Below are 57,103 nucleotides of genomic sequence, written 5' to 3' on the forward strand. Positions count from 1 at the left end.
GAGCGGGAAACGAGACTCGAACTCGCGACCCGACCTGGCAAGGTCGTGCTCTACCAACTGAGCTATTCCCGCATATTGGCGTCCCTAGGGACTCGAACCCCTGTTACCGCCGTGAAAGGGCGGGTGTCCTGGGCCACTAGACGAAGGGGACACACGTACAACATTCACTCCCTACCGCGTTTCGCTGTGTGCTTTACGCTGTAAGTGGCGCGCATTCTATGGATGGTTTGAGGGGTCGTCAACCCCCTGATATAAATTTATTTAAATCAATGACTTCGCCGTGCTTTGCACCCGGTTCCGAGATTTATGGAGCCTGGGCTTTGACGCCTGTATTCTGACCACCGACAAGACGCTATAGTCCGCAGCCGCAGATAGTGGCAATGTGCATCCATCCACAGCGCTGCTATAGAGCTATATAGAGAGAAGCACCGACATCGCCATAGATAGAAGCACCGCCGCTCCGGCCGGCTCGTCGAACGGCCCTATGCGCCTATACGCTAAGCCACTACACTCGCACGCGAATCCCATATCGAGGTTTTAACGGTGACACCACTCATGATCACCCTGCTGGTAATAGCCGGGATCGCAATACTGATCGCCATTGGCTACATGAACCATGTGGTGGAAAACAACAAACTGGAAAAAGCCCGCACCAAGGTCGAACTCCAGGATCGCCTGCGCCGTTGTGGTGAGATCACCGAGACCTTCCCCGGCCAGTTGATGTCGCCGAAACTCAAGCTGCTGTTGACCCGTCTGGAACTCAACGTCAATCAACGCCTGCTGAACCTGGAAAAGACCAACGCCGGTCTCAAGGCGCGGATCACCGAGCTCAACGCTCTGGTCGCCCAAGGCGAATCCATTCCGGTGAACAACCCGCCCAACCCGATCCAGACCGAAGCCAAGGCCAAGGACGTACGTTTCCTGCTGGAAGCCCTGCACGGCCAAGTGACGCGGGCGGCCCACGACGGTTTCCTGCCGACCAACGAAGCCAAGTACTGGATCAAGGAAATTCGCCACATCCTGGTGCTGCTGCACATCGAATTCTTCAACAACCTGGGCCAGCATTCCCTGCAGCAGAACCAACCCGGCCAGGCGCGCCTGGCGTTCGAGCGGGCGGTTCAATACCTGCGCAAGCAGCCGGAGCCGGCCGCCTATAAAGAACAGCTGGAATACCTGGAGAAACTCCTGGTGCGCTCCAACGAGATGGTACTCAACAGCACCAAGCCTGTGGAAGGCGAGGTCAACCAATTGACTGAAGGCCTGAAAGTCGCCGACGCCGACGCCGACTGGAAAAAGAAAGTCATTTACGACTGATCGAACACAAGGGGCTGCATCCAGCACGGATGCAGCCCACCCTGAACGACGCGACTCACCGCCCTGCCCCCTCCGCCGCTACAGGCGGAAATGCCCGACCATCCCCTTCAACTCCACGCCCAACTGCGCCAGCTCGATGCTCGACGCCGCATTGCCCTGCATGGCCAACGAGGACTGATCGGCGCTGGCGCGAATGCTGGTGACGCTGCGGTTGATCTCCTCGGCCACCGAACTCTGCTGCTCGGCAGCGGCAGCAATCTGCTGGTTCATCTGCTGAATCAATGACACTGCCGCAGCAATGCTGCCCAAGGCGCTTTCGGTCTGCAGGGCATCGCTGACGGCCAGTTTGACCAGATCGCCACTGCTGCGGATCTGTCGCACCGAGACGTCCGCCGCCGTATGCAGGGCCTTGACCAGCCGCTCGATTTCTTCGGTGGACTGCTGGGTCCGCTTGGCCAGGGCTCGGACCTCATCGGCCACCACCGCGAACCCTCGCCCCTGCTCTCCGGCCCGAGCTGCCTCGATTGCCGCGTTGAGCGCCAGCAGGTTGGTTTGCTCGGCGACGCTCTTGATCACGCTCAACACCGTGCCGATGTTCTGGATTTCCGCGCTCAGGCTTTCGATGCTGTGGCTGGCCTGTCCCGCCGAATCGGCCAACTGCTCGATGCGTTGCATACTCTGACGCACCACCTGCTGGCCGCTTTCGACCTTGCCATCGGCGGTTTGCGCCGCCGACGCGGCTTGTTCAGCGTTGCGCGCCACATCGTGCACCGTGGCGGTCATCTGATTCATCGCCGTGGCCACTTGCTCGGTTTCTTCCTTCTGGCTGCTGACCTCCAGGTTGGTTTGCTCGGTCACCGCCGACAGCGACTGGGCCGAGCTGGCCAACTGTTCAATGCCGGCCTGCAAGCCGCTGACAATACCGCTCAAGCCACTGCCCATTTGCTGCATCGCCAACATCAATTGGCCGATTTCATCGCGACGGGTGACCTCGATGGTGGCGCTCAGGTCACCGGCAGCGATCTGCTGGGCGACCCGCATTACACTGCGCAGCGGCCCGACAATCAGACGCGTGATCAACCAGGCCGCCAACACCCCCACCAACAAGGCCAGGGCCGATGAACCGATGATCAACAACGCGTTCTTTTTCAGCTCGGCTTGCATCGACTGGTCTTGCGCACCATAGGCCTGGTCCACACGGTCCATCACCTGGGCGGCACGCTCGCGCAGTTGTTGATAAACCTGCTTTTCCTGGGCCAACAGGCCGGTGTATTCACCCAGCTTCTCGCCAAACCCGGCGATGTGCCCAGACACCTCATTGAGCACCGTCTGATAGCCGGCGTCCTTGACCGCAGTTTTCAATTGCTCGACCTGGGCCAGGGCCTGATCGGCCTGTTCGATCTTGCCTTGCTCGGCCTCTTCATCGCCCTTGCGGCTTTGGTCGAGGCGCACCCGCGCTTCGTTCATGGCCTGGAGCATCAAGCGCGACACCTGGCTGACTTGGTTGGCCTGCTCGATAAACTCCGCCCCCTCTTTGCCCTGGGACTCCTTGAGGGTGTAAGTGCCGTCGTCGGCCAACCCCGCCTGCAGCACATCCAGGTTATTGGCCACGCTGGACACCGACCAACTGGCCATCTCCAGCGCCAGGTCCTTGGCCTGGGTCAGGTCGACGAACTCATCGAACGCCTTGCGATACGCCGCCAAGGCCTGCTCCACATCCACCATGGCCGGCTCGTTCGCCGCTGACTGCTGTTTGAGCTCCACCGCCTGGGCCAACAACCCATCCACACTTGCATGCAAGGCATCCACGGTCTTGGCATCGCTCTGCAGGGCGTACTCCTGCTCCAGCAAGCGCAGTTTGAGCACGCCGCTGTTCAGTGCTGACATCTGCTTGAGGCCATCGAAACGCTGACTGATGGTTTGCAACGACCAGACACCAATGGCCGCCACCAGCGCCGTCAGCAGCAGGACCAGGGCAAAACCGATGGCCAGCTTCTTGGCCATGCCGAGGTTGGCAAAACGTCCGTTCGTGGGCGAATTCATGGCACGCAGTCCCCTTCCAGTCCCCAATGGCAACCCAGCCATTTTCTAGTCCTGAAGAGTCGCAACGCCGCGTGCCAGAGCACAAGTCTCTGGCGTCGGAATAATGGCAAAAAGCTACGCCCTGGTCGCTTTCAGGACGGTCGAGGTCGATTCGATAAAATTCGGTGCCCGGCTGGCACCGGGCACTCAAGAGGTTGGGCCGTCTTCAGATCGCCGTGGCGCCGCCGTCCACCGCCAGCGCATGCCCGGTGGTAAAGGCCGCACCGTCACTGCACAGGTAGAGCACCGCCGCTGCGATTTCCTCGACGCGACCGATGCGCCCCACCGGGTGCATGGCGGCCGCAAAGTCCGCTTTGCGCGGATCAGCCTCATGGGCACGGCGGAACATATCGGTATCGATCACCGCCGGGCACACGGCATTCACGCGGATGTTCTTCTTCGCATATTCGATGGCCGCCGACTTGGTCAGGCCAATCACCGCATGCTTGGAGGCCGCATAAATGCTCATCTTCGGCGCCGCCCCCAAACCCGCCACCGAGGCGGTGTTGACGATGGCGCCCGCGCCCTGGGCCAGCAACAGCGGCAACTGGTGCTTCATGCACAGCCAGACGCCCTTGACGTTGACCGCCATAATTGCGTCGAACTCATCCAGCGTACCGTCGGCCAACTTGCCCTTTTCGATCTCGATGCCGGCGTTGTTGAAGGCATAGTCGAGCCGACCGTAGGCGCTGAGGGTCTGCGCCATCAGGTTCTGCACCTCGCTCTCTAGGGTCACGTTGCAGCTCACGAACACGGCGTCGCCCCCGGCGCCACGAATCAACTCCACCGTGCCCTCGCCGCCGGCGACATCCAGGTCCGCCACCACCACTTTCAAGCCTTCGGCGGCAAACGCCAAGGCCGTAGCCCGGCCGATGCCGTTGGCAGCCCCGGTCACCAGGGCAACCTCGCCAGAAAACGTCATGCTCATTGCTCAACTCCTCGATGGGATGCTTCAAATCATGCCGGGCCATCTAGCCACAGGCGCGGACGCGGCGGCAGCACTATCAAACGGCCGTTTGAGTGCTTATGGGTCTGAGTGATAAAAGCACCGGTCTCACCATCACGCCACTGGATTGGCCCTTATTCGCTGCATCAGCAAACCTTGCGGCGGACGGCGCGAGGGTCTATCAACTAAGGCTTCTTTTCCCCCTTGAGTGCCTGCCATGACGACCCAGATCAATCGCCAGTTCCTGCTCGCCAAACGCCCTGTCGGCGCGGCCACCCGCGAGACCTTCAACTATCAGGAAGTGGCGGTCGGCGAACCGGCGGCCGGGCAGATTCTGGTGCACAACCAGTACCTGTCCCTGGACCCGGCCATGCGCGGCTGGATGAATGAAGGCAAGTCCTACATCCCGCCGGTGGGCATTGGCGAAGTGATGCGCGCCCTGGGCGTGGGCCAGGTCATTGCGTCGAACCACCCGGGCTTTGCCGTGGGCGATTACGTCAACGGCGCCTTGGGGGTGCAGGATTATTTCCTCGGTGAGCCCCGGGGCTTCTACAAGGTCGATCCCAAGCTGGCGCCCCTGCCCCGCTACCTCTCGGCGCTGGGCATGACCGGCATGACCGCCTACTTCGCCCTGCTGGATGTCGGCGCGCCCAAGGCCGGCGACACCGTGGTGCTCTCCGGCGCCGCCGGGGCCGTGGGCAGCATTGCCGGGCAGATCGCCAAGATCAAAGGCTGCCGGGTGATCGGCATCGCCGGCGGCCAGGACAAATGCAAGTTCCTCATCGATGAACTGGGTTTCGACGGCGCCATCGACTACAAGAGCGAAGACGTGCATGCCGGGCTCAAGCGTGAATGCCCGAAAGGCGTCGATGTGTATTTCGATAACGTCGGCGGCGACATTCTCGACGCCGTGCTCAGCCGCCTGGCCCTCAAGGCCCGGGTGGTGATCTGCGGCGCTATCAGCCAGTACAACAACAAGGAAGCGATCAAGGGCCCGGCCAACTACCTGTCACTGCTGGTCAACCGCGCGCGCATGGAAGGTTTTGTGGTGATGGACTACGCCAGCCAGTTTGCCGCGGCCGGGCAAGAGATGGCCGGCTGGATGGCCAAGGGGCAGCTCAAGAGCAAGGAAGACATCGTCGAAGGCCTGGAGACATTCCCCGAGACCCTGATGAAACTGTTCAGCGGAGAGAACTTCGGCAAGCTGGTGCTGAAAGTCTGAACCTGTAGAAGCCGGCTTGCCGGTGATCCGCAACGGCGGCCGGAAAGGGCCGCCAACCGCTAAACCGCTATCGCCGGCAAGCCGGCTCCTACAAGGGAGGCGTGTTACAGGGCCAGTTCGGCGACGACGTCAGCCAAGGCCTTGGCCGGGTCGGCTGCCTGGCTGATCGGACGGCCGATCACCAGGTAGTCGGAACCGGCATCCAGCGCCTGACGCGGGGTCAGAATGCGCCGCTGGTCGTCCTGGGCGCTGCCCGCCGGACGGATTCCCGGGGTCACCAGTTGCAGGGACGGATGAGCGGCTTTCAGCGCCTGGGCTTCCAGGGCCGAGCACACCAGGCCGTCCATGCCGGCTTTTTGCGCCAAAGCCGCCAGGCGCAACACTTGCTCCTGAGGCTCGATGTCCAGGCCGATACCGGCCAGGTCTTCACGCTCCATGCTGGTCAGCACAGTGACGCCAATCAGCAACGGCTTGGGCCCGCTGCGCTGGTCCAACACCTCGCGGCAAGCGGCCATCATGCGCAGGCCACCGGAGCAATGCACATTGACCATCCACACGCCCATCTCCGCCGCCGCCTTGACCGCCATGGCCGTGGTGTTGGGAATGTCGTGGAATTTCAGGTCGAGGAACACTTCGAAACCCTTGTCCCGCAGGGTGCCGACAATCTCGGCGGCACAGCTGGTGAACAGTTCCTTGCCGACTTTGACCCGGCACAGTTTCGGGTCCAGCTGATCAGCCAGTTTCAGTGCGGCGTCACGGGCAGGGAAATCCAGGGCGACGATGATAGGAGTCTGGCAGGCGGACATGAAGGGGCTCTCAGGCAAGTCGAAATCGGCGCGGATTGTAGCGCAAGCGACGGCGCTCCGGGACCCGATGATCGGTAAATCATGCTCAGCGGCAACTGTGGAGAGTGACGGTTCGAAAAAAAGCCACGGCCTCCGGGCCTTTGTGTCAGTTCAGATACACTTCCGACACGCCCACAACAATCGCGCCAGCTACCCTCGCCAGCCGCAACACCCCCGAACAGCACTTCCAGCCCCCCGGCCGGACGCCTATGCTGAAGCCACAACCCCGCAGCCCATCTTTGTGGTTGGCAGCCAACCTGGCAGATCATCGCACCCATGCACAACACTCCAGCTCCTCTCAACGACGATCAAAAAGCCCCCGTCAGCGGTGATGACAAACGCTGGAACACCCGCGCGCTGATCGTCGACGATGATGTTCCGATCCGAGAATTGCTGATCGACTACCTGGCCCGTTTCAATATCCACGCCAGCGGCGTCACCGATGGCGCGGCCATGCGCCTGGCCCTGCAGGCCGAACACTTCGACGTGGTGGTGCTCGACCTGATGCTGCCGGGTGAAGACGGCCTGTCCCTGTGCCGCTGGCTGCGCACCGAGTCGGACATTCCGATCCTCATGCTCACCGCCCGTTGCGAACCCACCGACCGCATCATCGGCCTGGAACTGGGTGCCGACGACTACATGGCCAAGCCCTTCGAGCCCCGGGAATTGGTGGCCCGTATCCAGACCATCCTGCGCCGGGTCCGTGATGACCGTAGCGAACAGCGGGCCAATATCCGCTTCGACAACTGGCGCCTGAACAGCGTCCTGCGCCAGCTGATCTCCGCCGATGGCCTGGTGGTCCCGCTGTCCAACGCCGAATTCCGCCTGCTCTGGGTGTTTATCGAACGGCCCCGCCGGGTGCTGAGCCGCGAACAACTGCTGGACGCCGCCCGCGGTCGCTCCATCGAAGCCTTCGATCGCAGCATCGACCTGCTGGTGTCGCGCCTGCGGCAAAAGCTCGGTGACGACCCCAAATCCCCACAGTTGATCAAGACCGTGCGCGGTGAGGGTTACCTGTTCGACGCCCGAGACATCGGCTGATGCGCGGGCGTTTCGATACGCTGTTCGGCCGCCTGTACGGGGTGCTGCTGATCGCGATCGTACTCGCCCATTTGCTCGGCTACCTGTGGTTCCAGCATTACGGACCACCGCCTCCCCCACCGCCCTACCCACACACCGCCGGGCAAGCCGAAGGGCAACGTGCGGCGCCCGGGCCACAGCCTGGAACCCGTCCGCCGAGGCCCTGGTTCGGTGGCCCGGTGGTGCCGCTGACGATTCAGATCATTTCCCTGGTAATTGCCGCCTGGTACGGCGCCAAGTTGCTGACCCGGCCAATCCAGCGCCTCAGCGACGCCGCCGAGCGCCTCAGCGAAAACCTCAACAGCGAGCCCCTCGACGAATCCGGCCCGCGGGAAGCGCGGCAGGCGGCCCATACCTTCAACCTGATGCAACGACGGATACGCGAACAGGTGCAGCAACGCGGGCGTATGCTCGGTGCCGTATCCCATGACCTGCGCACGCCCCTGTCGCGCCTCAAGCTGCGCCTGGAACAGATCGAAGACAGCAAATTGCAGGGCCAGATGCGCCAGGACCTCGACGACATGATCAGCATGCTCGACGCCACTCTGAGCTACCTGCACGAACAGCGCACCAGCGAAGCCCAGCAATGGATGGACGTGCAGGCGCTGGTGGAGTCGCTGAGCGAAAACGCCCAGGACCAGGGGGCCGATGTCCAGGTCAGCGGCCACTGCGCGCCCCTGCAAGTGCAGCCCATGGCGCTGCGTTCCTGCGTCAACAACCTGCTGGACAACGCCCTGCGTTATGCCGGCCACGCCCTGATCACCCTTGAAGACAGCCGCGATCACCTGGTGATCCGGGTCATCGACCGCGGGCCGGGGATCGCCGCCGACAAACGTGAAGCGGTGTTCGAACCCTTCTATCGCCTGGAAGGCTCGCGCAACCGCAATTCCGGCGGCGTCGGCCTGGGCATGACCATTGCTCGCGAAGCCGCGGGGCGCCTGGGGGGCGAGCTCAGCCTGGAAGAAACCCCGGGCGGCGGCCTGACGGCCGTGGTGTTTCTGCCCCGGGCCTGAGGCCGATGTGTGCAGCCGGCTACAAAGCCCACATACCCAGGACAAATCGGCCCCTGAGGCTGCATAAGCCGGTACACCCACCGGCCTTATCCATCCGCAGGGAGTGAGCCCCATGATCGGTAGCGTCAGTAACTATTCGAGTTATTTCAGCTCCACCAGCAGCACCAGCAACAACAACCGCGCCCAGGAACTGCAGAAGGAACTGTTCGCCAAGCTCGACAGCAACAGCGACGGCTCGGTCGATCAGGACGAACTCAGCAGTGCCCTGTCGCAAAAAAGCGACAACGGCATCCTGGTCAGCCTGAGCAAGAACTTCAGCGACCTGGACAGTGACGAAAGCGGCAGCCTGAGCAGCGAGGAGATGGCCGCCATGGCGCCACCGCCGCCGCCCGCCCAGGACCAGGCACCCAATACCGAACTGGCCGACGCACTGATCAGCGCCCTCGACACCGACGGCGACGGCGTGGTCAGCAGCGACGAGTTGAGCGCGGGCCTGAGCAGTGCCGGCAGCAGCGCCGACAGCACGGAAATCTTCTCCGCCCTGGACAAGAACCAGGACGGTAACGTCAGCGCCGATGAACTGGCCGCCAGCCTGGCACCGCCACCACCACCGCCCCAGCAGGCGTCTAGCGAAGAGCTGTTCAGCCAACTGGACACTGACGGTGACGGCAGCATCACTGAAAGCGAATTGACCAGCGCCCTGCAGGCCAGCGATAGCACTTCGAGCACCGACACCAGCGCGGCCCTGCTCAAGGTTCTCGACAGTGACAGCAGCGGCGGCGTCAGCAGCGATGAGTTGAAAGCGGCACTGGACGCCGGTCGCAGCCAGGACAGCACGGCGCAGACCGATCAGGCCGGCGTCGCCGAGGCCCTGAGCAAAATGATCGCCAACCTGAGCAAGCAATATCAGTTGGATAACGTCGCGACCCTGGGCAGCAGCGTGAACGTCGCCGCCTGATCGGCATCGCCGGCAAGCCGGCTTCTACAGGGATGCAGGAGTCGGGGCAACGCCTGAGGTTTGCCGGCGATCAGGGCTTGTCCTCTGCCGGGTTCTTGGTCGGGCTCTGGGGGTGGGCCTGGCTCGCTGTCCAGTCGGTCAGCAGGCTGTAGGCCACGGCCAACAAGGTCGGGCCGATAAACAGCCCAATAAAGCCGAAGGCAATCAGGCCACCAAACACCCCCAGCAGCACAATCACCAACGGCAGGTTGCCGCCACGGCTGATCAGGTACGGCTTCAGCACGTTGTCGACGCCGCTGATGATGAAGGTGCCCCAGATCCCGAGAAACACCGCCATTCCGTATTCCCCCTTCCAGGCCAACCAGGCTGTGGCCGGAATCCACACCAGAGGCGGCCCCATGGGGATCAGGCTGAGGAGGAAGGTGACAATACCCAGCACCAGCGCCCCCGGCACCCCGGCAATCAGGAAGCCGATCAGCGCCAGCACGGCCTGGGCCGCTGCGGTACCGATCACGCCGTTGACCACCCGTTGCACGGTGCCCGCCACCAATTCGATGTAGTAACCGGCACGATCGCCAATCAGGCGTTCCAGCAACTTGTGCACGAACAGCGCCAGACGCGGGCCATCGCGGTAGAAGAAAAACACAAAGACGATACTCAGGGTCAGCTCGAGAATGCCGCCGCCGATCTGTGCGCTGCGGGCCAGCAACCAGTTGCCGACTTGCCCCAGGTAAGGCTTGACCGCCAGCATCATCGCCGCGCCCTGCTGATCGATGCTGTCCCACAACGCCACAAGACGCTCACCCACCAACGGAATCCCGCCCAGCCACTCGGGCGCCGCCGGCAGGCCGTCGACCTGGACATCCTTGATGAAGCCCGTGGCATCGCGCACATGGTCCGCCAGGTTGAAGCCCAGCCAGACCAGGGGCGCCGCCACCAGCACCATCCAGCCCAGGGTCAGCACGGCTGCGGCCAGGGACTCGCGGCCATTGAGCCAACGGGTCAGCAGACGCATTAGCGGCCAACTGGCAAACGCCAGCACCGCCCCCCAGAACAGCGCGGACCAGAATGGCGCCATCACCCAGAAACTGGCACCGAAAAGCACCAGGAGCAGGATCTGCACCAACAGGCGATCGTTATTAAGCATGAAAGGTCTCGTGCAAGGTCGACGGAGGGAGAATAGGCGAACCGCGCTTCACGGGTTCGCCTTGAGGGAGCCTAGCGCAACAATTCGATGTGCAGGCCGGTCGTCTCGCTGCTGCCGGTTTCCATCCGAGCAGCGCGTACGCCCTGCCCGATCAGTGCCTGGCGCCAGGCTTCGGCATTGCTCCCGGAGACACTGACCCGCATCGTTGCGTCCAGGTTCAACCCTCGGGACAGCAAACTCAGCCAAACCGGTGTTGGCTCGGCAGCCAATTTGGGAAAGTCCAGGCGGCCGGTGTCTTTCAACTGCCGGAGCAAGGTCGCGGAGGTCGGCAACAATTCGCCCAACGGCGCGCTGCTGTCGAATTGCTCGACATGCAGGTACGCCCGGCGGTTGCCACGGGTGATGCTGTACAAGGCCACCAGCGAATTGTCCTGGGGCTCGGCCAGACGCAACAGCAGGTAAGACTGCTGCTCGTCGGCGCCATACAGCTTGGCGTTGCCGAAGACTTCATTGGCCCACAGGCTGCTTTCACCGCAATCACGGGCCTGGCACCAGAACAACAGTTCGGCCCCCTGCTTCTGCAAGGCCTCTCGGGCCAGGGTGAAGGCTTCGTTGGAGGCCCGCTCGGGAGGCAACTGGTACGTCACCGACGTGACCTTGCCCCGGGCACTGACCTGGCCGTCAAAACGCAATTGCCCGCTGATCTTGCGAATGGAGCCCATGGGGTAGATACGCTCCAGCTCCACCGCCGGCCGGTAATCGACGATCTGCGCATCGGCCAGGCGCGGCACCTGGGGCAGGTCTTGACTGCCGGGAATGTCGGCGGCAAACAGCAGGGGGCTGAAGCAGGACAATAGAAAAACACTGGCCGATCGCATGGCCAGGCTCATCGGATCAGCATCGCCTGGGCACCCTGGAGGGTGAGGGAATCGGACACTCGAAAATCGCCAGAGGCACGCTCAGCAATCGCTGCCATCCGCCCGCGGGCCGTGTTCTTCAGAAGGGTTGGTGCGGTTTTTTCCTTTTTGTCGAAGCTCAGACCACGCACGTTGCAGGGCATGGCGAACTCCTTGAGCACGATAGAGACCTTGTGGCCATTGGGGGTCGCAGCGGTGTACAGATCTATCATGGTTGTCTCCCATTTCAACCCGCCCAGCCTCGACAGTTGACCGTGGCAAGTCAAGGAACGGCGAAAAACCTATTGAAACAGTCTGCGACAAAGGTGGCGCCCGCCTCGTCATTGAGGTGCAGGTGATGACCGCCCGGCAGCTGTTCGTGGCTGAAGGGTAGACGCTCCAGCAACGCCGGGTGCTTGGCCAGCATGCCGTCAGCCGCAACCACCAGTTGGGTCGGGCAGGCCACGTGCTGGACGAAGGCCATGGCCTGTTCTTCGGTCAAACGCAGGGGCGAGGCCAGGGTCAGGCGGCTGTCGCTGCGCCAGGTATAACCGCCGGGAACCGGCATCAGCCCGCGCTGGGCGAGCAGTTCCGCGGCCTCGCGGCTCACCGCCACCAGGCCCTTCATGCGCGCTTCGATGGCACGCTCCAGGCTGGTGTAGACCGGCTTGCGCTTATCCAGCAGGGCCAGTTGCGCTTGCAGGGCCATGCCCAGGCGCTCGGCAGCCGTGTCGCCGCTGGCGGTGGGCGGGATTACCCCGTCGATCAGCGCCAGGTGGCTCACGCGCTGCGGCAACGCGCCCGCCAGCACCAACGACACGATGGCCCCCAGGGAATGCCCCATCAGGGCAAAACGCTGCCAGCCCAATTGCTCGGCCACTTGCAGCACGTCGTAGACGTAATCCCACAGCGCATAGCTCGCCCCCACCGGACGGTGCCCGGAATGCCCATGGCCGGCCAGGTCGAGGGCGACTATGCGCAAGCCATCGAGTTTCGGCGCCAACCGCGCGAAGCTGTTGGCGTTGTCCAGCCAACCGTGCAAGGCAATCACCGGCAACCCGTCTTCCGGGCCGAACAGGTGAGCGGCCAACTCGATATGGGGCAGGCTCAGGCGCACTTCTTCCACCACCGGGCTCATGCGCAACTCCGTGTGCTGCGACCGGCCCAGCGGCTGAACAGGTCTTTAAGCAAGGTCGCGGTGTCCTGCGGTCGCTCCAGGGGAAACATATGCCCGCCAGGCATGCTCAGGGACTCACCCAACGGCATGCGGCCCACGGCGCTGGCGTGATGGCGCATCACCACCCGGCTCTGGCGCCCGCGCACCACCGCCAGGGGCACTTGCAACTGCCGGGCTCGACCCGGGCTGGTATGGGGCACGCCGCGGTAAATGCTGATTTCCGTGGCCGGGTCGAAACGCAGGCGCCAGCGGTCGCCCACCTGATGCAGACCATGCTGCAGGTAGGCGTCGAAACAATCGGGGTCGAAACCGCGGAACAGGGTCTTGGTGGAGAAATAGCGTCGGGCGGCATCCAGGTCGGCGAACTCCTCACGACGCCCCAAGGTGCGCCCTGCCGGGGTCAGGCGATCGATGAAGCCAAAGCGCTTGGCCGCGCGAATCACCCATTGGTCGGCCAGGGTCAGCACCGGCGAATCGAGCATCACCACCCCGCGGTACAACTCGGGACAGCGCAGGGCCGCATGCAAATGCAACACCCCACCCAAGGAGTGGCCTACGCCCCACACCGGCTGCGCCTGCTGTTGCAAGTGATGGATCAGCTCGTCCACCAGGTTGTGCCAGTTGTCATCCACCGGGAAACGCGGATCGTGGGCATGCTGCTGCAAATGGGCCACGTCGTACTCGGGCGCCAGGGCAGCGAACAACTTGCCGTAGGTGCCCGAGGGAAAACCATTGGCGTGAGCGAAAAACACCTGTTGCGACATACCGAACGTCCCATTCACAAAAACTCGGCTGATTGTCCGTACGCCAGCGCAACGCAGCAATGACAGTAACGGACAGGAATGATGACACTCCGGCTCAGCCCATAACGCCCCTCAACGCGGGGGCGGCGTTTGCCCCAGGGGCACCACGGCCATGGTCAGGCGCGAGATGCAGCTGGACTTGCCTTCATCGCTGGTCAGGCGGATGTCCCAGACATGGGTGGTGCGACCGATATGAATGGCCTTGGCCACGGCGGTCACCCGGCCACTGCGCAAGCCACGCAAATGGTTGGCATTGATCTCCAGCCCCACGCAGTAGAACTGGCTGGCGTCGATGCACAGGTAGCTGGCCATGGAGCCCACGGTTTCCGCCAGCACCACCGACGCCCCACCATGCAACAGGCCATAGGGCTGGTGGGTGCGATGGTCGATGACCATGCTGGCGGTCAGGGACTCTTCGTCGAAGGACTCAAAACGGATATCCAGCACTTCACCAATGGTGTTCTTCTGCGCCGCATTCAGTTGCTCGATATTCGGGGTGGTACGCCACAAGCTCATCGCTGCATCCTTTGGTTTTTTATCGGGTTCAATCCTGCCACAGCACGGCCTCGCTGTGCTCGCTCCACGCCTGGAAGCGCTCGCCATAGCGGGCCTCGATCACATTGCGCTTGATCTTCAGCGTGGGTGTGAGAAAGCCGTTTTCCACCGCCCAACTGTCCTTCACCACCACCAGGCGGTGCAAGCGCTCATGTTTGTCCAAGGCGCCATTGACCTCGGCCAGCAAGGTCTCCAGGCTGCGCTGCAGGCCGTTGCGGGCAGCGCTGGAGGCCTCCTGCCATCCAACGGCCGAGAGCACGCAAAGCCCCAGGGGCGCACTCAGGCCGTCGCCAACCACGCACACCTGCTCGATCCGTGAATGCACCGCCAGGCGGTTCTCGATCGGCGCCGGGGCCACGTATTTGCCTTTGCTGGTCTTGAAGATTTCCTTGATCCGACCGGTCAGGCGCAAGCGCCCCTGGGCATCCTGCTCGCCCTTGTCCCCGGTACGCAGGAAGCCATCTTCGGTGAGGGTCTCGGCGGTCTTCTGCGGGTCCTTGTAGTAACCGAGCATGGTGGCCCCGCTGCGCACCAGCACTTCGCCCGCAGCATCGATGCGCACGTCCACCTGCGGGCACGGCCGGCCGATCCAGCCGGGCACGTACTCGCCACTGCGACCGATGTGGGAGTACCCGCAGCTTTCGGTCATGCCATACACCTCCAGCACATCCAGGCCCAGGCGCTGATACCAGTGAAGCAGGCTCTGGGGCACAGGTGCCGCCCCGGAAAGGGCTACGCGCAAGGCGTCCAGGCCGAGCCCGGCGAGCACCCGCTGGCCAACCCGCTTGCCGATCAGCGGCAGCCCCAGGAGCCAGTCCAAACGCTTGGCCGGGACCTTGGCGTAGACCCCCATCTGGAACTTGCTCCAGATCCGCGGCACGCCGAACAACGCGGTGGGCCGGGCGCGTTTCAGATCGGTGAGGAAGGTCTCCAGGCTCTCGGCGAAGAACACCGTTTGCCCGGTGTAGATCGCCGCCATCTCGACAAACATGCGTTCGGCCACATGGCACAGCGGCAAATACGACAACAAGCGATCAGAGGGGCCCAACTGGAACAACTGGGCCCCGTGGGTGGCAGCAAAACCCAGGTTGCCAAAGCTGTGCATCACCCCCTTGGGCAGCCCGGTGGTGCCGGAGGTGTAGATAATGGTTGCCAACTGTTCAGCGGCGGGGCTGGGGTTGTCCTGGATCGGCGAGCTGCGCTGCAAGTCGTCCCAACTGAAGTCGAAATCACCTGGAGGATGCAGCGGCAGGCTGATGGTCGGCAGCCCGGGCCGGACCCCGGCCGCCATGCCCGGCCAGTCGTCCAGCTTGCCGATAAACACCAGGGCCGACTCGGAATGCTCAAGCACCTGCGCCACCGATTCGGCGGTGAGGTTGGGGTACAAGGGCACCGACACATGGCCGGCCATCCAGATCGCCAGGTCGGCAATGATCCAGTGGGCACAGTTCTTGGAAATAATCGCGACGTGACTGCCCTGGGGCAGTTCCTGCGCCCGTAGCCAGTGAGCGGCGCAACGCGCCTGGTGGCCGACATCCGCCCAGCTCAGTTCCTCGACCTGCCCTCCGCTTGAAGGCTGGACCAGGAAACGTTGGCGGGGATGGCGAGCTTCACGCTCGTAGAACACTTCCAGCGGCAAACGAAAAGCGGCAGACATGCGACGCGCTCCTTTGTTTTTATTCTGACCGTGAGATGACCAACCAAGCACTTGCTTGGCTGACTATTTCACGCACAAAGGGGCGCTGCAAGTGAAGAAATGTAGCCGGCCGCCATGCTGCGGCGGCAGGTTTCAAACGTGGTGAACCTGGTTGAGGCTCATCAGCCCGGCCAATGGCCAGTCACCTTCCAGCTCGGCGAGGCTGGCGGTGCCCATCGGCTGCGGGCTGCGCAGATGGCCGTACTGCAGCAGGCTGATCAGGCTGCCCACCAAAGGTTGGTGGCTGACCAGCAGCAGGTTGTCGGCGCTGTTGAGCTGTTCCAGGGCGGCCAAGGGATTGCTCTCGGGGGTCAGCCAGGACACGGTGCGGATCTCGCCGGCAAACCCCAGGGCTTCGCGCACCAATTGCGCCGTCTGCTGGGCCCGCACATAGGGGCTGGCGAGGATCGCGCCGATGGGCTGGCCGATCAGCTGCGCAGCACTCTCGAGCACTTCCTTGCGGCCATGCTCGGTCAGGTTGCGCTCGGCATCGCTGCGGGCCTGGGACTCGGCTTCACCGTGGCGCAGTACCCAGAGCTTCATAGCTTGGGCTCCTCGTCACGGGCCGGGTGAGGCGCGGGCGGCACGCTATGGGGAGCTTCGCCTTCAGGTGCACGGGGCGTCGGCCAATCGGCGAATGGCCACGGTTTCTGGTCACTATGGAAGCTGCCGAAACGGCCGATCTGCGCCAGGAACTGGCTCAGGCTGTCGCCGAAATTCATCATGCTGGCGCTGGGCGCGCTGTAGATCAGGCGATAAATCAGTTGCACCAGCACCAGGGCACCGAGGATGAACTGCGCCACTTGCCAGACCAGCAGGTACACCAGCATCCACAACACACGCAGGAGGATGGACTCGTATTTGCCTTCGGGATTCGTATCGTTCATGTCTCGCTCCTGTGCCACTCAGTTGAAGCCACTGGTGGAAATAAAGTCGACGTCGGTTTTCGGCTCGCCACGCATCAGCAACTCGATCACCTGGTTCAGGGTACGCCCTTCAAACAAAATCGCATGCAGCCCGGCCACCAGCGGCATGTACACCCCCAGTTCCTGCGCCTTGACCTTGAGTACCTTAAGGGTGTTGACGCCCTCGGCCACTTCGCCGAGACGGGTCACCGCCTCGTCCAGGCTCAAACCCTGGCCCAGGGCGAAACCGACCTGGTAGTTACGGCTTTTGGGCGAAGAACAGGTGACGATCAAATCGCCCACGCCGGCCAGGCCGAGGAAAGTCATGGGGTTGGCACCCTGGCTCACGGCAAAGCGAGTCATCTCGGCCAGGGCCCGGGTAATCAACATGCTCTTGGTGTTCTCGCCCATGCCCAGGGCGACCGCCATGCCGGCGATGATCGCGTAGACGTTCTTCAGCGCACCGCCCAGTTCGACACCAAAACGGTCGGCACTGGCATAGACGCGGAAGGTCCGGCCATGCAACGCCGCCTGGACGCGCTGGCAGAGTTCTTCGTCTTCACTGGCGACCACGGTGGCGGTCAGGGCGTGCTCGGCCACTTCCCGCGCCAGGTTCGGCCCCGACAGCACACCGATCCGCGCTTGCGGGGCGATGTCCTGGAGGATCTCGCTCATCAATTTGAAGCTCTGGGCCTCGATGCCTTTGGTCAGGCTGACCAGCAGCTTGCCGCCGAGCAACTCGGCGTGGGGCGCCAGCACCGTGCGCAGGGCGCTGGAGGGCAAGGCGACAAAGCACAAGTCGCACTGATTGAGGGTGGCCAGCAGATCCGTGACCGGCTCCACCGCCGGGTGGATCTTGATGCCTTTGAGGTAGCGCGGATTCTCGCGATTGACCCGAATGGCCTCGGCCTGCTCGGGATCACGCATCCATTGCCGCACCTGATGACCGTTCTCGGCCAGCAGATTGGCCACGGCGGTACCAAAACTTCCGCCTCCCAGGACCGCGATAGGGTGCTGTTCAGTCATATGCAATCCGTCAATCCATACCAGTGGCGATGGCGCATTATACGGGGCAGCCCTGCGACCACCAGCCCCCACAACGATTCGCGCACTTGTCGAGAACAGCCGGGGAATGTCGGCCTTCTCGACTGGAAAACTCGACCATCTCGGTTAACATGCGCGCCCATTCCCTGGATTCTAGGCTGCACCTTGTACTCAGGACCTTCCCGCCCTTCGTTGCTGCTGGCGCTGATGTTCAGCCCCTTGGTGCTGGCCGACGATCTGTTTCTCCGGCACCTGCCTTTGCCGCAGGTACTCACGGCTACCCGCCTGAAACAGTCGCCGGCGGCCGTACCCGGCAGCATGACCCTGATCGACAGCGAACTGATCGAGGCCAGCGGCGCCCGGGACATCAGCGAGTTGCTGCGGCTGGTGCCGGGAATGATGGTCGGCGCCATCAATGGTAACCAGGCAGCGGTGAACTACCACGGCAGCAATGCCAGCGAAGCGCGACGCATGCAGGTGCTGATCGACGGTCGCTCGGTGTATCGCGCGGGCCTGGCCACCGTGGACTGGAGTGACATCCCGGTGGCCCTGGAGGACGTCGAGCGTATCGAGGTGTTTCGCGGCCCCAACACCGTCAGCTACGGGGCCAATGCGCTGATGGCGGTGGTCAATATCATCACCCGCGCACCGGCCGACAGCCACGGCACAAGGTTCAAGGTCACCCGTGGCCAGCGCGGCATCAGCGACTGGTACGCCAGCCAGGGCAGCGCCTGGGACGGCGGCGCCCTGCGTCTGTCGTTGTCCGGCCAGGAAGACGACGGCTTCGACACCGACCGCAACGGCGCCGATTATCGCGACAGCAGGCGCCTGAACCGCTTCAACCTGGCTGTCAGCCAGACCCTCGATGAGCAGCAGAGCCTGGACTGGCAACTGAACGCCAAAGACGGCACCAACCAACGACCCTATACCTATCGCCCGGTGTTTGCCGGCATCACCGACGCCGGCAACAACTCCGATGTGATCGCCAAGGACTACGCCGGTTCAGTGCGCTGGAACCTGGAGCTGAACCCGGAGCACAGCCTTTATATACAGGGCTCGGCCCAACACTGGGATCGACAGCAGACCTGGCGGGCCTGTGACGCCGCCCTGTCCTTCAGCCCCGAGCTGACACGCCTGTGGCAACTCAACCCGAACTACGCCGAGCGCCTGGTGCGCAACATCGGCAGTTTTATCGGCCCCGGAGCCCCCGCCGGCAGCACCGCAGAGCGCGACCTGGGGAATCAGGTCATCGCCCAGTGGCAGGCGGGTGGCAAAGACACGGTGTGCGGCGTCATCGACCAGAGCGCCCGAGAGTCGCGCTATGACCTGGAGTTGCAAGACACCCTGAGCCTGTCCGACAGCCTGCGGCTGGTCAGCGGCATGAACTATCGTTACGACCGGGCCGATTCCGAGACCTACTTCAATGGCACTCTCGATGACACCACGTGGCGCGCGTTCGGCCATCTAGAATGGCGGGCCAGCGAGCACTGGCTGCTCCAGGGCGGGGCAATGTACGAAGACACCCGATTGACCGGCGACTCCCTGACCCCGAGGGTGGCGATCAATTACCTGATCAACCCGCGCCATGGCCTGCGGGCGGTGTACTCCGAGGCCATTCGCTCGCCAGACATGTTCGAGAACAACGTCAACTGGAGCTATCGGGTCACCGAGCTGACACCCAGGGTCGCCGGCCAATCCAGCGCCGAATACTTCGTCAAGACCCGGGGCCCGGGCAACCTCGACCAGGAGCACATGCGCTCCCGCGAGCTGGGCTACAACGGTTTCTTCGTCGACCTGGGGCTCAACCTCGACGTGAAGCTGTTCCATGACGAAATCAGCGGCATGGTCAGCGAACCCTTGCGCAACAACCAGTACATCGCCAGCAACGGCAACTCGGCACGCTTCTCCGGCGCCGAAACCCAACTGGACTGGCGCCTGAGCTGGGCCGACCGGCTGCGCCTGACCTACGCCTATGTCCACGCCGACGCCAGCAACCCCCTGGACCAGCGCCTGACCGCCAGCCACAGCGGCTCGGCAGGCTGGATGCGCAACTGGGGCCGTGGCTGGTCCAGCGCCCTCTTTTACTACGGCGACAACGCCCTCAACGGCTACCGTTTCGAACGCGTCGACAGCCGTATCGCCAAGCGTTTCAGGCTGGGCCGAGGCAACCTGGAACTGGCCGGCATGCTGCAGCAACGCCTGGACCACCAGCCCACCACCTTTATCGACAACCACTACGAACAGCGTCACGTGGTCTATTTCAGTGCGGAGCTGGAGCTCTAGCATGCGCCCAGGCCAGCCAAGGATGACGCCTGCCCCGGGCCGCACGCTCGTGGCCGGCCTGCTGTTGCTGGCCAGCCTGCTGCTGGTGCTGCCGAGCCGGGCCGCCGAGGTGCTGTTGACCGGTGGCGAAGACAATGCCGGCGTCCAGGCCTTCACCCAGGCCCTGGCCGCACAGCGCCCGGCCGACACCGTGCGCTTTGTACCGCTGCACGACCTGCCCGCCGCCAGCAAGCTGCCCCCGGCCACACGCCTGATTCTGCTGGACAGCGACAGCCTCGACTGGCGCCTGCAGGATGCCCATGGCCCGATGACGCTGGTGTTGCGCATCAGCCGCTTGCAGGCCCAGGCCCGCCCTCAGGGCCCGGCCTGGCAACGCTTGAGCCTGCTGTGGAGCGACCCGCCCCTGGGACGCCAACTGCGCCTGATCCGCGCCATCCTGCCCCAGGCCCGGCGCGTCGGCGTGTTGTACGGCGCCGACAGCCAGTTCCTGCTCAAGGAGCTGCAACCCGAGGCCAAGCGCCTGGGCCTGGAGATCGTCGGCAAACGCTGGGACAACCCTTACGACAGCCGCCCGCTGCAAGACTTGCTGAAAAGCAGCGACGTACTGCTGGGGCTGGACGACCCGAACCTGTTCAACCCCAAGACCGCCAAGAACCTGCTGCTCAGCAGCTACGCCCGACAGTTGGCGCTGGTCGGCCCTGATGCCGCATTCGTCAAGGCGGGCAGCCTGGCCAGCACCTACAGCGACCAACAGGATTGGCTGCTGACCCTCCACGACCTGCTTGACCAGCCGCCCACGCACTGGCCACGCTCGCTGTACCCACGACACTTCAAGGTGTTGAGCAACCCACAAGTGGCCCGCTCGCTGGGTATCGAAGAGATTGACCCAGGCCAGGTCGCGACCCGGCTGGCAGAAGGAGAAACCCGCCCATGACCTTCCGACGCCATTGGGATATCCACACCCGTACCCAGATCATCAGCCTTGGCCCGGCCCTGCTGCTGACCTTGCTGTTGATCAGCTTCTTCACCTTCGTGCGGATCCAGGACTTGCGCCAGGAGCTCAACCACACGGGCCAACTGATCGCCAACCAACTGGCACCGGCTACCGAATACGGGGTGATTTCCGGCAACAGCGAAGGCCTGGAAAGCCTGCTCAAAGCCACCCTGGCCACGCCCCACGTGCACTTTCTCGAAGTCCAGGACAGTGCCAACAATATTCTGGTGTACGTCGAGCAACCCTCGGCCAACCACCGCCGTGCGCAGCAGGTCAAAGTCTTCCAGGCCCCGGTGCGGCTGCAGCGGATTCAACTGCACAACGACTTTTTCCAGAACGACGACGTCAACGTCCCCACCTCGGGCGACGGTTACCTGGGCCGAGTGATCGTCGGCATGTCGAATGACGCCTTCAGCGAACGCCAGCAGGAGATCGTCCTCAAGGCCGCGGTGCTGGCGCTCTGCGCCCTGCTGTTCACCTTTCTCCTGGCACGCCGCCTGGCGTCCAGCCTGTCGCAGCCCATCAGCGCCATGGGCCAGGCGGTCAAGGCGATCCAGGAAGGCGACTTCAAGACGCCCTTGCCGATCGTCGATGACGCCGAGCTGGGGGACTTGGCGCGGCACATCAACAACCTCGCCGCTGGCCTCGAACAGGCCAGCCAGGAACAGCAACAAGCCATGGCCCAGTTGATCCAGACCCGCGAAGAAGCGGAGCGAGCGAACAAGGCCAAGTCGGACTTCCTGGCCATGATGAGCCACGAACTGCGCACACCGATGAACGGCGTGCTGGGCATGCTGCAATTGCTGGAAACCACCGAGATGACCCAGGAGCAGAGCGAATACGCGGCCCTGGCCTCGGAATCCACCGAGCACTTGCTGAAGGTCATCAACGACATCCTCGACTTCTCGCGCATCGAGCGTTCGGCCCTGGAGCTGGAACATATCCCGTTCAACCTGGGCGAGTTGATCGTCAGTTCGGCCCAGGCCTTCCAGCACAGCGCGGCGCAACGTGGCCTCGACCTGCAACTGCGCCTGCCCCCAGGGATGGCGTCGTTGCAGGTCAAGGGCGACCCGACGCGGATCCGCCAGATCCTGGTCAACCTGATCGGCAACGCCTTGAAATTCACCGAACGCGGCAGCGTCACCGTCGAGCCGCACTGGCAGACCCTGGACCATGAGTTGCTGTGGTTCACCTGCAGCGTGCGCGACAGCGGGATCGGCATCAGCGCGGACAGCCTGGAGCTGATGTTCAATGCCTTCCAGCAGGCCGACAGCTCGATTTCCCGGCGTTACGGCGGCACCGGCCTGGGGCTGCCGATCGCCCGCACCCTGGCCGAGCGCATGGGCGGCACCCTGCGCGCCCAGAGCGAAGAAGGCCGCGGTTCGGTGTTTACCCTGGAGATACCCCTGGCGCTGTTCCAGCACAACCCGCCGGCACTGGCACCCCGCGTACCCAGCAGCGATACCCACGGCGAAGGGCGCAACGTGCTGCTGGTGGAGGACAATCCGGTCAACCAGACAGTGATCCAGGCCATGCTGCGCAGCCTGGGCTTCAATGTGAGCATCGCCAGCGACGCGCCCAGGCCATTCGCAGCGCGGAGAGCCTGATCTTCGAAGCGATCCTGATGGATTGCCGCTTGCCGCTGATCGATGGCTACGAAGCCACCCGGCAAATCCGCCAACTGCCCGGCTGCGCCGATCTGCCGATCATTGCCCTGACCGCCAACGCCTTGCAGGGCGACCGAGAAACCTGCCTCTCCGCGGGCATGAGCGATTACCTGGCCAAGCCTTTCAAACGCGCGGACCTGCAGCAAATTCTCCAGCGCTGGGTGCAATAGCTGGCAGTTTTCGACCATCTGCGACTGGCGTGATGGGCGAAAGTGCGGCAGTCTTAGGCACCCGAACGGACCCGGAAACGGGCCGGTCAAAAAATTTCAGTGCACAAGTGTACATTCATGTTCCTTGTGCTGTGACTTTCACCACAACGCAATAGTCTATGAGTAGGCTGCCGGCTCGAGGCATGAACGCTTCGATCGGCCGGGAAGATTTGCCCCACCTGCCGCATGGGACTATTGAGGAGCTCGCATGACCAAACAAAACGCCTTTACTCGGGAAGACCTGCTGCGCTGCAGTCGCGGTGAGCTGTTCGGCCCAGGTAACGCGCAACTGCCCGCCCCGAACATGCTGATGGTGGATCGCATCACCCATATCAGTGAAGAGGGTGGCAAGTACGGCAAAGGTGAGTTGGTCGCCGAGCTGGATATCACTCCAGACCTGTGGTTCTTCGCCTGCCACTTCGAAGGTGATCCGGTGATGCCGGGCTGCCTGGGCCTGGATGCCATGTGGCAACTGGTCGGTTTCTTCCTCGGCTGGCAAGGCCTGCCGGGCCGCGGCCGTGCGCTGGGCTCGGGCGAAGTGAAATTCTTCGGCCAAGTGCTGCCGACCGCCAAGAAAGTCACCTATAACATTCACATCAAGCGCGTCCTCAAAGGCAAGCTGAACATGGCCATCGCCGATGGTTCGGTCAGCGTCGACGGCCGCGAAATCTACACCGCCGAAGGCCTTCGGGTCGGCGTCTTCACCTCCACTGACAACTTCTAAGGGTTATCCGCATGCGCCGCGTCGTTATCACTGGTCTGGGCATCGTTTCGTGCCTGGGCAATGACAAAGAGACCGTCTCCGCTAACCTGCGTGCAAGTCGCCCTGGCATCCGCTTCAACCCGGAATATGCCGAAATGGGTCTGCGTAGCCAGGTTTCCGGCTCCATTGACCTGCCCCTCGAAGAACTGATCGATCGCAAGATCTACCGCTTCGTCGGCCACGCTGCTGCCTACGCCTACCTGGCCATGAAAGACGCCATCGCCGACTCCGGCCTGAGCGAAGACCAGGTATCGAACGTGCGCACCGGCCTGATCGCCGGTTCGGGTGGCGCGTCCACCCTGAACCAGATGGAAGCGCTGGATATCCTGCGCGAAAAAGGCGTCAAGCGTGTTGGCCCGTACCGCGTCACGCGGACCATGGGCAGCACCGTTTCCGCCTGCCTGGCCACCCCGTTCCAGATCAAGGGCGTGAACTACTCGATCTCCTCCGCTTGCGCCACCAGTGCCCACTGCATTGGTACTGCGGTCGAGCAGATCCAGCTGGGCAAGCAGGACATCGTATTCGCCGGCGGCGGTGAAGAAGAACATTGGAGCCAGTCGTTCCTGTTCGACGCCATGGGCGCACTGTCCACCCAGTACAACGAAACCCCGGAAAAGGCCTCCCGCGCCTACGACGCCAAGCGTGACGGCTTCGTCATCGCCGGCGGTGGCGGCATGGTGGTGGTCGAGGAGCTGGAACACGCTCTGGCCCGTGGCGCGAAGATCTACGCGGAAATCGTCGGCTACGGCGCCACTTCCGACGGCTACGACATGGTCGCACCAAGCGGCGAAGGCGCCATCCGCTGCATGCAGATGGCCATGTCCACCGTGGATACCCCGATCGACTACCTGAACACCCACGGCACCTCGACTCCGGTCGGTGATGCCAAGGAAATGGAAGGCGTGCGTGCGGTATTCGGCGACAAGGCTCCAGCCATCAGCTCCACCAAGAGCCTGTCGGGTCACTCCCTGGGCGCCGCTGGCGTTCACGAAGCGATCTACTGCTTGCTGATGATGGAAGGCAACTTCATGGCCGGTTCGGCCAACATCGACGAGATCGATCCGGTCGTCGCCGATATGCCGATCCTGACCAAGACCGTTGAAAACGCAAAAATCGACACCGTAATGAGCAACAGCTTCGGCTTCGGTGGCACCAACGCCACCCTGGTCCTGAAACGCTGGAAATAAGCTACAAACGGTAAGCCACAAGCTTCAAGCCTAAAGCAGCTCGCCTGCTTGGGGCTTGAAGCTTGTCACTGGCAGCAGCTCCCCTCCTACACCGAAAACCGCGCCACCATGCTATTCAGGTCCACCGCCAACCGCGACAGCTCGTGGCTGGCTGCGCTGGTCTGATTGGCACCCGCCGATGTCTGCAACGCCAAATCACGAATATTCATCAGATTACGGTCCACCTCCCTGGCCACTGCCGCCTGCTGTTCCGAGGCGCTGGCAATCACCAGGTTGCGCTCGTTGATCAGGGTGAACGCCGAGGCGATGTCTTCCAGGGCCTGCCCCGCTGCCCTGGCCACCTCCAGGGTCGAGTGGGCGCGACTGTTGCTCTGCTGCATCGAGCTGACCGCCAGGTCCGTGCCCTGTTGAATGCCACTGATCATCTGTTCGATTTCCCGGGTCGACTGCTGGGTGCGATGAGCCAGGGCCCGTACCTCGTCCGCCACCACGGCAAAACCCCGACCGGCATCACCAGCCCGCGCCGCCTCGATTGCCGCATTCAACGCCAGCAAGTTGGTCTGCTCAGCGATGGAGCGAATCACTTCCAGCACCTTGCTGATGCCATAGACCTTCTGCGCCAAGTCTTCGACCTGGCTGGCGTTGGCGGTCACGTCCTCGGCCAGGGATTGAATCGATGACACTGTCTGCTGCACCTGTTGGCGACCGTGCTGGGCAATCCGGTCGGACTCCCGGGACGCTTCGGAGGTGGCCACCGCATTGCTCGCCACCTCCTCCACCGCCGCGGTCATCTGGTTCACCGCCGTGGCCGCCTGCTCGATCTCCAGGCTCTGCTGGTGCAGGCCGCGGGTGGCATCTTCAGTGACACTGCTGAGCTCTTCCGAGGCCGAGGCCAACTGGCTGGAGGAGTCGGAGATGCGCCGGATGGTATCGCGCAGGCTCTGTTGCATGACCTTGAGGGCTTGCTGCAGGCGTGCCGGCTCATCCTTGCCCTCGACCTGGATCACAGCGGTCAGGTCGCCGCTCGCCACCACTTCGGCGACACCCAGTGACTGCACCAAAGGCCGCACAATGCTGCGGGTCAACACCAGCGCCAGGCCAATAGTGATCAGCGCCGCCACGGCGATCATCACCACCACCCAGACCCGGGAACTGCTGAACACCGCCCGAGCCAGGTCAGTAGCCTGGGTCGCGCTTTGCTTGTTCAGTTCGGTCAGGTCGTACAGGGTCGCCGCCATCTGGTCGGCCAACTGGTTCATCTCGCCGTTGACCACCTTGGCCGCCTCTTCCAGCTGGTTCTGGCTGGAGTGGGCCATCACCTGCTCCTGGCGTTCCAGGTACTGCTGCTCGATGACCTTGAAGCGATCGAACAGCTCACGCTCACGGGGCAGGACAATCAAGGCTTCATAACGCGCCTGGGCGGCGCTCAAGCCGGTCTTGATCTCAGCGATCTTGCTGGTGTTCTGTGTCACCGACTGGGGGTCGCGATTGATCAGCAGGCGCAGGGTCAAGGCACGAATCCGTAACAGATCCTGACTCATCTCGCCCACCGCCATCACGCTGGGTAGCCAGTTGCGCTCTACCGCTTCGGACTGCTGGCGCATATTGGCCATCTGCATCAGGGCGAACGCCCCGAGGCCAAACACCATCAGCGCCAACAACCCAAAACCCAGGCCGGCACGGGGTGCAATATTAAGATTTCTTAGGCTCATTCTCTGGTTCCTTCCAAGAGCACTGCATCGTCCATGCAGTCGGCTGCTTTAGAAGGTATCGGCCCTTGGAAAATTTGCGTAAGACGAAAACGTGATATCAAACCGCCCAAGCACTTCGATACTTGGGCGTAAAACGATTCAGCGCACGGTGAAACGCTGCTGGGCCAACAAACGGTCCCCTTGGAACACCATAAAACGCCACTCACCGGGCACCACCTCATGGCTTTCGGTGAATTCGTAGGCCATGACTTCCTGAGGCGCACCCGGCACCAGCTTCTGAGTCACTTCAAACTTGTCGTGGCGCAGGCCATCGGCGGTGCGGATGCCCGGGGTGAAATACAGCAGGGTCAAGGGCACATCCTCGGCCACTTTACCCACCAACTGATAACGCATGCCGAACTTGGTCCCCAGCTTGGCCGGCACCACCTCGGTCTGCAGGATGGCTTCGTTGTTGCGGCGCAACACCCGCTCGCCGGACTGCAATTGGGCCTTGGGGCCTTCAAACACGCCGTATTCCACCGGGCCTTCAACGTGAACTTCGGCAGAGGCCAGGCCACTGAGCAGCATCAGCGCCGCCAGTGCGCTTAAACGAGTGAGGTGCATATCGCGCTCCTTGATTGAGATGGCGCGAGCCTATGACGCAGGCATGACAGGCTGATGACATTCCCACAGCGGCGCGCAGCAGCCCCGGGCCGGGCCTTATCGGGCGGCCGAGCGCGGCAGGATCGCCAGGAAGTTATCCCGCGCCACCCGGCGGGCCACGTCCTCGGGCAAGGCGTCGAGAAATGGATCGAAGGCGGTCAAGGCCTTGCCCAATTTGTTGAAACGCCCGACCACGTCCGAGCCGAGCATAAAGCGCTCAGGAAAGCGCTGGACCAGCGCCAGCCATTCAGGGCGGGGCTTGCCGGCATCGTCCAGCAAGTAAGGCCTGAGCACGCTCCAGGACAGGTCCACGTACAGATTGGGGTAGGCCTCGAGCAGCCGCGTCAGGGTTGGCAGGAGAAAATCCAGCTGCACCTGATGGCGGTGGATTTCCATGCTGGTCCCGGCGTGGGCCCAGATGAATCGCGTGTGGGGATGATTGCGCAGCGGCTCTTCGATCTCCGCCAGGTACAGCGGGTTGCGTTCACGCTTGGAGGTGATGTTGGAGTGCAGCATCACCGGCAGGTCGTTCTCCGCCGCCAGGTGGTAGATGCGGGTCATGGCTTCGTTGTTGGCCCTGGGGGTGTCGCCGGAGGTCAGTGCGGTGAGATCGTCATGCCGGGTAAAGACCTCCCCCAGCCCCTGCCAAAAGCCCGGATTGAGGTCCAGCATGCGCTGGATATGGGCGGCGGAGTTCTTGTCATTGGGGTTGAAGCCCGACAGAAACGGATGAAAGCGCCGCCGCTGCTCCGCAGGCATCTGGTTGACCGCCGCCGCCACCAGCACATCGGTGGCGCTGTACCAGTAAGCGTCGGCATCATCACCGGCGTAGTAGCGGGGACGCTTGGGCTCGTCTTCATGCCATTTCTTGGCCACCGGAATACCGGAAATCATTACATGCTCGATCCGATTGTCGTCCATGGCCTTGAGCAGCTTGTCCATGCCGGCCGACTCCTGGAAAAAATCCACGTAATGCAGGTGCGCGTCGCTGTAGGCATAACCCTTGGGCAGATTATTTCGCTGGACATCGTCACCGGCCTGGACCCAGGCGCCGGGTAGCAACAACAGCAAAGCCGTCAGGTGAGTCCAGTGCACGGGGCAATCTCCAGCAAGGTCGAGCAGGATAGACCCTCGGCCACCAGCAGCGGTTCAGAAAAGAGGAACGCTCGCAGCGATGAATGCTCTATAACTTCAGCACCTTTAGTAAGCCCGTTCCGACATCCATTACTGCCCGAGGTTTGCCATGACCATCACCGTCAATACCGAGTCCAGCGAAGGTTTTCGCCACAGCATCCAGATCGACGACCATCAACTCTTTGCCGACCTGCCCGTCAGCGCCGGTGGCGAGGGATCGGCGCCGGAACCCCATGACTTCTTCGACGCCGCCCTCGGGGCCTGCAAGGCGCTGACCCTCAAGCTGTATGCGCAGAAAAAGAACATCCCGCTCACCGGCGTCACGGTGGAGGTCAAGCACGACAATAGCCAAGAGCAGAAAGGCCTGTACGCCCTGCACGTCAAACTCACTCTCAAGGGCGTGCTCACCGACGCCCAGCGTGACGAATTGCACCGTGTGGCCGACCGCTGCCCGATTCATAAACTGATGACCAGCGCCGAAGTCACGGTCGAAACCCATCTCTCCGAAGGCGCCTTCAGCCAATAACGCCCAGGCCTGTCGAAGCGGGTTATGCTCCTCGGCATCACCCGCCCAGCCTGGAATACCGCCATGCCGACTTCCCTGGTAATCCGTCCCCGCGCCGAAGACGTCGAAGGCCAACCCATCCTTCGGCCACTGCCTTCAGCTCAGTGCCGCAGCGTCGGGCCCTTCGTATTCTTCGATCACATGCTCAGCACCCGCTACCCGGCCGGGCATGGGATGAATATCCGCCAGCATCCGCACATTGGCCTGTCCACCCTGACCTACCTGTTCGAAGGGCAGATCCAGCACAAGGACAGCTTGGGCTCCGACCAAGTGGTGCAAGCCGGGGACGTCAGCTGGATGACTGCCGGCAGCGCCATCGCCCATGTCGAACGCACCCCGCAGGCGCTCCGAGACCAAGGCTTCAGCCTGCATGGCCTGCAAGTCTGGCTGGCCTCGCCCAAGGAGCATGAACAAGGGCCGGGGCATTACAGCCATCACCCGGCGACCAGCTTGCCGGTCAGCGATAACCTCGGCGTACGCATCCGTATGATCGCCGGTTCAGGCTTCTGCCTGGAGTCGCCGGTGCCGGTGCTCTCCCCCACCCTCTACGCCGAAGTACAGATGCAGACCGCCACCAGCCTGCTGATTCCCGATGAGCATCAGGAACGCGCACTGTATGTGCTGGAAGGTGAAGCACAGTTGGAGGGCGAGACGCTGGAACCTCATTCGCTGGTGGTCCTGCCAGCGGGAGACAGCGCCACGCTGTTTGCTGAAACCGAGTGCCACCTGATGATCCTGGGCGGTGCGCCGCTGGATGGGCCACGGCGGATCAACTGGAACTTCGTGGCCAGCGACCCGGCACGAATCGATGACGCACGCCGACGCTGGGCGGCCGGGGATTGGCCAAGGGTACCAGGGGAGGTTGAGCGGATCGAGTTGCCGGGAAGCAAGGCTTGAGGTTGGAGCCGGCCGGATTATCGGCATCGCCGGCAAGCCGGTTCCTACAGTAGGAGCGCGCTTGCCGGCGATCAGGCATCAGCCCTTGAACACTTCATCCAGCAGGTTGTGCATGGCGGTAAAAGCTCGGGCAGAGGTCTTGGCGTCATACATCATTTTGCCCGGCACGTTGGCGTGGGGGTCGGTGAAGGAATGCACCGCACCGCCGTAGCTGAGCAGCTGCCAGTCCACGCCTGCCGCATCCATTTCCGCCTCGAACGCCGGCAACTGGGCCTTGTCCACCAGCGGGTCGGCAGCGCCGTGCAGCACCAGCACCGAACCGCTGATGTTCTTGGCATCGGCCGGGGTCGGCGTATCCAGGGTGCCGTGGAACGACACCGCCGCTTTCACCGGGGCACCGGTACGCGCCAGCTCGAGGGAGCAGCAACCACCAAAACAGAAGCCGAACGTGGCCAGCTTCGAAGTATCGACAGCCGCTTCCGACTGACCTTGCAGTTGTTCGAACGCCGCCTGCATGCGCTTGCGCAGCAGTGCCCGGTCATTTTTCAGCGGCATCATCGCGGCGCCGGCTTCATCGCCGTTTTGCGGACGCACACGTTGCCCGTAGAGATCAGCGATCAACACCACATAGCCCTTGCCGGCCACGGCCTTGGCAATCTCTTCGGCCCCGGCGCTGACACCCATCCAGTTCGGCGCCATCAGCAAGCCCGGCTGCGGGCCCTGGTGGCTGGCATCAAAGGCCAGGCGGCTTTCATAAGACTGGCCATCAACCTGATAGACCACGGAACGCACGGTGACTTGGCTCATCATTTTCTCCAGTTGAAGTTCGCTAGAACGAAAAACCCCGCCGAAGCGGGGTTTTCTTGCTACGAGGTTAAACCGACAGTTCAACCAACAGCTTGTTCAGGCGGCGCACATAGGCCGCCGGGTCCTTCAAGCTGTCGCCGGCCGCCAGGGCCGCCTGATCGAAGAGGATGTGCGACAGGTCGCCAAAACGCTCTTCGCTCTGCTCGTTGTCGAGTTTCTCGATCAACGGGTGAGTCGGGTTGAATTCGAAGATCGGCTTGGAGTCCGGCACCTTCTGCCCGCTGGCTTCAAGGATCTGACGCATTTGCAGGCCCAGGTCTTGTTCGCCAATGGCCAGGATTGCCGGGGAATCGGTTAGACGGTGGGAAACCCGCACTTCGCTGACCGACTCGCCCAGGGCAGTCTTGATCCGCTCAACCAAACCTTCTTTGGTCTTGGCGACTTCCTCGGCGGCCTTCTTGTCCTCTTCCGAGTCCAGGTTGCCCAGGTCCAGGTCGCCACGAGCCACGTCGACAAACCCTTTGCCGTCGAAATCGCTGAGGTAGCTCATCAGCCACTCGTCGATACGGTCGGTGAGCAACAGCACTTCGATGCCTTTCTTGCGGAAGACTTCCAGGTGCGGGCTGTTCTTCACCTGGGCGTAGGTTTCGCCGGTCAGGTAGTAGATCTTGTCCTGACCTTCCTTGGCGCGGGCCAGGTACTCGGACAGGGCGACGTTTTGCTCGCCATCATCACCTTGGGTCGAGGCGAAACGCAGCAGGCCGGCGATTTTTTCCTTGTTGGCGAAATCTTCAGCCGGGCCCTCTTTCATGACCTGGCCGAAGTTTTTCCAGAAGCCTTTGTATTGCTCAGGCTCGTTCTTCGCCAGTTTTTCCAGCATGTCGAGGACGCGCTTGGTCAGTGCCGACTTCATGGAATCGATGATCGGGTCTTTCTGCAGGATTTCCCGCGAGACGTTCAGGGACAGGTCGTTGGAATCGACCACGCCCTTGATGAAACGCAGGTACAGCGGCAGGAAGGACTCGGCCTGATCCATGACGAAGACACGCTGCACATACAGCTTCAGGCCTTTCGGCGCTTCACGCTGGTACAGGTCGAACGGCGCGCGGGCCGGCACATAGAGCAGCGAGCTGTATTCCAGCTTGCCTTCGACCTTGTTGTGGCTCCAGCTCAGCGGGTTCTCGAAGTCGTGAGCGATGTGCTTGTAGAACTCCTGGTATTCCTCGTCCTTGACCTCGGTGCGCGGACGGGTCCACAGGGCGCTGGCGCGGTTGACGGTTTCCCATTCCAGCGCCGGGGCCTCTTCACCTTCGGCAGCGGCCTGTTCTTTCGGCAGCTCGATCGGCAAGGCGATGTGGTCAGAGTACTTCTTGATGATGTTGCGCAGGCGCCAGCCATCGGCGAATTCGTCTTCGCCGGACTTCAGGTGCAGCACGATGCGGGTACCGCGATCGGCCTTCTCGACGGTGGCGACTTCAAACTCGCCCTCGCCCTTGGACGACCAATGCACGCCTTCGCTGGCGGCCAGACCGGCACGGCGGCTGAACACTTCAACCTGGTCGGCGACGATAAACGCGGAGTAGAAACCGACACCGAACTGACCGATCAGGTGCGAGTCCTTCTTCTGGTCGCCGCTGAGGTTTTTCATGAAGTCGGCGGTGCCGGACTTGGCGATGGTCCCCAGATGGGTGATCACATCTTCACGGCTCATGCCGATGCCGTTGTCTTCGAGGGTGACGGTTTTCGCGTCCTTATCGAAGCTCACACGGATTTTCAGTTCGGCGCCACCTTCCAGCAACTCAGGCTTGGACAAGGCTTCGAAGCGCAATTTGTCGACGGCGTCAGAGGCGTTCGAGATCAATTCGCGAAGGAAGATTTCCTTGTTGGAATACAGCGAATGGATCATGAGGTGCAGCAGTTGCTTCACCTCGGTCTGGAAGCCCAGGGTTTCCTTTTGAGTTTCCACACTCATGGTCATCAAACTCCAAATCAGATGGCATAAGCCGTAACCAAAGGGCCAACGGCGGGATGTCATCAAAGTTGGGGGTTGATCCGAGGATTTCAAGGGCTGGGACATTCCTCAATCTTGAAATGTGCCCGAGCAGTGGCAATCGGTTCGGCTTCGGTGCTTTGCCACGCGGTAATGGCGACGTTGGCCACCCGCCGTCCCTGGCGACAGACCTGGCATGTGGCGTAGGTGTCGCGAAACTGCCCGGCACGCAGGTAATCCAGGGAGAAGTCGATGATTTTTGGCACCCCAGGAGAGCCGGTGAACACCAACAGATGCAAGGCTGCCGCCAGCTCCATGAAACCGGCAATCACCCCACCGTGGATGGCCGGCAGCAAAGGGTTACCGATGTTGTCTCGGTTGGCCGGCAGACAAAACAGCAGTTCGTCACCCAATCGCGAGCATTCGACACCGATCAATTTGGCGTAGGGGATGCGCTGCAACAGCAATCCATAGTCGCCGCGCTCGTGGGCCTGCCTCAGTTGTTCCTTGAAGTCTTCAGTCATTGCCCTTGTCCTTTCAACGCGCCGGCGAAGCCCTTGCTGCCCCTGATCCCTGTGCCCATGCGCATAAAGGTGCCGACCGCATGGGCAATCGGCTGCTCGGGATCGTCCTGATAGGCAAAGCCGCGGATAAAGATCACGTCTGTGGTCACTCGATAGCACTGGGCAAACCCGTATACGTCCTTGTGGGGCTCGGCGGAACGCATGTAGTCGATGCGCAGGTCCAGGGTCGGGCAGACCTCGAACTCCGGCAACGCGCATAAGGTGGCCATGCCACAGGCGCTGTCCATCAACGAGGTCAGGGCTCCGCCGTGAATCACCCCGGTCTCGGGGTTGCCGACAATTTGCGGGCTGTAGGGGAGGCTCAAGGTGATGCCGTCCGTCGAGGCGCTGCGCACCTCAAGGCCCAGCACCTGACAGTGCCGCAGAGCCGACAGGAAACGTGTCGCACGCTCAAAAATAGGGGTTTGCGCCATGGCCGGAAGTCTCTGTTTAGTGTTGCAACACCGCAGTTAACAAAGAGCGTAAAAGTTCCAACAAAAGCGAACTTTATATATCTGTGAACTACGAGGAACTTAAGCTTTGCGGCTGTGCTCGAAAGGCCACTAGATATCTTCAATAAGGAGAAACACCCCATGCGTAAGACTTTAGCTATTGCCCTGATGCTGACCGCTTCCCTCGGTCTCGCTGCCTGCGATAAAAAATCCGAGGACAAAGCTCAAGATGCCAACCAACATGCTGAGCAAGCTCAACAGAAAATGAACGAGGCTCAGGATAAAGTGAACGACGCGGCGAAAGAAAACGCCGAAGCCGCCAAAGATCAGGCTGAATCCAACAAAGCCGCTGCTGAAGAGAACGCCACTGAAGCAGCGCCTAAAACCAACTAACCGTGGTTTTAGTGCAGAACAAAAAAGCCCGCCTCGCGCGGGCTTTTTCTTGCCCGTAAAACAGGCTGCCCATGAGGGAAAGAATAAACACGTCGAAGACTAGTTTCCCGCCTCCGGGAACACCTCGTCCCGTTGCGGGGGCATCTGCAACGAGGGCATCAGCCCTTCGTCATTGACCGGAGCCTCCAGCCTGTAATGCAAGGTGCTGGTAGTCGGCAGCAAGCGGATTGGGAAGTCGTAACCCACGGCAAACGGCGCCAGCCATTGGCGCGCCTGATACCCCGGAGCCGCAATGCTCATGTAGCAAGGATGAGGGGTGTCCTGTGGCGAACGGCCGGCCAATACCATGACCCACTCCCAGTCGGTCGCTTCCTCGACCTCAAAGCCGCCGTCATCGCGGGTCAGGAACCGCGCACCACAGAACACCCCTTTGGCCCCCGCAATCGGCACGCCGCTCATGGCGTCCACCACCTGGCCACGGGCCTGTCCGTTCAGGTACAGGGTTTGCACTCGACAGCCCGACAACACAAAAAACAACAAGCACAAACACTTCAGGGCACGGGAGTTGTTCATCGGTCATATCCTTTTAACCGGGCACAGGCCCATCGATAGATAGTGAGATCAAACGCCCTCTTTGGCCCCATCGCTCACAGGCATTTCAGTCGGGGTATAGACCATGACGTCCAGTACATCGGAATGAAACTCCCGCTGATACAACACGAACACCACCCCGGCACTCATCAGCATGAACAACCAGGGGCTGACGAACCAGGCCAGCATGGTCATGCCGAAGTAATAGGAACGCAAACCGAAGTTGAACTGGTTGGCCGCCATGGAGATCACCCGCGCCGCCCGCGAGGCAAAGGCCTTGCGCTCCTGCTCGGAAACATGACGCTCACCGATCATCGGTGCCGACCCCACCAGCACCGCGGCAAAGTTGTACTGGCGCATGCACCAACTGAAGGTGAAGAAGGCGTAGACAAATACCAGCGCCAGGCACAGCAGTTTGATCTCAGACATACCCTGGGATGCTTGCTGGACCATGGGGATGTCCGCCAACAGCGACACCGCACGCTCCGATGCACCGAGCACGGTGAGAATACCGGCCAGGATAATCAGGGTGCTGGAGGCAAAGAACGAGGCATTGCGTTCCAGGTTACCGATCACGCTGGCGTCGGCAATGCGGTTGTCCCGCAGCAGCATGCGGCGCATCCAGTCTTCACGGTACAGGTGCATCACACTGGCCAGGCAGGCAGTATCGCGCCCTTTCCAGGTGGCGTAGCGGGTGTAACCGCCCCAACAGATGGCAAACCACAGGGCAGCGAGGATATGGACCAGGTTGGCTTCAACGAACGACATGCAATTCCCTATCAAGGCGTTGGCAGAGGGTAAAACAAACAGGCACTGCTTCGACGCCGCAGCAGTGAAAAAGACACCCGCCAGCGCCCATAAAAAATGCCCCGTATCGATGGATACGGGGCATTTCGGTCACCCCTCAAGGCCCGCTTGTGGCGAGCCCGGGGCGATCAAGCCAAGACTTCGGCGCGCTTGCCCAGCATGCGGTCGCAGACCACTGCCAGCACCAGGACAATCACCGAAGGCACCAGCCAGGCCAGGCCTTGCTGGCTCAACGGCAGGTCGAGCAACACCTGCGGCATACGGCTCGCCAGCGGAGTGCCTTTCAGCGCATCGATGGTGCCGAACAGGAAGGCCACCAGCATCACCGGACCAACAATGCGCCCCTGTTCATGCCAGAAATCCTTGCAGAAGCTCAGGGCGACCAGAGCGATGCAAGGCGGGTAGATGGCGGTCAGCACCGGGATGGAGAAGGCGATCAGCTTGGTCAGGCCCAGGTTGGACACCAGCAGCGAGAACAGCGCAAGGATGATGACCAGCGTCTTGTAGGACAGCGGCAACACCCGGCTGAAGTATTCGGCGCAGGCGCAGGTCAGGCCGACCGCAGTCACCAGGCACGCCAGGGAGATCAGCACCGCGAGGAAACCGCTGCCCAGGGAACCGAAGGTGTGTTGTACATAAGCGTGCAACACCGCAGCACCGTTGTTGGCACCGGCGGCCACTTCATGGCTGCCCGAACCCAGGCGGAACAGGCTGATGTACACCAGCGCCAGGCCGACACCGGCAATCAGCCCGGCAATGATGGCGTAGCGGGTGATCAGGCGCGGCGACTCGACACCCCGAGAGCGGATGGCATTGACGATGACGATGCCGAACACCAGTGCGCCCAGGGTATCCATGGTCAGGTAGCCATTGATAAAACCTTGGGAAAACGGTGCCGCCACGTATTCAGGGGTGGCCGTGCCGATATCCCCCGCCGGCAGCGCGAACGCGGCAATGCCCAACACGGCCAGGGCAATGATCTTCAGCGGCGCCAGGAAGCGCCCAACGGTGTCCAGCAGACGCCCAGGGTACAAGGAAACGAAGAACACCAGGAGGAAGTACACCGAGCTGTAGAGAAACAGCGCCAGCGGGCTTTCACCGGTCAGCGGCGCGAGGCCCACTTCAAAGGACACGGTGGCGGTACGTGGGGTGGCGAACAGCGGACCGACCGCCAGGTAGCACACCGCCGCCAGCAGGCCGCCGGCGACCTTGCCGATGGGGCTGCTCAGCGCATCCATCGCCCCGCCCACCTTGGCCAAGGCCACTACGGTGACCACTGGCAGGCCGACGGCGGTGATCAGGAAGCCCAACGCCGCCATCCAGACATGAGGCCCGGACTGCAAACCGACGATGGGGGGGAAGATGATGTTGCCGGCCCCGACGAACAGGGCAAATGTCATAAAACCAAGTGCCAGGATGTCCTGACCTTTCAACACGTTCATTAAGGAAATACCACACTACTGAATCGGAATTTAGAGAGGGATTTCCCTATGAGTGAGGGAAATGCTGTCAATCCGTATAAGACTGACCCGTTTAGCGCGCCGCGACCTTGTGGGCAGCAGACGCAAAAAGAGGCGGGTAGATTACAGATTTCACAAGACAAACGCACCGTTAGAGGGCGAACTATCTGATAAGCGACATTTCCGTGTCGCGTTTTTGAAAGAAAAGCAGCCATAAGCGGCAAGCAACAGCCTTGGGCTTCAAGCTTGAAGCTAAAAAATCGCCACTTGTAGCTGCCCCAAAACAACAAAAGCCACCCGAAGGTGGCTTTTGTCGTATTGGGGTTTCAGCTAAGCGCGAGGCTTACTTGACAGCCCAACCGGTCAGCTCGGCCAGGGCCTTGCCGATGTCTGCCAGCGAACGCACGGTTTTAACGCCTGCGTCTTGCAGAGCAGCGAATTTCTCGTCTGCTGTGCCTTTGCCGCCAGAGATGATTGCGCCAGCATGGCCCATGCGCTTGCCCGGAGGAGCAGTCACACCAGCGATGTAGGAAACAACCGGTTTGGTCACGTGAGCCTTGATGTAGGCAGCCGCTTCTTCTTCAGCCGAACCGCCGATCTCGCCGATCATTACGATCGCTTCGGTCTTCGGGTCTTCCTGGAACAGTTTCAGGATGTCGATGAAGTTGGAGCCTGGGATCGGGTCACCGCCGATGCCGACGCAAGTCGACTGACCGAAACCGGCGTCAGTGGTCTGCTTAACAGCTTCGTAAGTCAGGGTGCCGGAACGGGAAACGATACCGACCTTGCCTGGCAAGTGAATGTGACCTGGCATGATGCCGATCTTGCATTCGCCTGGGGTGATCACGCCTGGGCAGTTAGGGCCGATCAGGACAACGCCCAGCTCGTCGCACTTAACTTTAGCGTCCAGCATGTCCAGGGTAGGAATGCCTTCGGTGATGCAAACGATCAGCTTGATGCCGCCGAATGCTGCTTCCAGGATGGAGTCTTTGCAGAAAGGAGCTGGAACGTAGATCACGCTGGCGGTGGCGCCAGTGGCAGCTACAGCGTCTTTCACGGTGTTGAACACTGGCAGGCCCAGGTGCTCGGTGCCGCCTTTGCCTGGAGTGACGCCGCCCACCATTTGGGTGCCGTACTCAATGGCTTGCTGGGTGTGGAAACTACCTTGCGAACCGGTAATACCCTGGCAGATAACTTTGGTGTCTTTATTGATCAGGACGCTCATTATTTGCCCTCCGCAGCTTTGACAACTTGTTGAGCAGCGTCGGTCAGGCTGGTAGCAGCGATGATGTTCAAGCCGCTTTCTGCCAGTACTTTAGCGCCCAGTTCAGCGTTGTTACCTTCAAGGCGAACAACAACCGGGATTTTCACGCCGACTTCTTTCACTGCACCGATGATGCCTTCGGCAATCATGTCGCAACGAACGATGCCGCCGAAGATGTTGACCAGTACTGCAGCGACGTTAGTGTCGGACAGGATGATCTTGAAGGCTTCGGTTACGCGTTCTTTGGTAGCACCACCGCCCACGTCGAGGAAGTTGGCTGGTTTGCCGCCATGCAGGTTGACGATGTCCATGGTACCCATGGCCAGGCCAGCACCGTTGACCATGCAGCCGATGTTGCCTTCCAGGGCTACGTAGTTCAGTTCGAACTTGGCAGCGTGCGCTTCGCGCGGATCGTCTTGCGACGGATCGTGGAAAGTCTTCAGCTTAGGCTGACGGTACATGGCGTTGGCGTCGATGTTGATCTTCGCGTCCAGGCAATGCAGATCGCCGTCAGCCTTGATCACCAGCGGGTTCACTTCCAGCAGAGCCAGGTCGTGATCCTTGAACAGCTTGGCCAGACCTACGAAGATCTTGGCGAACTGAGCAACTTGCTTGCCTTCCAGGCCCAGCTGGAATGCCAGCTCGCGACCCTGGAATGGCTGAGCGCCAACCAGTGGATCGATGGTGGCTTTCAGAATTTTTTCTGGAGTGTCGTGAGCGATTTTCTCGATGTCCACGCCACCTTCGGTGGAAGCCATGAACACGATGCGACGGCTCGAACGGTCAACGACAGCGCCCAGGTACAGCTCTTTAGCGATATCAGTGCACGATTCAACCAGGATCTTGGTGACAGGCTGGCCATTGGCGTCAGTCTGATAAGTCACCAGACGCTTGCCCAACCACTGTTGAGCGAATGCTTTAGCGTCTTCTTTGCTGCGAACCAGCTTAACGCCGCCCGCTTTACCGCGACCACCTGCGTGGACCTGGGCTTTAACAACCCACTCCGAACCGCCGATTTTGTCGCAAGCTTCTGCTGCTTCTTCGGGGGTGTCTACCGCGTAGCCTTTGGATACTGGCAGGCCGTACTCAGCGAACAGCTGCTTACCCTGATACTCGTGAAGATTCATGCTTTTTACCGTCTTCGTTAGGTACTGCGCATTCGGCGCTGCGCTCATGATGAGTGCCGCACCACCTGTGACCGCTACTCTCAAACCAGCGCCGCCCATGAACCAGGAGCCAGGGCTCCGGTCCAGTGTGCGGCGCTACCTCGAGAGGTCGAGTCCAGCGGAGATTCCGCGGTGAGTCTTGCTCGCAAGGCTCACGACGGGCAATCCGCCGTGGTTTCTTATTGTCTTAACGCTTTTTGCGGTTGGCGATGTGGATGGCGCCGCCATTCACTGCCAATGCAGCTTCGTGCAGGGCTTCGGACAGGGTCGGATGGGAGAAGACCATCATGCCCAGGTCTTCGGCACTGGTGCCGAATTCCATGCCGATTGCACCTTGCTGAACCAGTTCCGCAGCGCTTGGGCCAATCACGTGGACGCCCAATACGCGATCAGTCTTGGCATCGGCGATGACTTTGACGAAACCGCCGGTGTCGTTCGCTGCCATGGCACGGCCGCTGGCTGCAAACGGGAAGGTGCCGACGTTAACTTCAACGCCTTCAGCTTTCAAGGCCTGCTCGGTTTTACCGACCCATGCAATTTCCGGGTGAGTATAAATAACCGATGGGATCAGGTCATAGTTCATCTGGGCTTTGTGGCCCTTAATGCGCTCGACGACCATGATGCCCTCTTCCGAAGCCTTGTGAGCCAGCATCATGCCGCGGACCACGTCGCCGATGGCGTAGACGCCCGGTACGGTGGTGGCGCAGTGATCGTCAACGTGCACGAAACCGCGCTCGTCGAGGGTCACACCGCAATCAGCGGCCAGCAGGTCGGTGGTCACCGGACGACGACCAACGGCTACGATCAGCTTGTCGAAGGTGATGGTCTGTTCGCCGTTGGCGTCGGTGTAGGTCACGACCACTTCGTCGCCGTTGACCTTGGAACCGGTCACGCGAGCGCCCAGCTTGATGTCCAGACCTTGTTTGGTCAGGGTTTTCAGCGCTTCCTTGGAGACGGCGGTGTCAGCAGCCATCAGGAAGGTGTCCAGGGCTTCCAGGACAGTCACTTGTGCGCCCAGGCGCGACCAGACCGAACCCAGTTCCAGGCCGATGACGCCAGCGCCGATCACGCCCAGGCGTTTTGGCACGGCTTGGAATTCCAGCGCGCCGGTGGAGTCGACGATCACGTTCTGATCGACTGGAGCCGGTGGAATGTCGATTGGGCGCGAACCTGGAGCCAGGATCACGTTCTCGGCTTCGATCACTTCAACCGAACCGTCAGGCTTGGTGACTTCGACTTTCTTGCCGGCCAGCAGCTTGCCGTGGCCTTGGATCGAGGTCACACCGTTGGCTTTGAACAGGGTCGCAACGCCAGAGGTCAGGCCTTTGACGATGTTGGCCTTGCGGCCGACCATTGCTGGCACGTCCATGGTCACGCCAGCGTGGTTGATACCGTGGATCGCGAAACCGTCTTGGGCTTCGTGGAATTTCCAGGAGCTGTCCAGCAGTGCCTTGGAAGGAATGCAACCCACGTTCAGGCAAGTACCACCCAGGGCCAGCTTGCCCTCTTTGTCGGTGTACTTCTCGATGCAGGCAGTGGAAAGGCCAAGTTGCGCAGCTTTAATGGCGGCTACATAACCGCCAGGGCCCGCACCAATCACTACCACGTCGAATTTCTGAGTCATGTAAAAAGATCCTCTTTTAGCAACAAGCTTCAAGCCGCGAGCGGCAAGCCAAGCTGCATTTTCTTGCAGCTTTCGGCCTGCAGCTCACAGCTGCTTTATCAGATATCCAGCAGCAGACGAGCCGGATCTTCCAGCAGGTTCTTGATGGTGACCAGGAAGGTCACAGCTTCTTTGCCATCGATCAGACGGTGATCGTAGGACAGAGCCAGGTACATCATCGGACGGATAACGACTTGACCGTTGATGGCCATCGGACGTTGCAGAATGTTGTGCATGCCCAGGATTGCTGCTTGCGGCGGGTTGACGATCGGGGTCGACATCATCGAACCGAAAGTACCGCCGTTGGTGATGGTGAACGTACCACCGGTCATTTCGTCCATCGACAGTTTGCCGTCACGGGCTTTCTTGCCGAAGGTGGCGATGCCGCCTTCGATTTCAGCCAGGCTCATCAGTTCGGCGTTACGCAGAACCGGAACCACCAGGCCACGGTCGCTGGAAACTGCAACACCGACGTCGGCGTAGCCGTGGTAAACGATGTCGCCACCGTCGATCGACGCGTTGACCGCCGGGAAGCGTTTCAGCGCTTCGGTGGCAGCCTTGACGAAGAACGACATGAAGCCCAGGCGCACGCCGTTGTGGCTCTTCTCGAACAGATCCTTGTACTTCGAACGCAGGGCCATGACTTCGGTCATGTCAACTTCGTTGAAGGTGGTCAGCATCGCCATGTTCGACTGAGCTTCAACCAGACGCTTGGCAACGGTTGCACGGACGCGGGTCATCGGTACGCGCTTCTCGATGCGGTCGCCAGCGGCGAACACAGGAGCAGCGGCAGCCGGCGCAGCAGCCTTGGCAGGCGCGGCAGCCGGAGCGGCTTTCTTGGCAGCAACAGCGGCAACCACGTCTTCCTTGGTCACACGACCGCCTTTGCCAGTACCGGCAACGGAAGCGATGTTGATGCCGTTTTCTTCAGCCAGCTTGCGTGCAGCAGGAGCAGCAACGGGATCGTCTTCGCCAGCAGCGGCTGGAGCGGCAGCCTGGGCAGCCGCTGGAGCAGCGGCGGCGGCAGGTGCAGCGGCAGCAGCGCCGCCTTCCACGATGGAGCCCAAAACTTCGTCGGACAGAACGGTGTCGCCTTCGTTCTTGACGATAGCGCCCAACACGCCGTCAGCAGTCGCCAACACTTCCAGCACAACCTTGTCGGTTTCGATGTCGACGATCAGTTCGTCACGCTTGACGGCGTCGCCCGGTTGTTTGTGCCAGGTGGCAACGGTGCCATCGGCAACCGATTCCGGGAAAGTGGGGGCTTTGATCTCGATAGCCATTATCTGTGGTTCCTTAAATTCGGTTTCAGGTGCGCGAAGGCATTAAACAGTGAAGGCATCTTGCAGCAGTTTTTCTTGCTGCTCGGCGTGCATCGATGCGTAACCACATGCAGGTGCAGCAGAAGCGTCACGGCCCGCGTACTCGAGTACGAGCGACTTGTTGTGACCGCTGATGATGCGACGCATGTGATGCTGGCTGCAGTACCAGGCACCCTGGTTCATCGGCTCTTCCTGACACCAAACGATGTGTTTGACGTTTTTGTACGGAGCCAGGACTTCAATCAAGTCGTCCTCAGGGAATGGGTACAGCTGCTCGATCCGCACGATGGCGATGTCATCACGACCTTCGGCACGGCGTTTTTCCAGCAAGTCGTAGTAGACCTTGCCGCTACACAGAACGATGCGACCTACATCTTTTGGATCTTGGGCATCGATTTCCGGAATAACGGTCTGGAAGGAACCTTCCGCCAGATCTTCCAGGGTCGAGATGGCCAATTTATGACGCAGCAGCGATTTCGGCGTCAGGACTACCAGCGGCTTGCGCAGGGGACGAATCACCTGGCGACGCAGCAAGTGGTAGATCTGGGCCGGAGTGGTCGGTACGCACACCTGGATGTTGTGCTCGGCGCACAGCTGCAGGTAACGCTCCAGACGGGCAGAGGAGTGCTCAGGACCCTGACCTTCATAACCGTGTGGCAGCAGCATGGTCAGACCGCAGAGACGGCCCCACTTGTGCTCGCCGCTGGTGATGAACTGGTCGATCACTACTTGGGCACCGTTGGCGAAGTCGCCGAACTGGGCTTCCCAGATCACCAGCGCGTTTGGCGTGGTGGTCGAGTAACCGTATTCGAACGCCAGCACGGCTTCTTCGGACAGGAACGAGTCGTACAGGTCGAAACGTGGCTGGCCTTCGTACAGGTGCTGCAACGGGATGTAGGTGCCCGCGTCTTTCTGGTTGTGCAACACCGCGTGACGGTGCGAGAACGTACCACGGCCGATGTCCTGGCCGGTCATGCGAATCGGGTGACCTTCGAACGCCAGGGTCGCGTACGCCATGGTTTCGGCGTAACCCCAGTTGATCGGCAGGCCGCCGGCTTGCATTTTCTGACGGTCTTCGTAGATCTTCGCCACTTGGCGCTGAACCACGAAGCCTTCCGGCAGTTCCAGCAGCTTGGCAGACAGTTCTTGCAGGGTCTTCAGGTCGAACCGGGTGTCGTGACGCGCAGTCCAGGCGTGGCCCAGGTACGGACGCCAGTCCACGAACAACTCTTTGTTCGGCTCTTTGACCAGGCTTTTCACCACGTGCAGACCGTTGTCCAGCGCGTTGCGGTATTCGTCGACTTTCGCCTGAACACGCTCTGCGTCGAGCACACCGCCCTGAGTCAGGCGTTCGGCATACAGTTCACGCGTGGTGCGCTGTTTGACGATCTGCTGATACATCAGTGGCTGGGTGCCGCTTGGCTCGTCGGCCTCGTTGTGGCCGCGACGACGGTAGCAGACCAGGTCGATCACCACGTCGCGCTTGTACTGCATGCGGTAGTCGATGGCCAACTGGGTCACGAACAATACGGCTTCCGGATCATCACCATTCACATGGAGGATCGGCGCCTGGATCATTTTCGCGACGTCGGTGGCGTACTCGGTGGAACGCGAGTCCAGCGGGTTGCTGATGGTGAAGCCGACCTGGTTGTTGATCACCAGGTGGATGGTGCCGCCAGTCTTGAAGCCGCGGGTCTGCGACATCTGGAAGGTTTCCATGACCACGCCCTGACCTGCGAATGCAGCGTCACCGTGGATGGAAATTGGCAGTACCTTGTCACCGTTCAGGTCGTTACGACGATCCTGGCGAGCACGCACCGAACCCTCGACCACTGGAGAAACGATTTCCAGGTGGGAAGGGTTGAAGGCCATGGCCAGGTGAACTTCGCCGCCAGCAGTCATCACGTTGGACGAGAAGCCCTGGTGATATTTCACGTCGCCGGAGCCCAGCTCGACCTTCTTCTTGCCTTCAAACTCGTCAAAGAGTTCGCGCGGGTTCTTGCCGAAGGTGTTGACCAGTACGTTGAGGCGACCACGGTGGGCCATGCCGATGACGATTTCCTTGGTGCCGTAGGAACCGGAACGCTGGATCAGCTCATCAAGCAACGGAATCAGGCTCTCGCCGCCTTCCAGACCGAAACGCTTGGTACCCGGGTACTTGGTGCCCAGGTATTTCTCGAGGCCTTCAGCTGCGGTCACGCGCTCAAGCAGGTGGCTCTTGATGTCCGTGGAGTAAGTCGGACGGCCACGCACGCTTTCCAGACGCTGCTGGAACCACTGACGCTGTTCGGAATCGACGATGTGCGTAAATTCAGCGCCGATGGTGCGGCAATATGTCTGCTGCAACGCTTCGTGAATTTCGCGTAGGCTCGCTTCCTCTTTGCCGATGAACAGGTCGCCGGCACGGAAGGTCGTATCAAGATCGGCATTGGTCAAGCCGTAATGATTGATCGACAGGTCTGCAGGTGCAGGACGCTGCCACAGCCCCAGCGGGTCAAGCTGGGCTGCCTGGTGGCCACGCATACGGTAGGCCTGGATCAATCGCAGCACTTCAACCTGCTTCTTCTCGTGCTCACTGCTCACGCTGCCGGCAGATACCGGTTGTGCGCGGCGCTGGTTCTTTGCCAGCAAGACGAAATGATCGCGGATTGTGGAGTGCGAAACATCGATGGCAGTGCTGCCGTCGGTAGGCAACTTCTGGAAGTAAGTGCGCCACTCTTCTGGCACAGCGTTAGGGTCGTGCAGGTAGAGCTCGTAGAGCTCTTCCACATAGGCAGCGTTACTACCGGATAGGTAGGCGCTGTTCCACATGCGCTGCATCACGCTTTCTTGCATGCTTGGTCACCCTCGGTTAGGGGAACACCACCTGCGAAGACACCGAGCAAACTTGCAGAAGTCCGAATGCAGCGACTAAAACAAGCCACTTAGGATCACGCTGATAGTCCGGGTACCAGCCCGGATGCCCCTGCTTGTCTCATTTCTTCAAAATATAGAGCGGCAACTTTGTGAGCTGCTGCTCAGGTTAAAACTACGGCGCCGGTTGAAGCCTGCGCCGTAGCATCTACGGGTAAAGCGGTTCTACGGGTACAGCAGCTGAATCAAACGCCGCTTTGCAGCAGCATGTTACGGATGTGACCGATGGCCTTAGTCGGGTTCAGACCTTTCGGACAAACGTTGACGCAGTTCATGATCCCGCGGCAGCGGAATACGCTGAACGGGTCATCCAGCGAAGCCAGACGCTCGGTAGTCTTGGTGTCGCGGCTGTCTGCCAGGAAGCGATAAGCTTGCAGCAGAGCAGCTGGACCCAGGAACTTGTCCGGGTTCCACCAGAAGGACGGGCAAGAGGTCGAGCAGCAAGCGCATAGGATGCACTCGTACAGACCGTCGAGCTTTTCGCGCTCTTCCGGGGACTGCAGACGCTCGATGGCCGGAGCCGGCGTGTCGTTCTGCAGGAATGGCTTAACCTTCTCGTATTGCTTGTAGAAGATGCTCATATCGACGACCAGGTCACGGATAACCGGCAAACCAGGCAGAGGACGAACAACCAGCTTGTTACCTTTGACGACCGCAGACAGTGGCGTGATGCATGCCAAGCCGTTTTTGCCGTTGATGTTCATGCCATCGGAGCCACAAACACCTTCACGGCAGGAGCGACGATAGGAGAAACCTTCGTCCTGCTCTTTGATCAGTGCCAGGACATCCAGCACCATCAGGTCTTTACCACCGGTATCGACCTGGAACTCCTGCATGAACGGCGCGGCGTCCTGATCAGGGTTGTAACGATAAACACTGACTTTCAACATATCGGCCACCCTTAATAAGTCCGAATTTTTGGTTCAAAAGTCGGAACCGTCTTCGGCGAGAAGTTCACGGCACGCTTGGCAACGCGCTTCTCACCCGGGAAGTACAGGGTGTGGCACAGCCAGTTTTCGTCGTCGCGATCTTCAAAGTCTTCACGGGCGTGAGCGCCGCGGGACTCTTTACGCACTTCAGCAGCGATGGCGGTGGCTTCGGCCACTTCCAGCAGGTTCTGCAGCTCAAGCGCTTCGATACGGGCAGTGTTGAACGCCTGGGACTTGTCGTTGATCTTGACGTTAGCGATACGCTCGCGCAGGTCTGCCAACTGAGCGATACCCTTCTGCATGTATTCGCCAGTACGGAATACACCGAAGTAGTTCTGCATGCAGTTTTGCAGCTCACGACGCAGGGTCGCCACGTCTTCACCGGTGGTGCGCTCGTTGAGCTTGGCCAGACGGTTCAGGGCAACTTCAACGTTGGTGTCGCTGGCGTCACGGTATTCGATACCGTCAGTCAGGGCTTTTTCCAGGTGCAGACCGGCCGCACGACCGAAGACCACCAGGTCCAGCAGCGAGTTGCCGCCCAGACGGTTGGCACCGTGAACCGATACGCAAGCCACTTCACCCACCGCGAACAAGCCAGGGATGATGGTGTCCACGCCTTCGGCGTCCTGAGTGATGGCCTGGCCATGAATGTTGGTGGCAACGCCGCCCATCATGTAGTGGCAGGTTGGAACAACCGGAACCGGAGCAACCACTGGGTCAACGTGAGCAAAGGTCTTGGACAGCTCGCAGATGCCTGGCAGGCGGCTGTGCAGCACTTCCTCGCCCAGGTGGTCGAGCTTGAGCATCACGTGGTCGCCGTTAGGGCCACAGCCGTTGCCGGCGATGATCTCTTTAACCATGGAACGGGCTACAACGTCACGACCCGCCAAGTCTTTGGCGTTCGGAGCATAACGCTCCATGAAACGCTCGCCGTGCTTGTTGATCAGGTAACCACCTTCACCACGGCAACCTTCGGTCACCAGTACACCGGCGCCGGCGATGCCGGTTGGGTGGAACTGCCACATTTCGATGTCTTGCACCGGAACGCCAGCACGCAAAGCCATGCCGACGCCGTCACCGGTGTTGATCAGGGCGTTGGTAGTGGACGCATAGATACGACCTGCACCGCCAGTGGCCAGAACGGTAGCCTTGGCACGGATGTAGGTGGTTTCGCCGGTTTCGATGCAGATGGCGATAACGCCGACGAACGCGCCGTCTTCGTTTTTCACCAGGTCAACGGCATACCACTCATTAAGGAAGGTGGTACCCGCTTTCAGGTTGCCCTGATAAAGGGTGTGCAGCAGAGCGTGACCGGTACGGTCGGATGCGGCGCATGTACGAGCAGCCTGGCCGCCCTTGCCGTAGTCCTTGGACTGACCGCCGAAAGGACGCTGGTAGATACGACCGGTTTCGGTACGCGAGAACGGCAGGCCCATGTGGTCCAGCTCGAAGACCGCAGCCGGGCCTTCCTGACACATGTATTCGATAGCGTCCTGGTCACCGATGTAGTCGGAACCCTTGACGGTATCGTACATATGCCAGCGCCAGTCATCGTTCGGGTCGGCCGAAGCGATGGCGCAGGTGATGCCACCCTGGGCAGACACAGTGTGCGAACGAGTCGGGAACACCTTGGTGATCACCGCAGTCTTGTGGCCGCCTTGGGCCAGCTGCAGTGCGGCACGCATGCCTGCGCCGCCGCCGCCAATGATGATGGCGTCGAAAGAAATCGTTGGAATGTTAGCCATGAATCAGATACCCCAGAGAATCTGCACACCCCAGACGAAGTAAGCGAACATCGCAACGCCGCATACTGCCTGGAAAAGGAAACGTACTGCTGTGGCCGACTTGCCCAGCGCCATCGGCGTCAGGTAGTCAGTGGAAATGGTCCACATGCCGACCCAGGCGTGAGCGCCCAGAGCAACCATGGCCAGCAGGCTGAAGATACGCATCCAGTTGTTAGCGAACAGAGCGTGCCATTGGGCGTAGCCAAGGCCAGGGTTCGCAACGAGGTACCCGATCAGGAAGATGAAATAAGCCGCGAGAACGACCGCAGACACACGCTGCGCCATCCAGTCATAAAGGCCCGAACGCGACAGGTTCGTAACGCTGGTTACCATATCCAAACTCCCGCCAGAACGATTACCACCACGGATACGGCGATAACGATTTTCGAGCCCAGCTTGCCGCCTTCCAGCGTTTCACCGATGCCCATGTCCATGATCAGATGGCGTACACCGGCCACCAAGTGATACAGCAAGGCGGACAGGAGGCCCCATGCAACGAATTTGGCCAGCGGACTGGTCAAGCACGCCTTCACCTCGGCATACCCTTCCTCGGAACCTAGGGATTTGCTCAATGCGTAAAGCATGATGCCGATGCCCAGGAAGAGGATGATGCCGGAAACACGGTGGAGAAACGACGTAACGCCGGTGATGGGGAGTTTGATGGTCCTTAGGTCTAGGTTTACAGGTCGTTGGCTATTCACGGCTTTTTTCACACTGAAGAGCCCCTAACAATCAGGGCAAAGTTGTTGGGGAGTGCACTGGTCAGGCAACCACTACCCAGGGAGTGCGACCCCCAATAAAGCGGGCCCAGAAGCCTACGGAGGTCGGTGGCCGAGTATAGACAGTTAGGCTACTAATGACAACGCAAACACCTCCCCCTAATAGCTGATTGCGTTACCGTAATAAAAGGCGTAAATGGCAGGGAATTTCGAGGAAAAACTCGGCTTAAAGCCTTCTGGAGCAAGACTTTAGGCAAATTGACATTCAGATTTATCTCACTATAGTGGTGCGGGCCCTGCGTGGGGGGTCTGTCAGATGATTTCAAGCATAAATAGGAGGCCACATGGCTGACAAAAAAGCGCAGTTGATCATCGAGGGCGCAGCCCCCGTCGAGCTGCCCATTTTAACCGGCACCGTTGGTCCCGATGTTATCGATGTTCGGGGCCTGACGGCCACGGGCCGCTTCACCTTTGACCCTGGTTTCATGTCGACTGCCTCCTGCGAGTCGAAGATCACCTATATTGATGGCGACAACGGCATCCTGCTGCATCGGGGCTACCCGATCGAGCAACTGGCCGAGAAGTCGGACTACCTGGAAACCTGCTACCTGCTGCTCAATGGCGAACTGCCAACCGCAGAACAGAAGGCCCAGTTCGTCAGCACCGTCAAGAACCACACCATGGTTCACGAACAGCTGAAAACCTTCTTCAACGGTTTCCGTCGTGACGCCCACCCGATGGCGGTCATGTGCGGTGTCGTCGGCGCCCTATCGGCGTTCTACCACGACTCCCTGGACATCAATAACCCGCAACACCGCGAAATCTCGGCGGTGCGCCTGGTCGCCAAGATGCCGACCCTGGCCGCGATGGTTTACAAGTACTCCATGGGCCAACCCATGATGTACCCGCGCAACGACCTGTCGTACGCGGAAAACTTCCTGCACATGATGTTCAACACCCCGTGCGAGATCAAACCGATCAGCCCGGTGTTGGCCAAGGCAATGGACCGGATCTTCATCCTCCACGCCGACCACGAGCAGAACGCATCGACCTCCACCGTACGCCTGGCAGGCTCCTCGGGTGCCAACCCGTTCGCCTGTATCGCTGCCGGTATCGCTGCTCTCTGGGGCCCGGCTCACGGCGGCGCCAACGAAGCCGTGCTGACCATGCTCGATGAAATCGGCGATGTCTCGAATATCGACAAGTTCATCGCCAAGGCCAAGGACAAGAACGATCCGTTCAAGCTCATGGGCTTCGGTCACCGCGTCTACAAGAACCGTGACCCACGCGCCACAGTAATGAAGCAGACCTGCGACGAAGTGTTGAAGGAACTGGGCATCAAGAACGATCCGCAACTCGAACTGGCCATGCGCCTGGAAGAGATCGCCCTGACCGACCCGTACTTCATCGAACGCTCGCTGTACCCGAACGTCGACTTCTACTCGGGGATCATCCTCAAGGCGATCGGCATTCCAACCAGCATGTTTACCGTGATCTTCGCCCTGGCGCGGACCGTCGGCTGGATCTCCCACTGGAAGGAAATGCTCTCCAGCCCGTACAAGATCGGCCGTCCACGCCAGCTGTACACCGGCTACGAGTCGCGCGACATCAGCAAACTGGAAGACCGCAAGTAAGACCCGCCTAGCGCACACGTCTTGATTGCAGCGGATACGGCCTCTAAACAGAGGCCGTATTTGTTTCCGCCCTCCTCTCTCATGCCCCAGCCTCTCGTAGGAGCCGGCTTGCCGGCGAATCGATCCCGAGCACAACACCCAACTCCACACCCTGTCCCAGTCCCAGTCCCAACCTAAGCCTAAGCCTAAGCCTAAGACTCAGAGACGCCTTCGCTGGCAAGCCAGCCCCTTCGGGTGGGTGGCGGGTATAAAAAATGCCCTGATCTCTCGATCAAGGCATTTCAATATCACACAACTTATATATAGAAGCCGATACTCAGTTCCGACTCAGTGCGACACCGCTCCACTGGCACCCAGGCCGGTCTGCGAACGTACGAACTGCGGGAAGAACAGCGCCCGCTCATTCTCTGCCGCGGTCGACTTGTCAGTGATGGAGAAGAACCAGATCCCGACAAAGGCAATGATCATCGAGAACAGCGCAGGGTACTCATACGGGAAGATCGCCTTCTCGTGATGGAGGATCTGCACCCAGATGGTCGGCCCAAGGATCATCAGCCCCACTGCACTGATCAGCCCCAGCCAGCCACCAATCATGGCACCGCGGGTGGTGAGCTTCTTCCAGTACATGGAAAGCAGCAGAACCGGGAAGTTGCAGCTTGCAGCAATGGAGAACGCCAGGCCCACCATGAACGCAATGTTCTGGCTTTCGAAGAGAATGCCCAGGCCGATCGCCAGCACGCCCAAGGCGATGGTGGTGATCTTCGAGACGCGGATCTCATCCTTGTCGTTCGCCTTGCCCTTCTTGATCACGCTGGCGTACAGGTCATGGGACACCGCCGAAGCACCCGCCAACGTCAGGCCAGCCACTACGGCGAGGATGGTGGCGAAGGCCACTGCCGAGATAAAGCCCAGGAAGATGCTACCGCCCACGGCATCGGCCAAATGTACCGCCGCCATGTTGTTACCGCCCAATAGCGCACCCGCCGCATCCTTGAACGCAGGGTTGGTGCTGACCAGCAAGATCGCGCCAAAACCGATGATGAACGTCAGGATGTAGAAGTAGCCGATGAAGCCTGTGGCATAAAGCACGCTCTTACGGGCTTCTTTCGCGTCACTCACAGTGAAGAAGCGCATCAGGATATGGGGCAGGCCCGCGGTACCGAACATCAGGGCCAGGCCCAGGGAGAAGGCCGAGATCGGATCCTTCACCAAGCCACCAGGGCTCATGATTGCCTCACCTTTGGGGTGAACCTTGATCGCTTCGGAGAACAGGGCGTTGAAGTCGAAGTTGACGTGCTTCATCACCATCAGTGCCATGAAGGACGCACCGGACAGCAACAGCACCGCCTTGATGATCTGAACCCAAGTGGTTGCCAGCATGCCGCCGAACAACACATAGAGGCACATCAGGATGCCCACCAGGATCACCGCCACATGGTAATCAAGGCCGAACAACAGCTGGATCAGCTTACCGGCACCCACCATCTGCGCGATCAGGTAGAACGCCACCACCACCAGCGAACCACAGGCCGACAAGGTGCGGATCTGCGTCTGCCCAAGGCGATAGGAGGCCACATCGGCGAAGGTGTATTTGCCCAGGTTACGCAGGCGCTCAGCGATCAGGAACAGAATGATCGGCCAGCCCACCAGGAAGCCGATGGAGTAAATCAGGCCGTCATAGCCAGAGGTATACACCAGCGCGGAAATCCCCAGGAAGGACGCCGCCGACATGTAGTCGCCGGCAATCGCCAGGCCGTTCTGGAAGCCGGTGATCTTGCCGCCCGCCGCGTAATAGTCGGCCGCCGACTTGTTGCGCTTGGACGCCCAGTAAGTGATGCACAGGGTCGCACCGACGAACACCACGAACATCAGGATCGCCGACACATTGAGGGGTTGTTTATGGACTTCGCCAGTCAGTGCATCGGCGGCCCAAACGGCCGGGGCGAAGGCTGCAATGCCGAGAGCTGCCAGTAGACGCCGGATCATTGCTGAGCCTCCTTGAGAATCGCATTGTTCAGGTCGTCGAATTCACCGTTGGCACGTCGCACATAGATCCCCGTCAGGATAAAGGCCGAAAGAATCAGCCCCACACCGATGGGAATGCCCCAGGTGATGGATGACGTCGGACTGAGTTTCGCCCCCAGGATCTGGGGTCCGTAAGCGATCAACAGGATGAAGCCCGAGTAAAGCCCAAGCATGATCGCCGATAGAATCCAGGCGAACCGCTCTCGCTTGCTGACCAGCTCCTTGAAACGCGGGCTGTTTTGAATCGAGAGGTAAATGCTGTCGTTCATTGTTTTTATCCTCGCAGCACAGATTTTAGTTAGAACGTATTCCACTCTATGCGGCTATGGAGCAGGTTCCAGACGACCTTAGTATTAGAACGACATTAGCGCGGCCGCCAATTTCTCCCGCAGAAAAAACAAAAACCGCCAGGGGCGAACCCCAGGCGGTCTTTAGAAGGCTGTTCTAGACGCTTTGTCTATTACTTAGCAGTCCACTCGGCAACCCGATCCGGGTGTTTGGCCACCCAGTCCTTGGCTGCCGCATCCGGTTTTGCGCCCTCTTGAATGGCCAACATGACCTCACCAATTTCGTCTTTCGAGGTCCACTGGAACTTCTTCAGGAAGGCCGCCACTTCCGGCGCCTTCTTCTCCAGCCCTTTGCTACCGATGCTGTTGACGGTTTCAGCCGCGCCGTACACGCCTTTCGGGTCGTCGAGGAAGCGCAGTTTCCACTTGGCGAACATCCAGTGCGGCACCCAGCCGGTGACGGCAATGGACTCATTCTTCTCTTCAGCACGGGTCAGCTCAGCGATCATCGCCGCGCCGGAACTGGCCTGCAGCTTGTAGTCCAGGCCGTAATCCTTGATCGCCTGGTCGGTCTTGAGCATCACGCCCGAGCCAGCGTCGATCCCCACGATCTTGTTCTTGAACGTGGTGTCGGTTTTCAGGTCCTCGATGGACTTGGCCTTGACGTACTCCGGCACGATCAAACCGATCTTCGCGTCTTTGAAATTGGGGCCGTAGTCGACCACTTTATCCTTGTTCTTGGCCCAGTACTCGCCGTGGGTCACCGGCAACCAGGCCGAGAGCATGGCGTCGAGCTTACCGGTGGCCACGCCCTGCCACATGATGCCGGTGGCCACAGCCTGCAACTTGACGTCATAACCGAGCTTCTGCTTGATCACCTCTGCCGCCACGTGAGTGGTCGCCACGCTGTCCGACCAACCGTCGACATAGCCGATGCTCAGGGTCTTGCTGTCGGCGCTGGCGAGGGTGGAGCTCATCGCAAGGACCATCGCGGCACCTGCGCCTAAAATGCTTCGCATCTTCATCGTTACTTCCCCGAAAGTGCTGCACCAGGCGGGTGCCCGGCGCGTCAACGTATGGTTATGGTGCACAGCGCCCCCATCACGCCTCACCGCAAACTCGTTCGAACATCAGCGGAGTACTGATGCTTGGATAATCAACCCGCAGCCTCCAGCGACCTGCTCTGTCTACGACCTCAAGGCAACAAGCAACGACATCAGATAGCCAGCAACCAGCCACCCGGAACCGCCTGCCTCCCGGCCCGCCCGAACTTTGCATGTCAAAATCATGCAGCCCACCTAGGGGCCGATGAATGCAGGTAAGATGCCCGGCTTTGCTCCCACACGGCCTGACCATGTCTGCGACTGCCCGCTTCCCCCTCCTGCCCTACTTACTGGCCTGCCTACTGGGCGTGTTCGCCCTGTGCGGCTACTGGTACGGCCTCGGCCAACCCGTGGTGCTGCCAGATGTCGCCAGCGCCAGCCACAAACTGCAATGCGCCTCTTACACCCCGTTCGACAAAGACCAGTCGCCGTTCGACCAGCCGTTCAAGCTGCGTCCGGAGCGCATGGACGCTGACCTGGCCCTGCTGGCCACCCGTTTCGAGTGCATCCGCACCTACTCCATGACCGGCCTCGACGCCCTGCCGGACCTGGCGCGCAAGCACGGCCTGAAGCTGATGATCGGCGCCTGGGTCAACAGCAACCCGGTGGATACCGAGAAGGAAGTCGACCTGTTGATCGCCTCGGCCAACGCCAACCCCGACGTGGTCAGCGCGGTGATCGTCGGCAACGAGGCCTTGCTGCGCAAGGAAGTCACCGGCGCCCAACTGGCTCGGCTGATCCTCAAGGTCAAGGCCAACGTCAAGCAGCCGGTGACCTACGCCGACGTTTGGGAGTTCTGGCTCAAGCACCCGGAAATTGCCCCGGCGGTGGACTTCCTGACCATTCACTTGCTGCCGTATTGGGAAGACGATCCGTCGAACATCAACGCCGCCCTGAACCATGTGGCCGAGGTGCGCCAGGTGTTCGGCAACCGCTTTGCACCCAAGGACGTGATGATCGGCGAGACCGGCTGGCCCAGCGAAGGCCGCCAGCGCGAAACCGCCCTGCCAAGTCGGGTCAATGAGGCCCAGTTCATCCGTGGTTTTGTCGCCATGGCCGAAGCCAACGGCTGGCACTACAACCTGATCGAAGCCTTTGATCAGCCCTGGAAACGTGCCAGTGAAGGGGCCGTCGGCGGCTACTGGGGCCTGTTTGACGCGGATCGCCAGGACAAGGGCATCCTCGCCGGGCCAGTCTCCAACCTGCCTTATTGGCCGTTGTGGCTGGGCGTTGGCGGGGCGCTGTTCCTGGCCACCCTGGTTCTGGGCGGACGGGTTCGCAACCCCCGCGCGGCGTTGCTCCTGCCAGCTCTCGGCGCCTTGGGTGCCTGTTGCATCGGCACCTGGGGCGAGCTGGCGCGAGTCACCAGCCGTTTTACCGGAGAGTGGCTCTGGGCTGCCTTGCTGCTGGGCCTGAACCTGCTGGTGCTGGCCCATGCCGCCTTGGCCCTGAGCAGCCGTGACGGCTGGCGCGGCCGGGCCTTCAAGGCCCTGGAACAACGCGCCGGCTGGCTGCTGGCTGCCACCGGCTTCGCTGGGGCCGTGATGATGCTGGAGCTGGTGTTCGACCCACGCTACCGCAGTTTCCCTAGCGCCGCCCTGTTGCTGCCCGCCCTGGTCTACCTGTGCCGCCCAGTGAGCGTGCCGCGCCGGGAAATTGCCCTGCTGACCTTTATCATCGGTGCCGGCATCGCGCCGCAGTTGTACCGCGAAGGGCTGCAAAACCAGCAAGCCTGGGGCTGGGCACTGGTCAGCCTGTTGCTGGTGGCCGCATTGTGGCGCAGCTTGCGCATCCGCAAGGCCTGACACCCAGGCAGAAAAAAAGGGATGACCACGGTCATCCCTTTTTCATGGAACTCAGCCAGCCATCATTAGGCTGGGCGGGTCGCCCGCACCAGGCGCAACGCCGCCAACACCACCGCAAACACAGCTAGCGTGGTGTTGTACAGCGCCAGCGCCGGCAGCCCCAGCAACAACGCAACGACTGCCAACCCCAGCCCACACGCCCCGGCAGGACAAAAGCCAGCAGCGCCGCACCCAAGGCTGACCAGCCCAACACCTGAAAGTGGATCAACCAACCCAGGTTGGCGCGCAACTGGCATTCCCAGCGACTGGCCTCATCCACACAGACGCCCACCCATTGTGCGTCCTCCATAAAGCCGTAGCGCGCGCCATAACTGGCGGCCAGCCACAAAGGCAAGACAATGAGCAGCAGGATCACGGGAAGACGGCGGGACATGAAACACTCCGATAAGGCGAAAACGGCGCCCAGCATAAGCCTCCAAGAGCGCCAAGCAAGCGTGTTGCACAGATAACTGTTCAGCCAATGCCGGCAAAGTGTATCGTCCCGCTACTATTACCCCCAGCCCGCCTTGCCTCGAGCGTTTTTTTGTGCCGAACCATGGCACTTCGGCACTAGCGCGGTGGTCATAGCCTGCGAACCTTATCCGGTACCTTTCTCTAAGGGATTTAGTCATGCTCCGTTCCTTGCGCTTCGCTGCCCTTTTCGGCGGCCTTATCTTGAGTGCGTCCGCTCTGGCGGTGGACATCGACGCCGCCAGCTATGGCTACCCTTTGACCAACCCGTTCGAAGCGACCATCGCCACCACACCGCCAGAGTTACGCCCGGAATTGCCGTCCGATGACGACATCAACCAGGCTGACCGCAGCCTGAACCTGCGCCCGGAGCGCGAGTTCATCCTGCCGGACAACTTCTGGGCGGTGAAAAAACTCACCTACCGTATCGCCACCCAGGACCACGCAGCCCCGCTGATCTTCCTGATTGCAGGCACTGGTGCGCGCTTCGACAGCAGCCTCAACGAATACCTGAAGAAGCTGTACTACAAGGCCGGCTACCACGTGGTGCAGCTGTCCTCACCCACCAGCTTCGACTTCATCAGTGCCGCCTCGCGCTTCGCTACACCGGGGGTGACCCAGGAAGACGCCGAGGACATGTACCGGGTTATGCAGGCGGTGCGGGCGCAAAACCCCAAGCTGCCGATCACCGACTTCTACCTCACCGGCTATAGCCTCGGTGCACTGGACGCGGCCTTCGTCAGCAAACTGGATGAAACCCGGCGCAGCTTCAACTTCAAGAAAGTCCTGCTGCTCAACCCGCCGGTCAACCTCTACACCTCCATCAGCAACCTCGACAAGCTGGTACAAACCGAGGTCAAGGGCATCAACAACAGCACCACTTTTTATGAGCTGGTGCTGAACAAGCTGACTCGCTACTTCCAGCAAAAGGGCTACATCGACCTCAACGACGCCCTGCTCTACGACTTCCAACAGTCCAAGCAACACCTGACCAACGAACAGATGGCCATGCTGATCGGCACCTCGTTCCGTTTCTCGGCCGCCGACATCGCCTTTACCTCGGACCTGATCAACCGCCGCGGCTGATCATTCCACCCAAGTACCCCATCAGCGAAGGCACCAGCCTCACGCCGTTCCTCAAACGTGCCCTGCAATGCGACTTCGACTGCTACCTGACCGA

Annotated in this window: 49 protein-coding genes, 2 tRNA genes and 5 pseudogenes (1 of these 56 cut by a window edge); 16 read left to right on the forward strand and 40 right to left on the reverse strand. The window is 61.0% G+C overall.

Annotation, left to right across the window (positions count from 1 at the left end; translation table 11 throughout):
* Position 1: 1 nt before the first annotated feature.
* Together M1B34_RS30165 and M1B34_RS30170 are read right to left on the reverse strand one after the other, a co-directional pair.
* Positions 2–72 (reverse strand) — tRNA-OTHER (locus M1B34_RS30165).
* Positions 73–76: 4 nt separating this feature from the next.
* Positions 77–151 (reverse strand) — tRNA-Glu (locus tag M1B34_RS30170).
* Positions 152–543: 392 nt separating this feature from the next.
* Here M1B34_RS30170 and M1B34_RS30175 point away from each other — a divergent pair.
* Positions 544–1,314 carry a hypothetical protein gene (locus M1B34_RS30175; protein ID WP_268267035.1) on the forward strand — a complete coding sequence of 257 codons (771 nt, stop codon included), beginning with the start codon at positions 544–546 and terminating at the stop codon, positions 1,312–1,314.
* Between the two features lie 78 nt (positions 1,315–1,392).
* Here M1B34_RS30175 and M1B34_RS34220 read toward each other — a convergent pair whose 3' ends face one another.
* The 3 genes and pseudogenes from M1B34_RS34220 to M1B34_RS30185 form a co-directional block, all read right to left on the reverse strand.
* Positions 1,393–2,274 (reverse strand): methyl-accepting chemotaxis protein, encoded by an 882-nt coding sequence (locus M1B34_RS34220; protein ID WP_425273558.1) that lies wholly within the window; start codon positions 2,272–2,274, stop codon positions 1,393–1,395.
* Positions 2,257–3,399 (reverse strand): annotated as a pseudogene (locus M1B34_RS34225) (HAMP domain-containing protein); the annotation flags it as partial. The gene M1B34_RS34220 and the pseudogene M1B34_RS34225, both read right to left, overlap by 18 nt.
* A gap of 163 nt (positions 3,400–3,562) precedes the next feature.
* Positions 3,563–4,324 (reverse strand): SDR family oxidoreductase, encoded by a 762-nt coding sequence (locus tag M1B34_RS30185; protein ID WP_123330297.1) that lies wholly within the window; start codon positions 4,322–4,324, stop codon positions 3,563–3,565.
* Between the two features lie 235 nt (positions 4,325–4,559).
* Here M1B34_RS30185 and M1B34_RS30190 point away from each other — a divergent pair, with 235 nt between their 5' ends.
* A complete protein-coding gene (locus tag M1B34_RS30190; protein ID WP_268263331.1) occupies positions 4,560–5,564 on the forward strand; it encodes an NADP-dependent oxidoreductase in 1,005 nt (334 codons plus the stop codon).
* 104 nt (positions 5,565–5,668) lie between these two features.
* Here M1B34_RS30190 and pyrF read toward each other — a convergent pair whose 3' ends face one another.
* Positions 5,669–6,370, reverse strand: a complete 702-nt coding sequence (gene pyrF, locus M1B34_RS30195) for an orotidine-5'-phosphate decarboxylase (RefSeq protein ID WP_268267037.1) — start codon at positions 6,368–6,370, stop codon at positions 5,669–5,671.
* A gap of 315 nt (positions 6,371–6,685) precedes the next feature.
* Here pyrF and M1B34_RS30200 point away from each other — a divergent pair, with 315 nt between their 5' ends.
* The 3 genes from M1B34_RS30200 (at position 6,686) to xopAW (ending at position 9,460) form a co-directional block, all read left to right on the forward strand.
* On the forward strand, positions 6,686–7,450 hold the full coding sequence (locus M1B34_RS30200) for a response regulator (protein ID WP_123330293.1): 765 nt from the start codon (positions 6,686–6,688) through the stop codon (positions 7,448–7,450).
* Positions 7,450–8,502, forward strand: a complete 1,053-nt coding sequence (locus M1B34_RS30205) for a sensor histidine kinase (RefSeq protein ID WP_268267038.1) — start codon at positions 7,450–7,452, stop codon at positions 8,500–8,502. Before M1B34_RS30200 ends, M1B34_RS30205 begins: the two co-directional genes overlap by 1 nt.
* Before the next feature lie 112 nt (positions 8,503–8,614).
* Positions 8,615–9,460 carry an EF-hand domain-containing protein gene (gene xopAW, locus M1B34_RS30210; protein WP_268267039.1) on the forward strand — a complete coding sequence of 282 codons (846 nt, stop codon included), beginning with the start codon at positions 8,615–8,617 and terminating at the stop codon, positions 9,458–9,460.
* Between the two features lie 70 nt (positions 9,461–9,530).
* On the opposite strand, the gene M1B34_RS30215 is transcribed toward xopAW, so the two are convergent.
* The 10 genes from M1B34_RS30215 to M1B34_RS30260 all read right to left on the reverse strand — a co-directional run bounded on the left by M1B34_RS30215 (position 9,531) and on the right by M1B34_RS30260 (position 17,665).
* Positions 9,531–10,607 (reverse strand): AI-2E family transporter, encoded by a 1,077-nt coding sequence (locus M1B34_RS30215; protein ID WP_268267040.1) that lies wholly within the window; start codon positions 10,605–10,607, stop codon positions 9,531–9,533.
* 71 nt (positions 10,608–10,678) lie between these two features.
* Positions 10,679–11,485: a DUF4892 domain-containing protein gene (locus tag M1B34_RS30220; protein ID WP_185039158.1), complete on the reverse strand. Its 807-nt coding sequence runs from the start codon at positions 11,483–11,485 to the stop codon at positions 10,679–10,681.
* 8 nt (positions 11,486–11,493) lie between these two features.
* Positions 11,494–11,736, reverse strand: coding sequence for a thioredoxin domain-containing protein (locus M1B34_RS30225; protein WP_123330283.1), 243 nt, complete (start codon positions 11,734–11,736; stop codon positions 11,494–11,496).
* Between the two features lie 50 nt (positions 11,737–11,786).
* Positions 11,787–12,641: an alpha/beta hydrolase gene (locus tag M1B34_RS30230; protein WP_268267041.1), complete on the reverse strand. Its 855-nt coding sequence runs from the start codon at positions 12,639–12,641 to the stop codon at positions 11,787–11,789.
* On the reverse strand, positions 12,638–13,444 hold the full coding sequence (locus M1B34_RS30235) for an alpha/beta fold hydrolase (RefSeq protein ID WP_123330279.1): 807 nt from the start codon (positions 13,442–13,444) through the stop codon (positions 12,638–12,640). Before M1B34_RS30235 ends, M1B34_RS30230 begins: the two co-directional genes overlap by 4 nt.
* 111 nt (positions 13,445–13,555) lie before the next feature.
* On the reverse strand, positions 13,556–13,999 hold the full coding sequence (locus tag M1B34_RS30240; RefSeq protein ID WP_123330277.1) for a hotdog fold thioesterase: 444 nt from the start codon (positions 13,997–13,999) through the stop codon (positions 13,556–13,558).
* Positions 14,000–14,027: 28 nt separating this feature from the next.
* Positions 14,028–15,695 carry an AMP-binding protein gene (locus tag M1B34_RS30245; protein WP_268267042.1) on the reverse strand — a complete coding sequence of 556 codons (1,668 nt, stop codon included), beginning with the start codon at positions 15,693–15,695 and terminating at the stop codon, positions 14,028–14,030.
* A 132-nt stretch (positions 15,696–15,827) separates the two neighbouring features.
* Positions 15,828–16,277, reverse strand: a complete 450-nt coding sequence (sixA, locus tag M1B34_RS30250) for a phosphohistidine phosphatase SixA (protein ID WP_268267043.1) — start codon at positions 16,275–16,277, stop codon at positions 15,828–15,830.
* Positions 16,274–16,621 carry a DUF4389 domain-containing protein gene (locus M1B34_RS30255; RefSeq protein ID WP_268263338.1) on the reverse strand — a complete coding sequence of 116 codons (348 nt, stop codon included), beginning with the start codon at positions 16,619–16,621 and terminating at the stop codon, positions 16,274–16,276. Before M1B34_RS30255 ends, sixA begins: the two co-directional genes overlap by 4 nt.
* 18 nt (positions 16,622–16,639) lie before the next feature.
* Complete coding sequence (locus M1B34_RS30260; protein WP_123330270.1) at positions 16,640–17,665, reverse strand: NAD(P)H-dependent glycerol-3-phosphate dehydrogenase; 1,026 nt, start codon at positions 17,663–17,665, stop codon at positions 16,640–16,642.
* 183 nt (positions 17,666–17,848) lie between these two features.
* Here M1B34_RS30260 and M1B34_RS30265 point away from each other — a divergent pair, with 183 nt between their 5' ends.
* The 5 genes and pseudogenes from M1B34_RS30265 to fabB all read left to right on the forward strand — a co-directional run bounded on the left by M1B34_RS30265 (position 17,849) and on the right by fabB (position 24,786).
* On the forward strand, positions 17,849–19,966 hold the full coding sequence (locus tag M1B34_RS30265) for a TonB-dependent receptor plug domain-containing protein (RefSeq protein ID WP_268267044.1): 2,118 nt from the start codon (positions 17,849–17,851) through the stop codon (positions 19,964–19,966).
* A 22-nt stretch (positions 19,967–19,988) separates the two neighbouring features.
* The gene (locus M1B34_RS30270; RefSeq protein WP_268263340.1) at positions 19,989–20,900 is read left to right on the forward strand and encodes an ABC transporter substrate-binding protein; all 912 of its coding nucleotides are present in this window, start codon (positions 19,989–19,991) and stop codon (positions 20,898–20,900) included.
* Positions 20,897–22,797: pseudogene (locus M1B34_RS30275) on the forward strand (ATP-binding protein). The gene M1B34_RS30270 and the pseudogene M1B34_RS30275 overlap by 4 nt, the downstream one beginning before the upstream one ends.
* 247 nt (positions 22,798–23,044) lie before the next feature.
* Positions 23,045–23,560, forward strand: coding sequence for a 3-hydroxyacyl-[acyl-carrier-protein] dehydratase FabA (fabA, locus tag M1B34_RS30280; RefSeq protein ID WP_011060067.1), 516 nt, complete (start codon positions 23,045–23,047; stop codon positions 23,558–23,560).
* Between the two features lie 11 nt (positions 23,561–23,571).
* Complete coding sequence (gene fabB / locus M1B34_RS30285; protein WP_123330264.1) at positions 23,572–24,786, forward strand: beta-ketoacyl-ACP synthase I; 1,215 nt, start codon at positions 23,572–23,574, stop codon at positions 24,784–24,786.
* 86 nt (positions 24,787–24,872) lie between these two features.
* On the opposite strand, the gene M1B34_RS34340 is transcribed toward fabB, so the two are convergent.
* The 4 genes and pseudogenes from M1B34_RS34340 to M1B34_RS30300 all read right to left on the reverse strand — a co-directional run bounded on the left by M1B34_RS34340 (position 24,873) and on the right by M1B34_RS30300 (position 28,205).
* Entirely contained in the window at positions 24,873–25,736 is an 864-nt protein-coding gene (locus M1B34_RS34340; protein WP_425273446.1) for a methyl-accepting chemotaxis protein, read from the reverse strand.
* A pseudogene (locus M1B34_RS34345) lies at positions 25,728–26,498 on the reverse strand (MCP four helix bundle domain-containing protein); the annotation flags it as partial. The gene M1B34_RS34340 and the pseudogene M1B34_RS34345, both read right to left, overlap by 9 nt.
* Before the next feature lie 138 nt (positions 26,499–26,636).
* Positions 26,637–27,101, reverse strand: a complete 465-nt coding sequence (locus tag M1B34_RS30295; protein WP_268263342.1) for a DUF3859 domain-containing protein — start codon at positions 27,099–27,101, stop codon at positions 26,637–26,639.
* 96 nt (positions 27,102–27,197) lie between these two features.
* Complete coding sequence (locus M1B34_RS30300; RefSeq protein ID WP_425273559.1) at positions 27,198–28,205, reverse strand: amidohydrolase family protein; 1,008 nt, start codon at positions 28,203–28,205, stop codon at positions 27,198–27,200.
* Positions 28,206–28,383: 178 nt separating this feature from the next.
* Between M1B34_RS30300 and M1B34_RS30305 the strand changes: the two genes are divergently transcribed.
* Both M1B34_RS30305 and M1B34_RS30310 read left to right on the forward strand, forming a co-directional pair.
* Entirely contained in the window at positions 28,384–28,800 is a 417-nt protein-coding gene (locus M1B34_RS30305; protein WP_123330256.1) for an OsmC family protein, read from the forward strand.
* Between the two features lie 63 nt (positions 28,801–28,863).
* Positions 28,864–29,736 carry a pirin family protein gene (locus M1B34_RS30310; protein WP_268267046.1) on the forward strand — a complete coding sequence of 291 codons (873 nt, stop codon included), beginning with the start codon at positions 28,864–28,866 and terminating at the stop codon, positions 29,734–29,736.
* 78 nt (positions 29,737–29,814) lie between these two features.
* Here the strand turns inward: M1B34_RS30310 and M1B34_RS30315 are convergent, their stop codons facing one another.
* From M1B34_RS30315 to M1B34_RS30330, 4 genes are all read right to left on the reverse strand, one after another.
* Positions 29,815–30,543 (reverse strand): dienelactone hydrolase family protein, encoded by a 729-nt coding sequence (locus M1B34_RS30315; RefSeq protein ID WP_123330252.1) that lies wholly within the window; start codon positions 30,541–30,543, stop codon positions 29,815–29,817.
* A gap of 67 nt (positions 30,544–30,610) precedes the next feature.
* Positions 30,611–32,515 carry a molecular chaperone HtpG gene (htpG, locus tag M1B34_RS30320; RefSeq protein WP_268267047.1) on the reverse strand — a complete coding sequence of 635 codons (1,905 nt, stop codon included), beginning with the start codon at positions 32,513–32,515 and terminating at the stop codon, positions 30,611–30,613.
* 89 nt (positions 32,516–32,604) lie between these two features.
* Complete coding sequence (locus tag M1B34_RS30325) at positions 32,605–33,057, reverse strand: PaaI family thioesterase (RefSeq protein WP_268267048.1); 453 nt, start codon at positions 33,055–33,057, stop codon at positions 32,605–32,607.
* Positions 33,054–33,530: a PaaI family thioesterase gene (locus M1B34_RS30330; RefSeq protein WP_268267049.1), complete on the reverse strand. Its 477-nt coding sequence runs from the start codon at positions 33,528–33,530 to the stop codon at positions 33,054–33,056. Before M1B34_RS30330 ends, M1B34_RS30325 begins: the two co-directional genes overlap by 4 nt.
* A gap of 159 nt (positions 33,531–33,689) precedes the next feature.
* Here M1B34_RS30330 and M1B34_RS30335 point away from each other — a divergent pair, with 159 nt between their 5' ends.
* Complete coding sequence (locus M1B34_RS30335; protein WP_123330246.1) at positions 33,690–33,941, forward strand: hypothetical protein; 252 nt, start codon at positions 33,690–33,692, stop codon at positions 33,939–33,941.
* A 99-nt stretch (positions 33,942–34,040) separates the two neighbouring features.
* Here M1B34_RS30335 and M1B34_RS30340 read toward each other — a convergent pair whose 3' ends face one another.
* The 12 genes from M1B34_RS30340 to sdhC all read right to left on the reverse strand — a co-directional run bounded on the left by M1B34_RS30340 (position 34,041) and on the right by sdhC (position 48,553).
* Complete coding sequence (locus tag M1B34_RS30340) at positions 34,041–34,514, reverse strand: hypothetical protein (protein ID WP_268267050.1); 474 nt, start codon at positions 34,512–34,514, stop codon at positions 34,041–34,043.
* Between the two features lie 48 nt (positions 34,515–34,562).
* Positions 34,563–35,300, reverse strand: coding sequence for a DUF599 domain-containing protein (locus tag M1B34_RS30345; RefSeq protein WP_268263349.1), 738 nt, complete (start codon positions 35,298–35,300; stop codon positions 34,563–34,565).
* Between the two features lie 167 nt (positions 35,301–35,467).
* A complete protein-coding gene (gene brnQ, locus M1B34_RS30350) occupies positions 35,468–36,781 on the reverse strand; it encodes a branched-chain amino acid transport system II carrier protein (RefSeq protein WP_268263350.1) in 1,314 nt (437 codons plus the stop codon).
* 361 nt (positions 36,782–37,142) lie between these two features.
* Entirely contained in the window at positions 37,143–38,024 is an 882-nt protein-coding gene (gene sucD / locus M1B34_RS30355) for a succinate--CoA ligase subunit alpha (RefSeq protein WP_095191616.1), read from the reverse strand.
* Complete coding sequence (gene sucC, locus M1B34_RS30360; RefSeq protein WP_017127972.1) at positions 38,024–39,190, reverse strand: ADP-forming succinate--CoA ligase subunit beta; 1,167 nt, start codon at positions 39,188–39,190, stop codon at positions 38,024–38,026. The genes sucD and sucC overlap by 1 nt, the downstream gene beginning before the upstream one ends.
* Positions 39,191–39,416: 226 nt before the next feature.
* Complete coding sequence (gene lpdA, locus M1B34_RS30365; RefSeq protein ID WP_123330238.1) at positions 39,417–40,853, reverse strand: dihydrolipoyl dehydrogenase; 1,437 nt, start codon at positions 40,851–40,853, stop codon at positions 39,417–39,419.
* A gap of 98 nt (positions 40,854–40,951) precedes the next feature.
* Positions 40,952–42,175: a 2-oxoglutarate dehydrogenase complex dihydrolipoyllysine-residue succinyltransferase gene (gene odhB, locus M1B34_RS30370; protein ID WP_123330237.1), complete on the reverse strand. Its 1,224-nt coding sequence runs from the start codon at positions 42,173–42,175 to the stop codon at positions 40,952–40,954.
* A 42-nt stretch (positions 42,176–42,217) separates the two neighbouring features.
* Positions 42,218–45,049 (reverse strand): 2-oxoglutarate dehydrogenase E1 component, encoded by a 2,832-nt coding sequence (locus M1B34_RS30375; RefSeq protein WP_268263351.1) that lies wholly within the window; start codon positions 45,047–45,049, stop codon positions 42,218–42,220.
* A gap of 263 nt (positions 45,050–45,312) precedes the next feature.
* The gene (locus tag M1B34_RS30380; protein ID WP_123330232.1) at positions 45,313–46,017 is read right to left on the reverse strand and encodes a succinate dehydrogenase iron-sulfur subunit; all 705 of its coding nucleotides are present in this window, start codon (positions 46,015–46,017) and stop codon (positions 45,313–45,315) included.
* An 11-nt stretch (positions 46,018–46,028) separates the two neighbouring features.
* A complete protein-coding gene (gene sdhA / locus M1B34_RS30385) occupies positions 46,029–47,801 on the reverse strand; it encodes a succinate dehydrogenase flavoprotein subunit (RefSeq protein ID WP_123330230.1) in 1,773 nt (590 codons plus the stop codon).
* A 3-nt stretch (positions 47,802–47,804) separates the two neighbouring features.
* Entirely contained in the window at positions 47,805–48,173 is a 369-nt protein-coding gene (gene sdhD, locus M1B34_RS30390) for a succinate dehydrogenase, hydrophobic membrane anchor protein (RefSeq protein ID WP_123330227.1), read from the reverse strand.
* Positions 48,167–48,553 carry a succinate dehydrogenase, cytochrome b556 subunit gene (sdhC, locus tag M1B34_RS30395; protein ID WP_015634665.1) on the reverse strand — a complete coding sequence of 129 codons (387 nt, stop codon included), beginning with the start codon at positions 48,551–48,553 and terminating at the stop codon, positions 48,167–48,169. Before sdhC ends, sdhD begins: the two co-directional genes overlap by 7 nt.
* Positions 48,554–48,903: 350 nt before the next feature.
* Between sdhC and gltA the strand changes: the two genes are divergently transcribed.
* Positions 48,904–50,193, forward strand: a complete 1,290-nt coding sequence (gltA, locus tag M1B34_RS30400) for a citrate synthase (RefSeq protein ID WP_268263352.1) — start codon at positions 48,904–48,906, stop codon at positions 50,191–50,193.
* A gap of 327 nt (positions 50,194–50,520) precedes the next feature.
* Here the strand turns inward: gltA and M1B34_RS30405 are convergent, their stop codons facing one another.
* The 3 genes from M1B34_RS30405 to M1B34_RS30415 all read right to left on the reverse strand — a co-directional run bounded on the left by M1B34_RS30405 (position 50,521) and on the right by M1B34_RS30415 (position 53,530).
* On the reverse strand, positions 50,521–52,179 hold the full coding sequence (locus tag M1B34_RS30405; protein ID WP_123330223.1) for a cation acetate symporter: 1,659 nt from the start codon (positions 52,177–52,179) through the stop codon (positions 50,521–50,523).
* On the reverse strand, positions 52,176–52,487 hold the full coding sequence (locus tag M1B34_RS30410; protein WP_123330221.1) for a DUF485 domain-containing protein: 312 nt from the start codon (positions 52,485–52,487) through the stop codon (positions 52,176–52,178). Before M1B34_RS30410 ends, M1B34_RS30405 begins: the two co-directional genes overlap by 4 nt.
* Positions 52,488–52,678: 191 nt before the next feature.
* Positions 52,679–53,530: a glycine betaine ABC transporter substrate-binding protein gene (locus M1B34_RS30415; protein ID WP_123330219.1), complete on the reverse strand. Its 852-nt coding sequence runs from the start codon at positions 53,528–53,530 to the stop codon at positions 52,679–52,681.
* Between the two features lie 287 nt (positions 53,531–53,817).
* On the opposite strand from M1B34_RS30415, the gene M1B34_RS30420 reads away from it, so the two are divergent.
* Positions 53,818–55,413 (forward strand): glycoside hydrolase family 17 protein, encoded by a 1,596-nt coding sequence (locus M1B34_RS30420; RefSeq protein ID WP_268267051.1) that lies wholly within the window; start codon positions 53,818–53,820, stop codon positions 55,411–55,413.
* A gap of 65 nt (positions 55,414–55,478) precedes the next feature.
* Here the strand turns inward: M1B34_RS30420 and M1B34_RS30425 are convergent.
* Positions 55,479–55,846: pseudogene (locus tag M1B34_RS30425) on the reverse strand (hypothetical protein).
* A 236-nt stretch (positions 55,847–56,082) separates the two neighbouring features.
* Here M1B34_RS30425 and M1B34_RS30430 point away from each other — a divergent pair.
* Positions 56,083–57,103 (forward strand): annotated as a pseudogene (locus tag M1B34_RS30430) (serine/threonine protein kinase); it runs 277 nt beyond the window's last position.

Source organism: Pseudomonas morbosilactucae (assembly GCF_023241715.1).
GTDB lineage: Bacteria > Pseudomonadota > Gammaproteobacteria > Pseudomonadales > Pseudomonadaceae > Aquipseudomonas > Aquipseudomonas morbosilactucae.

Excerpts from the sequence above, each read along its gene's own strand:
- M1B34_RS34220 (WP_425273558.1), bottom strand. The coding sequence starts at position 2,274 with ATGTTGGCGATGCAGCAAATGGGCAGTGGCTTGAGCGGTATTGTCAGC.
- M1B34_RS30185 (WP_123330297.1), bottom strand. The coding sequence starts at position 4,324 with ATGAGCATGACGTTTTCTGGCGAGGTTGCCCTGGTGACCGGGGCTGCC.
- M1B34_RS30190 (WP_268263331.1), top strand. The coding sequence starts at position 4,560 with ATGACGACCCAGATCAATCGCCAGTTCCTGCTCGCCAAACGCCCTGTC.
- pyrF (WP_268267037.1), bottom strand. The coding sequence starts at position 6,370 with ATGTCCGCCTGCCAGACTCCTATCATCGTCGCCCTGGATTTCCCTGCC.
- M1B34_RS30200 (WP_123330293.1), top strand. The coding sequence starts at position 6,686 with ATGCACAACACTCCAGCTCCTCTCAACGACGATCAAAAAGCCCCCGTC.
- M1B34_RS30205 (WP_268267038.1), top strand. The coding sequence starts at position 7,450 with ATGCGCGGGCGTTTCGATACGCTGTTCGGCCGCCTGTACGGGGTGCTG.
- xopAW (WP_268267039.1), top strand. The coding sequence starts at position 8,615 with ATGATCGGTAGCGTCAGTAACTATTCGAGTTATTTCAGCTCCACCAGC.
- M1B34_RS30215 (WP_268267040.1), bottom strand. The coding sequence starts at position 10,607 with ATGCTTAATAACGATCGCCTGTTGGTGCAGATCCTGCTCCTGGTGCTT.
- M1B34_RS30220 (WP_185039158.1), bottom strand. The coding sequence starts at position 11,485 with ATGCGATCGGCCAGTGTTTTTCTATTGTCCTGCTTCAGCCCCCTGCTG.
- M1B34_RS30225 (WP_123330283.1), bottom strand. The coding sequence starts at position 11,736 with ATGATAGATCTGTACACCGCTGCGACCCCCAATGGCCACAAGGTCTCT.
- M1B34_RS30230 (WP_268267041.1), bottom strand. The coding sequence starts at position 12,641 with ATGAGCCCGGTGGTGGAAGAAGTGCGCCTGAGCCTGCCCCATATCGAG.
- M1B34_RS30235 (WP_123330279.1), bottom strand. The coding sequence starts at position 13,444 with ATGTCGCAACAGGTGTTTTTCGCTCACGCCAATGGTTTTCCCTCGGGC.
- M1B34_RS30240 (WP_123330277.1), bottom strand. The coding sequence starts at position 13,999 with ATGAGCTTGTGGCGTACCACCCCGAATATCGAGCAACTGAATGCGGCG.
- M1B34_RS30245 (WP_268267042.1), bottom strand. The coding sequence starts at position 15,695 with ATGTCTGCCGCTTTTCGTTTGCCGCTGGAAGTGTTCTACGAGCGTGAA.
- sixA (WP_268267043.1), bottom strand. The coding sequence starts at position 16,277 with ATGAAGCTCTGGGTACTGCGCCACGGTGAAGCCGAGTCCCAGGCCCGC.
- M1B34_RS30255 (WP_268263338.1), bottom strand. The coding sequence starts at position 16,621 with ATGAACGATACGAATCCCGAAGGCAAATACGAGTCCATCCTCCTGCGT.
- M1B34_RS30260 (WP_123330270.1), bottom strand. The coding sequence starts at position 17,665 with ATGACTGAACAGCACCCTATCGCGGTCCTGGGAGGCGGAAGTTTTGGT.
- M1B34_RS30270 (WP_268263340.1), top strand. The coding sequence starts at position 19,989 with ATGACGCCTGCCCCGGGCCGCACGCTCGTGGCCGGCCTGCTGTTGCTG.
- fabA (WP_011060067.1), top strand. The coding sequence starts at position 23,045 with ATGACCAAACAAAACGCCTTTACTCGGGAAGACCTGCTGCGCTGCAGT.
- fabB (WP_123330264.1), top strand. The coding sequence starts at position 23,572 with ATGCGCCGCGTCGTTATCACTGGTCTGGGCATCGTTTCGTGCCTGGGC.
- M1B34_RS34340 (WP_425273446.1), bottom strand. The coding sequence starts at position 25,736 with ATGCAACAGAGCCTGCGCGATACCATCCGGCGCATCTCCGACTCCTCC.
- M1B34_RS30295 (WP_268263342.1), bottom strand. The coding sequence starts at position 27,101 with ATGCACCTCACTCGTTTAAGCGCACTGGCGGCGCTGATGCTGCTCAGT.
- M1B34_RS30305 (WP_123330256.1), top strand. The coding sequence starts at position 28,384 with ATGACCATCACCGTCAATACCGAGTCCAGCGAAGGTTTTCGCCACAGC.
- M1B34_RS30310 (WP_268267046.1), top strand. The coding sequence starts at position 28,864 with ATGCCGACTTCCCTGGTAATCCGTCCCCGCGCCGAAGACGTCGAAGGC.
- M1B34_RS30315 (WP_123330252.1), bottom strand. The coding sequence starts at position 30,543 with ATGAGCCAAGTCACCGTGCGTTCCGTGGTCTATCAGGTTGATGGCCAG.
- htpG (WP_268267047.1), bottom strand. The coding sequence starts at position 32,515 with ATGAGTGTGGAAACTCAAAAGGAAACCCTGGGCTTCCAGACCGAGGTG.
- M1B34_RS30325 (WP_268267048.1), bottom strand. The coding sequence starts at position 33,057 with ATGACTGAAGACTTCAAGGAACAACTGAGGCAGGCCCACGAGCGCGGC.
- M1B34_RS30330 (WP_268267049.1), bottom strand. The coding sequence starts at position 33,530 with ATGGCGCAAACCCCTATTTTTGAGCGTGCGACACGTTTCCTGTCGGCT.
- M1B34_RS30335 (WP_123330246.1), top strand. The coding sequence starts at position 33,690 with ATGCGTAAGACTTTAGCTATTGCCCTGATGCTGACCGCTTCCCTCGGT.
- M1B34_RS30340 (WP_268267050.1), bottom strand. The coding sequence starts at position 34,514 with ATGAACAACTCCCGTGCCCTGAAGTGTTTGTGCTTGTTGTTTTTTGTG.
- M1B34_RS30345 (WP_268263349.1), bottom strand. The coding sequence starts at position 35,300 with ATGTCGTTCGTTGAAGCCAACCTGGTCCATATCCTCGCTGCCCTGTGG.
- brnQ (WP_268263350.1), bottom strand. The coding sequence starts at position 36,781 with ATGAACGTGTTGAAAGGTCAGGACATCCTGGCACTTGGTTTTATGACA.
- sucD (WP_095191616.1), bottom strand. The coding sequence starts at position 38,024 with ATGAGCGTCCTGATCAATAAAGACACCAAAGTTATCTGCCAGGGTATT.
- sucC (WP_017127972.1), bottom strand. The coding sequence starts at position 39,190 with ATGAATCTTCACGAGTATCAGGGTAAGCAGCTGTTCGCTGAGTACGGC.
- lpdA (WP_123330238.1), bottom strand. The coding sequence starts at position 40,853 with ATGACTCAGAAATTCGACGTGGTAGTGATTGGTGCGGGCCCTGGCGGT.
- odhB (WP_123330237.1), bottom strand. The coding sequence starts at position 42,175 with ATGGCTATCGAGATCAAAGCCCCCACTTTCCCGGAATCGGTTGCCGAT.
- M1B34_RS30375 (WP_268263351.1), bottom strand. The coding sequence starts at position 45,049 with ATGCAAGAAAGCGTGATGCAGCGCATGTGGAACAGCGCCTACCTATCC.
- M1B34_RS30380 (WP_123330232.1), bottom strand. The coding sequence starts at position 46,017 with ATGTTGAAAGTCAGTGTTTATCGTTACAACCCTGATCAGGACGCCGCG.
- sdhA (WP_123330230.1), bottom strand. The coding sequence starts at position 47,801 with ATGGCTAACATTCCAACGATTTCTTTCGACGCCATCATCATTGGCGGC.
- sdhD (WP_123330227.1), bottom strand. The coding sequence starts at position 48,173 with ATGGTAACCAGCGTTACGAACCTGTCGCGTTCGGGCCTTTATGACTGG.
- gltA (WP_268263352.1), top strand. The coding sequence starts at position 48,904 with ATGGCTGACAAAAAAGCGCAGTTGATCATCGAGGGCGCAGCCCCCGTC.
- M1B34_RS30405 (WP_123330223.1), bottom strand. The coding sequence starts at position 52,179 with ATGATCCGGCGTCTACTGGCAGCTCTCGGCATTGCAGCCTTCGCCCCG.
- M1B34_RS30410 (WP_123330221.1), bottom strand. The coding sequence starts at position 52,487 with ATGAACGACAGCATTTACCTCTCGATTCAAAACAGCCCGCGTTTCAAG.
- M1B34_RS30415 (WP_123330219.1), bottom strand. The coding sequence starts at position 53,530 with ATGAAGATGCGAAGCATTTTAGGCGCAGGTGCCGCGATGGTCCTTGCG.
- M1B34_RS30420 (WP_268267051.1), top strand. The coding sequence starts at position 53,818 with ATGCAGGTAAGATGCCCGGCTTTGCTCCCACACGGCCTGACCATGTCT.